Annotated in this window: 60 protein-coding genes, 2 pseudogenes and 2 CRISPR repeat arrays (2 of these 64 running past the window's edge); of the genes and pseudogenes, 24 read left to right on the top strand and 38 right to left on the bottom strand. The window is 46.6% G+C overall.

Going from position 1 to position 57,012, the window contains the following annotated elements:
- A protein-coding gene (locus FC34_RS05575) for an LTA synthase family protein (RefSeq protein WP_057894408.1) crosses the window boundary here: on the top strand, positions 1–308 show its 3' portion. The gene continues 1,975 nt to the left of window position 1, outside the view; only the last 308 of its 2,283 coding nucleotides appear in the window; the start codon falls outside the window, past its left edge; it ends in the stop codon at positions 306–308.
- A gap of 48 nt (positions 309–356) precedes the next feature.
- Here FC34_RS05575 and FC34_RS05570 read toward each other — a convergent pair whose 3' ends face one another.
- The gene (locus tag FC34_RS05570; protein WP_057894407.1) at positions 357–2,939 is read right to left on the bottom strand and encodes a YfhO family protein; all 2,583 of its coding nucleotides are present in this window, start codon (positions 2,937–2,939) and stop codon (positions 357–359) included.
- Between the two features lie 172 nt (positions 2,940–3,111).
- Between FC34_RS05570 and FC34_RS05565 the strand changes: the two genes are divergently transcribed.
- Positions 3,112–4,167, top strand: a complete 1,056-nt coding sequence (locus FC34_RS05565) for an LLM class flavin-dependent oxidoreductase (protein ID WP_057894406.1) — start codon at positions 3,112–3,114, stop codon at positions 4,165–4,167.
- Positions 4,167–4,847 carry an NADPH-dependent F420 reductase gene (locus FC34_RS05560; RefSeq protein WP_057894405.1) on the top strand — a complete coding sequence of 227 codons (681 nt, stop codon included), beginning with the start codon at positions 4,167–4,169 and terminating at the stop codon, positions 4,845–4,847. Before FC34_RS05565 ends, FC34_RS05560 begins: the two co-directional genes overlap by 1 nt.
- A gap of 29 nt (positions 4,848–4,876) precedes the next feature.
- On the opposite strand, the gene FC34_RS05555 is transcribed toward FC34_RS05560, so the two are convergent.
- The 13 genes from FC34_RS05555 to FC34_RS05495 form a co-directional block, all read right to left on the bottom strand.
- Positions 4,877–5,953, bottom strand: a complete 1,077-nt coding sequence (locus FC34_RS05555; protein WP_057894404.1) for an Mbeg1-like protein — start codon at positions 5,951–5,953, stop codon at positions 4,877–4,879.
- Positions 5,954–5,996: 43 nt separating this feature from the next.
- Entirely contained in the window at positions 5,997–6,572 is a 576-nt protein-coding gene (locus tag FC34_RS05550) for a TMEM175 family protein (RefSeq protein ID WP_057894403.1), read from the bottom strand.
- Positions 6,573–6,649: 77 nt separating this feature from the next.
- Positions 6,650–7,216 (bottom strand): TMEM175 family protein, encoded by a 567-nt coding sequence (locus FC34_RS05545; RefSeq protein ID WP_083479261.1) that lies wholly within the window; start codon positions 7,214–7,216, stop codon positions 6,650–6,652.
- Between the two features lie 66 nt (positions 7,217–7,282).
- Positions 7,283–7,978 carry an SDR family NAD(P)-dependent oxidoreductase gene (locus FC34_RS05540; protein WP_057894401.1) on the bottom strand — a complete coding sequence of 232 codons (696 nt, stop codon included), beginning with the start codon at positions 7,976–7,978 and terminating at the stop codon, positions 7,283–7,285.
- A gap of 287 nt (positions 7,979–8,265) precedes the next feature.
- The gene (locus FC34_RS05535) at positions 8,266–8,496 is read right to left on the bottom strand and encodes a hypothetical protein (protein ID WP_057894400.1); all 231 of its coding nucleotides are present in this window, start codon (positions 8,494–8,496) and stop codon (positions 8,266–8,268) included.
- Positions 8,497–8,633: 137 nt separating this feature from the next.
- Positions 8,634–10,613: direct repeats of the CRISPR family, unit length 28 nt; unit sequence GGATCACCCCCGTATGCACGGGGAATAC.
- A gap of 30 nt (positions 10,614–10,643) precedes the next feature.
- Positions 10,644–11,525: a type I-E CRISPR-associated endoribonuclease Cas2e gene (gene cas2e, locus FC34_RS05530; protein WP_057894399.1), complete on the bottom strand. Its 882-nt coding sequence runs from the start codon at positions 11,523–11,525 to the stop codon at positions 10,644–10,646.
- Positions 11,522–12,472, bottom strand: a complete 951-nt coding sequence (cas1e, locus tag FC34_RS05525; protein ID WP_057894398.1) for a type I-E CRISPR-associated endonuclease Cas1e — start codon at positions 12,470–12,472, stop codon at positions 11,522–11,524. The genes cas2e and cas1e overlap by 4 nt, the downstream gene beginning before the upstream one ends.
- Before the next feature lie 2 nt (positions 12,473–12,474).
- A complete protein-coding gene (cas6e, locus tag FC34_RS05520) occupies positions 12,475–13,152 on the bottom strand; it encodes a type I-E CRISPR-associated protein Cas6/Cse3/CasE (protein WP_057894397.1) in 678 nt (225 codons plus the stop codon).
- A 4-nt stretch (positions 13,153–13,156) separates the two neighbouring features.
- Positions 13,157–13,876, bottom strand: a complete 720-nt coding sequence (gene cas5e / locus FC34_RS05515) for a type I-E CRISPR-associated protein Cas5/CasD (protein WP_057894396.1) — start codon at positions 13,874–13,876, stop codon at positions 13,157–13,159.
- Entirely contained in the window at positions 13,857–14,948 is a 1,092-nt protein-coding gene (gene cas7e, locus FC34_RS05510; RefSeq protein ID WP_057894395.1) for a type I-E CRISPR-associated protein Cas7/Cse4/CasC, read from the bottom strand. The genes cas5e and cas7e overlap by 20 nt, the downstream gene beginning before the upstream one ends.
- Positions 14,949–14,968: 20 nt before the next feature.
- Positions 14,969–15,559 (bottom strand): type I-E CRISPR-associated protein Cse2/CasB, encoded by a 591-nt coding sequence (gene casB, locus FC34_RS05505; protein WP_083479260.1) that lies wholly within the window; start codon positions 15,557–15,559, stop codon positions 14,969–14,971.
- Positions 15,560–15,562: 3 nt separating this feature from the next.
- Positions 15,563–17,302: a type I-E CRISPR-associated protein Cse1/CasA gene (locus tag FC34_RS05500; protein ID WP_235803404.1), complete on the bottom strand. Its 1,740-nt coding sequence runs from the start codon at positions 17,300–17,302 to the stop codon at positions 15,563–15,565.
- Positions 17,280–20,030 carry a CRISPR-associated helicase/endonuclease Cas3 gene (locus FC34_RS05495; protein WP_057894394.1) on the bottom strand — a complete coding sequence of 917 codons (2,751 nt, stop codon included), beginning with the start codon at positions 20,028–20,030 and terminating at the stop codon, positions 17,280–17,282. The genes FC34_RS05500 and FC34_RS05495 overlap by 23 nt, the downstream gene beginning before the upstream one ends.
- A 314-nt stretch (positions 20,031–20,344) precedes the next feature.
- Between FC34_RS05495 and FC34_RS05490 the strand changes: the two genes are divergently transcribed.
- Positions 20,345–21,265, top strand: coding sequence for an NAD-dependent epimerase/dehydratase family protein (locus FC34_RS05490; RefSeq protein WP_057894393.1), 921 nt, complete (start codon positions 20,345–20,347; stop codon positions 21,263–21,265).
- A 37-nt stretch (positions 21,266–21,302) separates the two neighbouring features.
- On the opposite strand, the gene FC34_RS05485 is transcribed toward FC34_RS05490, so the two are convergent.
- From FC34_RS05485 to FC34_RS09765, 3 genes are all read right to left on the bottom strand, one after another.
- Positions 21,303–21,989 carry a type 1 glutamine amidotransferase domain-containing protein gene (locus FC34_RS05485; protein ID WP_057894392.1) on the bottom strand — a complete coding sequence of 229 codons (687 nt, stop codon included), beginning with the start codon at positions 21,987–21,989 and terminating at the stop codon, positions 21,303–21,305.
- Complete coding sequence (locus tag FC34_RS05480; protein ID WP_057894391.1) at positions 21,986–22,321, bottom strand: ArsR/SmtB family transcription factor; 336 nt, start codon at positions 22,319–22,321, stop codon at positions 21,986–21,988. The genes FC34_RS05485 and FC34_RS05480 overlap by 4 nt, the downstream gene beginning before the upstream one ends.
- 159 nt (positions 22,322–22,480) lie before the next feature.
- Positions 22,481–23,301: a CRISPR direct-repeat array (repeat unit 28 nt; unit sequence GGATCACCCCCGTATGCACGGGGAATAC).
- A 158-nt stretch (positions 23,302–23,459) separates the two neighbouring features.
- Positions 23,460–23,630: a hypothetical protein gene (locus tag FC34_RS09765; protein ID WP_169790023.1), complete on the bottom strand. Its 171-nt coding sequence runs from the start codon at positions 23,628–23,630 to the stop codon at positions 23,460–23,462.
- Between the two features lie 158 nt (positions 23,631–23,788).
- Here FC34_RS09765 and FC34_RS05475 point away from each other — a divergent pair, with 158 nt between their 5' ends.
- Positions 23,789–24,379, top strand: coding sequence for a TetR/AcrR family transcriptional regulator (locus FC34_RS05475; protein WP_057894390.1), 591 nt, complete (start codon positions 23,789–23,791; stop codon positions 24,377–24,379).
- Positions 24,372–25,712 (top strand): NAD(P)H-binding protein, encoded by a 1,341-nt coding sequence (locus FC34_RS09555; protein ID WP_162259767.1) that lies wholly within the window; start codon positions 24,372–24,374, stop codon positions 25,710–25,712. The genes FC34_RS05475 and FC34_RS09555 overlap by 8 nt, the downstream gene beginning before the upstream one ends.
- A gap of 60 nt (positions 25,713–25,772) precedes the next feature.
- Here the strand turns inward: FC34_RS09555 and FC34_RS05465 are convergent, their stop codons facing one another.
- The gene (locus FC34_RS05465; RefSeq protein WP_057894389.1) at positions 25,773–26,405 is read right to left on the bottom strand and encodes an NAD(P)H-binding protein; all 633 of its coding nucleotides are present in this window, start codon (positions 26,403–26,405) and stop codon (positions 25,773–25,775) included.
- A 155-nt stretch (positions 26,406–26,560) separates the two neighbouring features.
- Here FC34_RS05465 and FC34_RS05460 point away from each other — a divergent pair, with 155 nt between their 5' ends.
- From FC34_RS05460 to FC34_RS05445, 4 genes are read left to right on the top strand one after another with little or no spacing between them, the layout of a single operon-like run.
- The gene (locus FC34_RS05460; RefSeq protein ID WP_083479256.1) at positions 26,561–27,322 is read left to right on the top strand and encodes a lysophospholipid acyltransferase family protein; all 762 of its coding nucleotides are present in this window, start codon (positions 26,561–26,563) and stop codon (positions 27,320–27,322) included.
- A gap of 18 nt (positions 27,323–27,340) precedes the next feature.
- On the top strand, positions 27,341–28,297 hold the full coding sequence (locus FC34_RS05455) for a glycosyltransferase family 8 protein (RefSeq protein WP_057894388.1): 957 nt from the start codon (positions 27,341–27,343) through the stop codon (positions 28,295–28,297).
- Positions 28,290–29,144 carry a 1-acyl-sn-glycerol-3-phosphate acyltransferase gene (locus FC34_RS05450; RefSeq protein ID WP_057894387.1) on the top strand — a complete coding sequence of 285 codons (855 nt, stop codon included), beginning with the start codon at positions 28,290–28,292 and terminating at the stop codon, positions 29,142–29,144. Before FC34_RS05455 ends, FC34_RS05450 begins: the two co-directional genes overlap by 8 nt.
- Before the next feature lie 16 nt (positions 29,145–29,160).
- A complete protein-coding gene (locus FC34_RS05445) occupies positions 29,161–30,918 on the top strand; it encodes an ABC transporter ATP-binding protein (RefSeq protein WP_057894386.1) in 1,758 nt (585 codons plus the stop codon).
- Here the strand turns inward: FC34_RS05445 and FC34_RS05440 are convergent.
- Together FC34_RS05440 and FC34_RS05435 are read right to left on the bottom strand one after the other, a co-directional pair.
- Complete coding sequence (locus FC34_RS05440; RefSeq protein WP_083479255.1) at positions 30,908–31,723, bottom strand: glycosyltransferase; 816 nt, start codon at positions 31,721–31,723, stop codon at positions 30,908–30,910. The two genes, FC34_RS05445 and FC34_RS05440, sit on opposite strands and share 11 nt — an antisense overlap.
- A 90-nt stretch (positions 31,724–31,813) precedes the next feature.
- The gene (locus tag FC34_RS05435; RefSeq protein WP_191978484.1) at positions 31,814–32,530 is read right to left on the bottom strand and encodes a class I SAM-dependent methyltransferase; all 717 of its coding nucleotides are present in this window, start codon (positions 32,528–32,530) and stop codon (positions 31,814–31,816) included.
- 111 nt (positions 32,531–32,641) lie between these two features.
- On the opposite strand from FC34_RS05435, the gene FC34_RS05430 reads away from it, so the two are divergent.
- Positions 32,642–33,208 (top strand): TMEM175 family protein, encoded by a 567-nt coding sequence (locus FC34_RS05430; protein WP_057894384.1) that lies wholly within the window; start codon positions 32,642–32,644, stop codon positions 33,206–33,208.
- A gap of 385 nt (positions 33,209–33,593) precedes the next feature.
- Here FC34_RS05430 and FC34_RS05425 read toward each other — a convergent pair whose 3' ends face one another.
- Both FC34_RS05425 and FC34_RS05420 read right to left on the bottom strand, forming a co-directional pair.
- Positions 33,594–33,935: a hypothetical protein gene (locus tag FC34_RS05425; protein ID WP_235803403.1), complete on the bottom strand. Its 342-nt coding sequence runs from the start codon at positions 33,933–33,935 to the stop codon at positions 33,594–33,596.
- A 24-nt stretch (positions 33,936–33,959) separates the two neighbouring features.
- Positions 33,960–34,331, bottom strand: coding sequence for a MerR family transcriptional regulator (locus FC34_RS05420; RefSeq protein WP_057894383.1), 372 nt, complete (start codon positions 34,329–34,331; stop codon positions 33,960–33,962).
- A gap of 98 nt (positions 34,332–34,429) precedes the next feature.
- On the opposite strand from FC34_RS05420, the gene FC34_RS05415 reads away from it, so the two are divergent.
- Complete coding sequence (locus FC34_RS05415; RefSeq protein WP_057894382.1) at positions 34,430–35,185, top strand: SDR family oxidoreductase; 756 nt, start codon at positions 34,430–34,432, stop codon at positions 35,183–35,185.
- Between the two features lie 98 nt (positions 35,186–35,283).
- On the opposite strand, the gene FC34_RS05410 is transcribed toward FC34_RS05415, so the two are convergent.
- Both FC34_RS05410 and FC34_RS05405 read right to left on the bottom strand, forming a co-directional pair.
- Complete coding sequence (locus FC34_RS05410) at positions 35,284–36,168, bottom strand: hypothetical protein (protein ID WP_057894381.1); 885 nt, start codon at positions 36,166–36,168, stop codon at positions 35,284–35,286.
- 190 nt (positions 36,169–36,358) lie between these two features.
- On the bottom strand, positions 36,359–37,774 hold the full coding sequence (locus tag FC34_RS05405; protein ID WP_057894380.1) for an NAD-dependent succinate-semialdehyde dehydrogenase: 1,416 nt from the start codon (positions 37,772–37,774) through the stop codon (positions 36,359–36,361).
- A gap of 183 nt (positions 37,775–37,957) precedes the next feature.
- Here FC34_RS05405 and FC34_RS05400 point away from each other — a divergent pair, with 183 nt between their 5' ends.
- Positions 37,958–38,149, top strand: a complete 192-nt coding sequence (locus tag FC34_RS05400; protein WP_057894379.1) for a hypothetical protein — start codon at positions 37,958–37,960, stop codon at positions 38,147–38,149.
- A gap of 277 nt (positions 38,150–38,426) precedes the next feature.
- On the top strand, positions 38,427–38,606 hold the full coding sequence (locus FC34_RS05390) for a hypothetical protein (RefSeq protein WP_057894377.1): 180 nt from the start codon (positions 38,427–38,429) through the stop codon (positions 38,604–38,606).
- A gap of 78 nt (positions 38,607–38,684) precedes the next feature.
- On the opposite strand, the gene FC34_RS05385 is transcribed toward FC34_RS05390, so the two are convergent.
- Together FC34_RS05385 and FC34_RS05380 are read right to left on the bottom strand one after the other, a co-directional pair.
- Positions 38,685–39,644, bottom strand: coding sequence for a zinc-binding dehydrogenase (locus FC34_RS05385; protein ID WP_057894376.1), 960 nt, complete (start codon positions 39,642–39,644; stop codon positions 38,685–38,687).
- An 18-nt stretch (positions 39,645–39,662) separates the two neighbouring features.
- Entirely contained in the window at positions 39,663–40,649 is a 987-nt protein-coding gene (locus tag FC34_RS05380; protein WP_057894375.1) for an amidohydrolase family protein, read from the bottom strand.
- Positions 40,650–40,781: 132 nt separating this feature from the next.
- Here FC34_RS05380 and FC34_RS05375 point away from each other — a divergent pair, with 132 nt between their 5' ends.
- The gene (locus tag FC34_RS05375; RefSeq protein WP_057894374.1) at positions 40,782–41,240 is read left to right on the top strand and encodes a MarR family winged helix-turn-helix transcriptional regulator; all 459 of its coding nucleotides are present in this window, start codon (positions 40,782–40,784) and stop codon (positions 41,238–41,240) included.
- Between the two features lie 58 nt (positions 41,241–41,298).
- On the opposite strand, the gene FC34_RS09660 is transcribed toward FC34_RS05375, so the two are convergent.
- Positions 41,299–41,880, bottom strand: a complete 582-nt coding sequence (locus tag FC34_RS09660) for a nuclear transport factor 2 family protein (protein ID WP_057894373.1) — start codon at positions 41,878–41,880, stop codon at positions 41,299–41,301.
- A gap of 159 nt (positions 41,881–42,039) precedes the next feature.
- The gene (locus FC34_RS05365; RefSeq protein ID WP_057894372.1) at positions 42,040–43,473 is read right to left on the bottom strand and encodes an MDR family MFS transporter; all 1,434 of its coding nucleotides are present in this window, start codon (positions 43,471–43,473) and stop codon (positions 42,040–42,042) included.
- A gap of 236 nt (positions 43,474–43,709) precedes the next feature.
- On the opposite strand from FC34_RS05365, the gene FC34_RS05360 reads away from it, so the two are divergent.
- Positions 43,710–44,060 carry a MarR family winged helix-turn-helix transcriptional regulator gene (locus tag FC34_RS05360; protein WP_162259766.1) on the top strand — a complete coding sequence of 117 codons (351 nt, stop codon included), beginning with the start codon at positions 43,710–43,712 and terminating at the stop codon, positions 44,058–44,060.
- A gap of 77 nt (positions 44,061–44,137) precedes the next feature.
- On the opposite strand, the gene FC34_RS05355 is transcribed toward FC34_RS05360, so the two are convergent.
- Positions 44,138–44,944 (bottom strand): oxidoreductase, encoded by an 807-nt coding sequence (locus tag FC34_RS05355; RefSeq protein WP_057894370.1) that lies wholly within the window; start codon positions 44,942–44,944, stop codon positions 44,138–44,140.
- A 118-nt stretch (positions 44,945–45,062) separates the two neighbouring features.
- Here FC34_RS05355 and FC34_RS05350 point away from each other — a divergent pair, with 118 nt between their 5' ends.
- Both FC34_RS05350 and FC34_RS05345 read left to right on the top strand, forming a co-directional pair.
- Positions 45,063–45,638 (top strand): TetR/AcrR family transcriptional regulator, encoded by a 576-nt coding sequence (locus FC34_RS05350; RefSeq protein ID WP_057894369.1) that lies wholly within the window; start codon positions 45,063–45,065, stop codon positions 45,636–45,638.
- 403 nt (positions 45,639–46,041) lie between these two features.
- Positions 46,042–46,341 (top strand): hypothetical protein, encoded by a 300-nt coding sequence (locus tag FC34_RS05345; RefSeq protein WP_057894368.1) that lies wholly within the window; start codon positions 46,042–46,044, stop codon positions 46,339–46,341.
- Between the two features lie 199 nt (positions 46,342–46,540).
- Here FC34_RS05345 and FC34_RS05340 read toward each other — a convergent pair whose 3' ends face one another.
- Positions 46,541–47,074 (bottom strand): GNAT family N-acetyltransferase, encoded by a 534-nt coding sequence (locus FC34_RS05340; RefSeq protein ID WP_057894367.1) that lies wholly within the window; start codon positions 47,072–47,074, stop codon positions 46,541–46,543.
- An 82-nt stretch (positions 47,075–47,156) separates the two neighbouring features.
- Positions 47,157–47,513, bottom strand: coding sequence for a MerR family transcriptional regulator (locus FC34_RS05335; protein ID WP_057894366.1), 357 nt, complete (start codon positions 47,511–47,513; stop codon positions 47,157–47,159).
- Positions 47,514–47,613: 100 nt separating this feature from the next.
- On the opposite strand from FC34_RS05335, the gene FC34_RS05330 reads away from it, so the two are divergent.
- Positions 47,614–48,477 carry an SDR family oxidoreductase gene (locus FC34_RS05330; RefSeq protein WP_057894365.1) on the top strand — a complete coding sequence of 288 codons (864 nt, stop codon included), beginning with the start codon at positions 47,614–47,616 and terminating at the stop codon, positions 48,475–48,477.
- Between the two features lie 140 nt (positions 48,478–48,617).
- On the opposite strand, the gene FC34_RS05325 is transcribed toward FC34_RS05330, so the two are convergent.
- From FC34_RS05325 to FC34_RS05315, 3 genes are all read right to left on the bottom strand, one after another.
- Entirely contained in the window at positions 48,618–49,394 is a 777-nt protein-coding gene (locus FC34_RS05325; RefSeq protein ID WP_057894364.1) for an ABC transporter permease, read from the bottom strand.
- A gap of 26 nt (positions 49,395–49,420) precedes the next feature.
- Positions 49,421–50,299, bottom strand: coding sequence for an ATP-binding cassette domain-containing protein (locus FC34_RS05320; protein WP_057894533.1), 879 nt, complete (start codon positions 50,297–50,299; stop codon positions 49,421–49,423).
- 361 nt (positions 50,300–50,660) lie between these two features.
- Positions 50,661–51,290, bottom strand: a complete 630-nt coding sequence (locus FC34_RS05315) for a DUF998 domain-containing protein (RefSeq protein ID WP_057894532.1) — start codon at positions 51,288–51,290, stop codon at positions 50,661–50,663.
- A 182-nt stretch (positions 51,291–51,472) separates the two neighbouring features.
- On the opposite strand from FC34_RS05315, the gene FC34_RS05310 reads away from it, so the two are divergent.
- From FC34_RS05310 to FC34_RS05300, 3 genes are all read left to right on the top strand, one after another.
- A complete protein-coding gene (locus FC34_RS05310; protein ID WP_057894363.1) occupies positions 51,473–51,952 on the top strand; it encodes a MarR family winged helix-turn-helix transcriptional regulator in 480 nt (159 codons plus the stop codon).
- 142 nt (positions 51,953–52,094) lie between these two features.
- On the top strand, positions 52,095–52,532 hold the full coding sequence (locus FC34_RS05305) for a MarR family winged helix-turn-helix transcriptional regulator (RefSeq protein ID WP_057894362.1): 438 nt from the start codon (positions 52,095–52,097) through the stop codon (positions 52,530–52,532).
- 1 nt (position 52,533) lies between these two features.
- Positions 52,534–53,214 (top strand): GDSL-type esterase/lipase family protein, encoded by a 681-nt coding sequence (locus FC34_RS05300; protein ID WP_057894361.1) that lies wholly within the window; start codon positions 52,534–52,536, stop codon positions 53,212–53,214.
- 290 nt (positions 53,215–53,504) lie between these two features.
- Here FC34_RS05300 and gpmA read toward each other — a convergent pair.
- Positions 53,505–53,702: pseudogene (gpmA, locus tag FC34_RS05295) on the bottom strand (2,3-diphosphoglycerate-dependent phosphoglycerate mutase); the annotation flags it as partial.
- 695 nt (positions 53,703–54,397) lie between these two features.
- Between gpmA and FC34_RS05285 the strand changes: the two are divergent.
- The gene (locus FC34_RS05285; RefSeq protein ID WP_083479251.1) at positions 54,398–55,162 is read left to right on the top strand and encodes a matrixin family metalloprotease; all 765 of its coding nucleotides are present in this window, start codon (positions 54,398–54,400) and stop codon (positions 55,160–55,162) included.
- A gap of 151 nt (positions 55,163–55,313) precedes the next feature.
- Here FC34_RS05285 and FC34_RS05280 read toward each other — a convergent pair whose 3' ends face one another.
- Positions 55,314–55,592 (bottom strand): hypothetical protein, encoded by a 279-nt coding sequence (locus FC34_RS05280; protein ID WP_057894358.1) that lies wholly within the window; start codon positions 55,590–55,592, stop codon positions 55,314–55,316.
- A 55-nt stretch (positions 55,593–55,647) separates the two neighbouring features.
- A pseudogene (locus FC34_RS05275) lies at positions 55,648–55,839 on the bottom strand (hypothetical protein); the annotation flags it as partial.
- A gap of 89 nt (positions 55,840–55,928) precedes the next feature.
- Between FC34_RS05275 and FC34_RS05270 the strand changes: the two are divergent.
- The gene (locus tag FC34_RS05270) at positions 55,929–56,525 is read left to right on the top strand and encodes a TetR/AcrR family transcriptional regulator (protein ID WP_057894356.1); all 597 of its coding nucleotides are present in this window, start codon (positions 55,929–55,931) and stop codon (positions 56,523–56,525) included.
- Positions 56,526–56,670: 145 nt separating this feature from the next.
- On the opposite strand, the gene FC34_RS05265 is transcribed toward FC34_RS05270, so the two are convergent.
- On the bottom strand, positions 56,671–57,012 hold the 3' portion of the coding sequence (locus tag FC34_RS05265; protein ID WP_057894355.1) for a nuclear transport factor 2 family protein. The gene runs 300 nt beyond the window's last position; only the last 342 of its 642 coding nucleotides appear in the window; the start codon falls outside the window, past its right edge; its stop codon occupies positions 56,671–56,673.

Here is a 57,012-nt window from a genome sequence, read left to right as displayed (position 1 = left end):
CGCCATATGTGCTGTGGGCCAATCCTGCCGCTAAGAAAACCTTAGGCAACAGTTTCACAGGTAAAGGCGCAGACATCAGTCCAATGTATGTGCTCCCAGAGATCTTCAAGCGCGCTAATTATACTGGCAGTCAATACATGCAAGAAGTGATGGCCATGGAGAAAAATATCAGCGTCTTTGGTGAAGATAATCGTTACCTATCCGATGGGAAATGGACGACAACCTTGAAATCTTCAGTAGCGAAGCAAGCCAAAACTTTCCACGACGTTGAATACTACATGGAAACTTCAGCAGTCAAACGCAATTAAACTGAAAACACCCTCACATCAACCGCTAAGTTGATGTGAGGGTGTTTTTTAATGCTTCGTTGGTCTGCGCTTCTCATTCAGCCACCAGAGGCCGGCAATAACCAATAAAGCGATGAAACTGACAACCGCGCCTAGCCGTAATCCCGGTGTGCGGAATCGTAATTCAATGCGATGGTCGCCCGCCGGTGCCTTCACGGCCAAGAAATGCTTCAAACCGCGCGTCACTGGCATGATTCGACCGTCAACCGTGGCAGTCCAACCGGCAGTATACGGAATCGTTGTCTGCAACTGTTGATCAGCCTTTAATCGAATCCGACCGGCGAGCACATTATGCTTAACTGTTTGTAGTCGCCAGCCACCCTGCTTAATGGCTTTAGTTGTCGCTTGTAAGGCGGCAACATTGAGCTGTCTGACCTGCAGTGTTGAATAATACACACTGGCTACGTCAAGCTTCAAGGTAATCGTTAATTGTGATTGCGCCGGTGTGACCCCAAACGCCGTCGGCTGAATAGTCGCCTGATACATCGTGATTGGCTTGCCATCGATCGTCAATTGCGCGTTTTTGATTAAGGCCCCATCCAACAGCAAATATGTTGGAACCCCAGCTTGAACAGGATAACGGAGCGTCAGTGTCCCTGACTTTTTCGGATCAAGTTTACTGAGAACCGGTCCGGCTTGTTTAAGATTTTGAAAGTTCACCTGCGGTTGCACTGGCGCCCTAAAATACGCCCTCTTGCGATTAGCGATGCGGTTAAGCACGGCTGCCTGGTTGGATAAGACATCAGTTTTGGAAAACTTCGGTAAGGTTAGGTCGGCCGCGGTCGCAAAGCCCAGCGGGAGTGCATTGGGATTATGGTAAGCCGTCAAGGCACCATTTTCAGCGACCACTGGCCAAGCCGCGACATCAGTGCGACTGCCGTAATGATTCAAATCAGCTTTGGCATTACCTGGATTCGTATAATCAACCAGCGTTTGGATGCCGAATAAACTGTCCGTCAGTTGGGTGCCATTGAAATAGGCTTCATAATAGCCATAAGCAGGCACACCCATTTGCCCGAGAAAACTGGCTAAATCAGGATCATTATTGGAAGAAAATGCGGAAATGCCTCGATAATTGAAGGTATAACCATCACCGCGATCACCGCCACGCATGAAGGTCTTCTCTGTGCGGCCGAGATTTTGCTGACGAGCCAATGCCTGCATTTCCGGCATGACTGTTTGCACGTAGGCCGCATAACTGGCACCAGGTGATGTCTGGCGTGCTTGCAGCCCTAAGACGCTGTTAGGCCCAATCTCCAGCGCCACCCCCAAGACAAGGATCGCGCTCATCCCGGTCGGATGCTTTCGTCCAATCCAGAAACCAGCCGCCAGGATTGCCAAGATACCCACGCCCCAGGCGATCGCAACCCAGCTCAAGGTCAACCGATGACGTAACAGGACTTGGTAGCCCAGCAGCCCAAGTGGGAAGAGAACGCTCGACAGCCAAACAGCTCGAGACCAGTCGGGCTGCGCTAATTGCTCCCCTGCCATCACGAGCAGCCAGAAGCCAATTAGGAAGACGAATCGGTAGGGATAAGACTGTGGCAATTGATTGCCATGCCAGAGTAAGTACAACGCTGGCAGCACTAAGCTCAATATTAAAACGGCGAGTACGCCGACGTTCAACAAGCGATGGCGCCAACTGAATCTCCCATTCACGCAGAACCCAGCCACAGCCATCACCACCAGTGTCCCGACAAACAGACTCGGCGCATTAATTCCGATGTGCCCTGGTGTCAATTGGGCTGGTACCTGCCACAACATGCGGCGTAGCTTGGTTGCCAAGCCAATCGTTGGCGTGGTGACGTGGCCCTTGTTGGCCATCAAGTCCATCACCAATGGAATCAAGGCCACCGCGCTCAACAAGCCACCCAAGAGTGAGGCTCCGATAAATCGGCCTGCTTGAATAAAAAGCTGCCGCCAGGATGTAAACTGATCAGCTGCATAAACAAGTGCCAAGAAGACCAAGAAGATGGCAATCATGAAGCCAATATAATAGTTACTAATGATAATCAGTGCTAGAACTAAGGTATAAGGGACCCGGTGTTTACCGGCCAATAGCTGCCGTAACTGCCAGACAATCACAGGTAACCACACGATGCCATCAAGCCACATTAAGTTAGACTGGTAATTCATTGTCCAGCCCATCAGGGCATAGCTGACACCTAGAAGTATCGCCAGCGTGTTAGCCAACTGGGGCTGACACTTGTGGATGAACCATGTAAACGTGGCGCCAGCACTGGCAATTTTCAACCAGATAATGACGTACAAGGCTTCTGGCATGCGATCCACTGGGAAGGCCAATGACACGATATTAAAGGGACTGATCAGGTAATACACCCAGTTCCCGGCCATTAGACCACCCATCCCATTACTGAGACTGAAACCAGCCTGATCAAACTGGCCGAACAGCGTATGGCGATAATACTGGAATAAGGATAAGTATTGTTGACTGAGATCGTTCATCATGACACTGCCACCTAGCAGCTGATTCGTCCCGGCCACCCAACTAGTGACAAAATAGCTCAAGGCCACGATTAAGAAGGCCACTAGCCAAATGGGGAGTGTTTTTCGATTCCTAATAACCATCATTTTCTCCCATTCTCCATTGCAATACATTAAGTATCCGAGATGTTTCGGGATTACGCAAGCAAATCCCCTAACAATTAAAGATTAAGTCACGCTTGCCAACTGGTCCATTTTGTAATATCCTAAACTTATCAACTTACAAAAAGTAAGTAAAACGACATTGGGGGCCGAAATAATGGTAGATGTAAATAAGTTAGAATTTGGGATTGAAACGTTTGGTGATATCGTTGCAAACGAAGACGGGAGCTTGCAAAGTGCTGCCCAGTCCATTCGCCAAATCGTTCACGAAGGTGAAATCGCCGACCAATATGGCCTGAGCGTCATTGGGGTTGGTGAACACCACCGTCCAGATTATAGTGTCTCCAGTCCAGAAACAGTCCTCGGGGCAATTGCCTCAGTGACAAAGAATATTAAATTAGCCACTGCCGTCACAGTCTTGAGTTCAGATAACCCTGTCCGGGTCTATGAACGATTTGCAACCTTGGATGCCTTATCCAATGGTCGGGCCCAAGTCATGTTAGGCCGTGGTTCATTTACCGAATCTTTCCCACTTTTTGGCTACGATTTAACCGACTATGATGATTTGTTCAACGAGAAATTGGCCATGTATGATCAACTTCGCAATGAGAAGCCAGTCACCTTCTCTGGTAATTTCGTTCAGGAATTGAAGAATCAAGAAGTCTATCCAAAGACTGAACACGGCAAGCTTGAAACTTATATTGGGATTGGTGGCTCACCAGAGTCTATTATTCGGGCTGCCCGTTTTGGTTACAAAGTAATTATTGCCATCATCGGGGGCCAAGCTGACCGCTTCAAGCCGTACGTTGACTTGTACCACGCTGCTGCTAAGGAATTGAAGATGCCTGAATATCCTGTAGCCGTCCACTCACATGGTTTCATTGCTGATAACAAGGATGAAGCTATGGAAGTGGCCTTCAAGAACATCAAGGCTAACTTCGACCGCATTGGTTTAACCCGTGGCTGGGCACCAATGAGCCGGGAACAATTCGAAGGCGAGACCCAAGTTGGTTCCTTCTATGTTGGCGATCCCGAATTCGTCGCGCAACGCATTGCTCGGACCATTAAGTTACTTGATTTGGGTCGGTTCGACCTCGTCTATGGTGCGGGTAACCAAACCGCAGCCCAACGCGAACGGATGATTGAATTGTACGCAACAAAGGTTGTTCCCCGCGTCAAGGAAATCCTTAGTGAAAAGGTGGCAGCAAACTAATGGCAATCAAACGTGTAGGTATTTTAGGTGCAGGTAAAGTTGGGATTGTGCTGGCTGGCTTGGCATTAAAAGCCGGCTATGAAGTGCGAATTTCCGGTTCTGGTGACGTCAAAAAGATTGCCTTAACCATTAAGACTCTGGTTCCAGGCGCCATTGCCGCTGAAAACCAGGATGTCGTCGCCAACTCTGATATCGTGATTCTGGCCATTCCACTGAGCCGTTACAAGAATATCAATCCTGATTTGCTGAAAGGCAAGTTAGTTATTGATGCGATGAATTACTGGTGGGAAACCGATGGGATTCGTGAAGAAGTCTTGGATCCAAACACGACCTCAAGCGAGCAGGTGCAAGCTTACTTTAAAGATGCCACGATTGTGAAAGCCTTCAACCATATGGGCTATCACAACTTGCAAGAAGAAGCGCGCCCTGCAGGTGATCCTAAACGCAAAGCCCTCTTTGTCACCGGTGATGACAAAGCAGCAGTCGACACAGTGGCTCACTTCGTTGATACGATGGGCTTTGATCAAGTCGTGCACGATAACATTGCCGATGGGATTATGACCGAGCCTGGCAGTCCATTATTTGGCGCTAGTCTCTCTCTGAAAGATTTAACCCGTATCATCGACCACTTCGATCAAACTGAGTTTGGTCAAGAAGTCATGGCCGCTAAACGGAAATAAATCAAAAAGCGATTGAAATCATTTTGATTTCAATCGCTTTTTTTGTTGGTTGATTTTCGCCGACTCCAACTCGATGAAATAGCACCAAACATCGCCCGCCCCGCAGACTGAATCTGTTGACGCGTCAGAGGGTCCGTTTTGCGAAGCTCACTCAAATACAGCGGTAAATCTCGCGGCAGGCTCTGCCCCAATTCCGCCATCGTCTTCGCATCCCCGACATCCAATACCCCATAGAGATTTCGCAGAATGTTCTTGCGCACATCAGGTTTCAGCGTGGCTAACCACGTTGTCAACATCCGCTGGGTATATTGCGAGAACCAATCTGTCTGCGCCAGCCGGACGAATTGTTCGCCGATGACTTGCCAAGAGAACAAGTCATGCTGAAAAATCATGGTGGCGTCACTTTGGACCACGGAGAAATGTTGATCGGCCGTCATCAAAATCCCAACAATGGCCGTTTGCGGCACCAGTTTGGTAATCCGCTGCTCCAACAAGGGCTGATGTGGCAGACCCCCGGGCCCATCAAAACTATAGACCGCTTGGATATCAGCTTGCAGCGCCACCGGCAAGTTTTCAAACGCAAAAATAGCCAGATTACCGCCTTTTGAATGGCCGACCAACCAGTAACGTCCAGGATGCGCCTGCATCTGGTCAGTAAGATACTTGACCGCACTCCGCTGTGACGGCACAGTTGGTAAATAGCTCATGTTGAAATCTTCCGCCCAGCCGACTAATGTGCTGGTCGTTCCCCGGAAGCTCACCACATAATCCCCGCCACCCAAATCAAAGGTTAGCGCCGCAAATTGTTCTTGCGTAGATTGGCGGGTCCGTTGTTGATAATTCGCCCATGACACAGCTGAGAATCGTGGACTATGACTGAGCGCCAGCAGCAAAGCTTGGCCTTTGGCTGGGAACCAGTTTGTTTTGGTCAAGCGGGCTTGTAGGCCAGCATCTGTTAGTTGTGAGAATTGTGTCAGGTGGCGGCGCTCCAGATCGAGAAAGTCGAAATAAGCCGCCTGGGCAAAAATTGCTGCATCCACTTCGGTCAATGGCCGGTCACTAAACGTCTGCTTAGTTTGCGTGACATATTGAATCATGTTGGTCATCGTCGCCACCTCCTTACCTCTATTCTAGCATCCTATCAGGGCTTTAGTGTTTCTGATACTGGGGTTCGTATTTAAGGTTCATGACCATAGTAGCAGCCATGAGAACCAGCGTGCCCACTAATCCAATCGGTGGCCAAAACGGTAGGATAAACAAGGACGCTACTAGAATCTCAAAGCGAATCCAGAGATTGGCGCGCGGCTCTTCGTCCACAGTTCCCTTATGCTCAGGATTGGCCCGATTCAGCATCAACGCAGTCACACTGTACATCAGCACCCAGGCAAGTGTCATCAATAAATAAGTGAGTTCTGGCTCCCAATGCGTAGGAAATTCCCCGACCCAAGAGGTTGCAAAGGGAATCCCGGACAATACGAGCAGCCACGCCGCGTTGGATAAGAAAACGCGCAAATCGACCCGTTTTGCCTCTTCAAACATCAAATGATAGCTGTACCAAGACAAAATAATCAAAGTGAAACTGATAATGTAGGCCACGATGGCTGGCACTTGATCCTTCAGGCTTTCAAACTTGTAACTATCAGGGGCATGAATTTCCAGCACCATGATGGTGGCCACAATGGCAATAATGGCATCGGTTAATCCATTCAAACGTTCTTTATTCATCTTTCATCACCTCATCTTCATTCTACTGTATCTTACCACCAGACAAAAAAAGAACGACATCACGTCGTTCTCCAAGCTTATTTTTCTTCATAGATTAGATTCATAGTGAGACTAACTCCCATCAACACCAAGGTCCCCACCAATGCAATTGGAGGCCAGAATGGCAGAATAATCAGTGATCCCAGCAAGATGAAATAGCGAATGAAAATATTCAGGCGCGGTTCGTGATTCACTGGCGTATTCACCTGGGGATTGGCGCGATTCAAGGCCATAGAAGTGACCGTGTAGAGCAATGCCCAAAGCGTCGTAATCACTAGATACGTTAATTCTGGCTGCCAATGATTAGGAAATAGCCCCACCCATGACGTCGCAAACGGAATCGCTGACAACACGAGCAACCAAGCCGCGTTTGCCAAGTAGACACGCAAATCAACTCTTTTAGCCCGCTGAAACAGTAAATGATAGCTGTACCAAGACAAAATCACTAAGGCGAAGCTAATCACATAGGCAATCATTGCAGTCACTTGATCACGTAAGCTGGCAAACGTGAAGCTGTCGGGGGCATGAATTTCCAAAACCATAATTGTCGCGACAATCGCAATAATGCCATCCGTGAGAGCTTCCATCCGTGTTTTATTCATCATATCACCTCGCTTTAACTTTACCCTAAAAGCAAAAGTGAGGTTAACATCTTGTGCTGGCTGCCGACTCTATTTCAATTCTGAATAGATTTCGATAAATTCACCATGATGGCTGCGGCCATCCTCAACAATTTGAATCATTTGGTTGGCCACGTCATCAGGCGTGTGGAATCCTGGCAGCTTGGTGTTGCCATTCAAGTCTGTGGTGGTTGGACCAGGATGGATACTGAAAATTTCGACGTTCTTTTTAGCCTTAGTTAAATCAATGGCCAAAGAATCCATCATCACATTCTGAGCCGCCTTAGATGCCTTATAAGCCAGTGGATTCCACATAGGATTTGCGGCTGTGGGAATCGTCACATTGATAATGCGGCCGTGATTCTCGTTAAGTAACGGAATAGCAAGCTGTGTCAGTTGGAAGGTTCCAAAGAAGTTCACTTCCATCGTAGAGCGCAAGTCAGATTCAGTTTCTTCTACACTAGAGCCCATATTGCCTGGAACGCCCGCGTTGTTAATTAATAAGGTAAAGTCTGGATACCGGTCCTTTAATTGTGCTGCGGCTGCTGCCACTGTGTCTGACTGGCTTAAATCTAAGATTAAAAAACTAGCTTGTGAGACGCCGGCAGCCGCGAGTTGTGTCAACGCTTTTTGACCATTTGCTTCAGTCCGAACACCAATCACAACCTGCCAGCCCGCCAGTCCCAATGCCTTAGCCAAAGCAAATCCAATTCCCTTGTTGCCCCCAGTAATAAATGCAGTCTTCATCGTTAAAGGCCCTCTTTTCTTTTGTATAACCAAAGAATAAACCCTAAACCAAGGTTTATAGCAAGGGAAAGTTTGCTGGGCAGAAGGTGAACGTATACCCCTCTGTAAACATGGGGGGATATTAGTAATTGTCAAATCGCGCTCGGATATGACGGCATCATCCCTATTATGTACGGGAAATACACAGCCGTTTCTGTCCACTCCTATCGTTTGTTTTGACGGGTCACGAGCCCGACGAGAGTAAGAAAAATAAGCCTTTTAGACGACGTGCTCAGGTCGAGAAATTGCTAATATTGACGCCGATAAAAATCCTCTGGCGTATCAACGGGTTTGCCGTCGGCGACTGCTTTCAAAATAATCACATTCAGTCGGCGGGCGCCTTCAATCGAAAAATCATAATATTCATTTCGTGTAATGTCCTGATAGAGCTCAACTGGAAAACGAACTCCGAAACTTTCTTCGTAGGCGGCTTCTGCTTCCGAAACGATGCGAATTGCGTCATCTTCAAAATTCATCATTATTCTTCCTCCACAATCTTTGTAACTAGTCTCAGGTATTCCTCATACGCCGTTGGGAAAATTTTCTTAATTTGTCCAAGAGAGGCCGGGTATTGGTCGTTGCGCTCGTCATTGCTGTCCGTGTCTCTGTCTCTTTTGAATCACCCCCGTATGCACGGGGAATACTTGACTTCGATGTAGCCTTCGCCCCACGGCATGGGATCACCCCCGTATGCACGGGGAATACTCGACAGCAAGATGAAGCAAGACCTTTACGGAAGGATCACCCCCGTATGCACGGGGAATACTTATTGAGGTCTCAACCAAAAGCGGGTCCCTGGGGATCACCCCCGTATGCACGGGGAATACATTACTTTGGTAATGATGATTTCGATTTCTACAGGATCACCCCCGTATGCACGGGGAATACGCCATTGATTTGTTTGGTGCCAAATGCCTTCCAGGATCACCCCCGTATGCACGGGGAATACGACTTATTGACTGCGTCCACCAACGTTTCCACAGGATCACCCCCGTATGCACGGGGAATACTTGTTGTGACAGTCCTTGCATAGCGTCCTCATGGGATCACCCCCGTATGCACGGGGAATACCGACAACCTCATGCACTGATTGAACTTCGTGCAGGATCACCCCCGTATGCACGGGGAATACACTGGAATGCCTGTTGCGATTGAAATATCCTTGGGATCACCCCCGTATGCACGGGGAATACTGTCGTGCTGGTTGACCCTTGTGGATAGTAAAGGGATCACCCCCGTATGCACGGGGAATACTTATTGAGGTCTCAACCAAAAGCGGGTCCCTGGGGATCACCCCCGTATGCACGGGGAATACATTACTTTGGTAATGATGATTTCGATTTCTACAGGATCACCCCCGTATGCACGGGGAATACGCCATTGATTTGTTTGGTGCCAAATGCCTTCCAGGATCACCCCCGTATGCACGGGGAATACGACTTATTGACTGCGTCCACCAACGTTTCCACAGGATCACCCCCGTATGCACGGGGAATACTTGTTGTGACAGTCCTTGCATAGCGTCCTCATGGGATCACCCCCGTATGCACGGGGAATACCGACAACCTCATGCACTGATTGAACTTCGTGCAGGATCACCCCCGTATGCACGGGGAATACACTGGAATGCCTGTTGCGATTGAAATATCCTTGGGATCACCCCCGTATGCACGGGGAATACTGTCGTGCTGGTTGACCCTTGTGGATAGTAACAGGATCACCCCCGTATGCACGGGGAATACACTGGAATGCCTGTTGCGATTGAAATATCATGGGGATCACCCCCGTATGCACGGGGAATACTTTTGTAAGCAAACCTACTTCGGGTAACATGCAGGATCACCCCCGTATGCACGGGGAATACCAGAGAATGCTGACAACTTTGAGAACTTGCGGAGGATCACCCCCGTATGCACGGGGAATACACCTTGGAGCACATGTACCTAACCAAACCAGCAGGATCACCCCCGTATGCACGGGGAATACCCCTTAGACTGCGAACTTTTTTAGCTAATATTGGGATCACCCCCGTATGCACGGGGAATACTGCCGATGGCGGTGTCATTTTTCAACGCGCGCCGGATCACCCCCGTATGCACGGGGAATACATTCTGATTCGGTGTTTCCTCGACTGTCCCCAGGGATCACCCCCGTATGCACGGGGAATACCTAAGACAAGCCAAACAAAACCTGAGCAGTCCGGGATCACCCCCGTATGCACGGGGAATACTCAGTTACGAGAACTCGAACTCGACTGACGGTAGGATCACCCCCGTATGCACGGGGAATACGTACAACTAAAGCATCACCTTTAGCATCACCTAGGATCACCCCCGTATGCACGGGGAATACGGAGCGTGCTGCTTGGCGGTCGGATGAATTCCGGGATCACCCCCGTATGCACGGGGAATACTACCGATGCTGTTGCATATAAAGCCAGGGTTGAGGATCACCCCCGTATGCACGGGGAATACAGATGAACGTCTTAATGTGGTTAGGCGGGATGAGGATCACCCCCGTATGCACGGGGAATACCTTCAACATGTCATCACGAAGACGTTCAAGTTGGGATCACCCCCGTATGCACGGGGAATACACTAAAAAAAATCCCGTCAGACCGGCACTTTCAAAAACGAAACGTCCCAGTTTTTATGAGTTTGGTTCCTAAAGCCAGAGTTGCTTTCGCATCTGCCAGCGCATTATGTGGATTCTGATTCTCAACATCAAATTCCTTCAAGACGGTCTCCAACCGATAGTTGGGCAGAAAACGGCTGTGTTTCTTGACAGCCGGAATTAAATCTCGAATCGCAAAGTCGGTTGCATCAATCCCCACTTTTTCCATGGCAGCTAGCAAAAAGCCTTCGTCAAACTTAGCATTATATCCAATCAGGTTCTTCTGACCAGCAAAAGTCAGCAATTCTTCTAAAGCGGTCGCTAAAGGCACACCCAAATCGTCCAACAGTTGCGTACTGATACCAGTCAGTTCTTGAATCTTTGGCGGAATATCAACCTCGACTTTAATCAACCGATAAAACTCTTCCCCATTGGTCTTAACCGCTCCGATTGACAGAAGCGCGTCACTTTCTGAATTTAAGCCAGTCGTCTCCACATCTATTGCCACAAGATTAGGCGTGGCGACTGATGTTGCACGCCTTGATTGATTGCGTTGGGCCATCTTCTTGGCCTTATGAAACTTGGCCATATCGCTAAAGCCTAATTCTCGAACGTCTGGAGCAGTGGCTAAATGCTGCAGAAATGGGACGCCATCAAGATCAATGACTGCGCGGTCTCGTCTGGTTGTCCTGAATTGGTAACCAAGTTCATTCTTTGCGTTATAAACCATCGTGGCTTCACCGGACCCAATATTTTGTGTAATCCGCTCCCAAAGTTGCTCTCGAATTCGGGCACTGACATTGCCGACATACACGCCAGTTTGGATTTCTTGATACCATTTTGTCAGGTCACCACGGAGTGATTTAGGAAACTTGGTCAAAGTAATGACTATCAGGTCTCATCACTCCCCACTTCAGCATACTGCACCCCGAAGTCCTGTAATCCCAGCTTATCGTCCCACAAACTGAGAAAAGCAACACTTTCCTCGTCATCTGAAACTTCAAGTAACGCTTTCAAATCGGCAACCATACGCAAAAGCAGTTTGCTTTCAACGAACTTGTCCCGCATGGCTAAGCGAGTTTTCCGGCCAATATCATCATCGTCCTCTAGTGTTGCCACCACCTCAAAAGCCACCGGGATTGAAAACTCTGCTTTATACAAATCAGCGAAATCATAAATAAAGGATAAATCGTGACCGGTATGCACAAAACCCAATCCTGGCGATGCGCCTAACGCCGAAACAACACTGTAACTCAGCCCGTAAAGAGCCTGGTGTGCCGCGGTCAGTGCTTGGTTGATTGGGGTCGAAGCTTCAAAACTGTCTGGTTTATATTCTCGGCGAGTCCAGGCAACATTAGTGCGCTTTGACACGTCCTGATAGACCCGGCGCACTCTGGCGCCTTCTTTACCGCGCAATTCTTGCATCGAGAGTTTAGTGACGTCTTCTCCAGGAAATCGCATCTGATACATCTTTCTCGCCACCGCCACACGAGTCCTCGTATTTGAAACTAGTTTTGCTTGTTTCTCAAGTAATAGTGAAGAATGATTTAGCGCCCTTCCGTGAGCATACTGTCTCACGCCCTGCTCACCAACCCAGAGCACAGCCATGCCAGAGTCACCCATCAATTCCATAGCCCGATGTGAAACATCGACGCCGGGCCCCAACATCAAAACACTCACGATTGCGGTCGGAATATTGACAATACCCTTGGCATCTCGCACTTGAATGGCGCTGTCCTGCCGATTTAATTGCGCGTGTTCCAGGTACAGAAAAGTCACCCGATCACTAATCCTGGCTAGTTCTGTTAATTCAGGCTTCTTAGCGCCCATTTTGTTTGCCATCGCTAGTGCTCCGGAATGACAGTCATCAAGCCCATACCAAAGGCCTTCTCACGACCAATCCCTGTCTGTAAAGCATTGAGAAAAACCTCCCGATTGCTGACTCGCAAAAGGCCTTCGTACGCCACTTGGCTCAGCCGAACCGCGTGCTGAGACCGGGATTGGCGGCGATAGAGCGGCTGATACTCGCGGCTGGTGATGTCAAACGCATAGTTGTCCTGACCGTCAATGACTGGCGAATTGGTGTTGGTGACCAACTGAAAGCCGTTTTTCTCGGCTTTTTTAATCAGCCATTGCCGCTGCTGGTCCACAGTCACATGTGGGAAAATCTGAGTCCTGTCGTCTGTATTGGTCACCGCGTATGTCGGATTTGCCACTAGCCGGAACCGCAAAATGTCATCGACCTGAATACGGTCCATGAAGGCATCGTATTGCTTAATCAAGGTCGTCCCAGTCACGCCATAACGCTCTAAGCCTTCACGGCTCGGCATATCGCTGCTTAAGACCAGCAAAAACTGCTTGTTACCGAGTGTGTCAACACGCCACAAGTGTCGATTGCGTTCATGCTTGGCAATTTCAGTTGGGAAACTCTGCTCAACCCAGTTGTGATATGCCCCTAAATGCGTGAGGTCTTTAAGCTTTGCGCGGTTGTGGGTGTCGATTTCTACTCTTGATAGGTACATCCTCTCACCCCTCATCCTGTATGGCCCGCATAATATCATGCGTTGTCGACTGATCAGATTCGTACACCGGATTGTCTAGAGTAATCCAGGTGCTAGCTTCCGCACGAAAGCTGTGCTGCCGCTGTCTAGAGTCAAAAGAAACCACGACATCTTTGACCACTTGACTAGGCCGATTGGGTAATAATGTGGCCTCTGCAACAAGCTGAATCTTGACACTCTGGTTGTTCCGCAAACGGTGCTGATACCAAGATGATGCGGCCCATTGCCGCTGAGTCAAGACTTCCACTGGATTGCCATCAGTAATCGCAATTTGTAGCGGCCCTGCCGGAGCATTCGAGCGCCGGCCTAGGAAAAGCGCAAATTTTGGATGTTTGAGTGCCAATTCGATATCATCGAGCCATTGTGCATCATCACTGCCAATAGCAACCAAATAGACTGCGTCTTGTAGGTAATGACGATATGTGATTTTGGGAGCTTTACCAGCATTCCACTCAACAGTGTGGAAATCTTCAACGATGGTGCCTGGTTGATCGATACGGACTGCAAAAGTTAAGCTATTCAAACGTAAGATTCGCGGATCAGCACGCCGATACCCTAGCGCCGCCGCAATCATTCCCACCACGGCACTCTTTGATGGATAACGTGATGTTGTTCGCCGCGAGAAATTAGCCTCATCCCCGTAGGACTGCAACGGTGCCGCCAGTCTAATCGTTAATGTCTTCATCCTGCACCGCCTTTGCCAAACTGTCTTTGACACTCGCCAGTAGGTCATTAAGATTTGCAGCCGAAGAGACCTCTGTTTGGTTAGTCCAGTCGAAATTGTCAGCGCCTAAAACGACCGTCAAAAGTGGGCGGTCAACGAACTGCTGCGCGGATACATATTCATCATCGAGGCGGTTAATGGATTCGGTCACATAACCGTCACGAGACTTGACCGGTGTTTCAAATGCAGAAACTAAGTTGACCGGGGTATCCTGGCGTACTGAAATCATGACATAGTTTGGCAATGTCCGGTTGGCAAACGTGTTTTGCTTCCCTGTCGGCATGGAAAGCAGGAATTGTTTGATGAACTCGACTGCGCCATCAATCGTCAGATCGGTGTCGCCCAAGTTGTGAACCAACTCACTGATGTTAATGTTGGCGTAGCGATATAGTGTTGACGAGTTGAATTCAATCGTCCCAATCATGGCTGACCCGCTTTGATCTTCACCTTGTTCATCGTCAACGGCAGTAAAGTAATCAAATTCGGGCACAATTTCGTGGGTGGACAACGCGTGCGCGACTTGGGCTGAAGCATCCACGTTGAGTTCAGGATTGTCAGCGACCATGCGCCCAAACAGTGCCAAGTCGAGTGATTGATCATTCTTGAAAACTTTCTGTAATTCTTTGCTATCCAATGAGTCATTGTCCGTGGCGAATTGGGCAATTTTTTCAATTTGGCCTGGGCTTACAAACATCAACGCCTTGGTCTTGTTGTCCTTATCAAGTTTCACCTTTGCTGCCGCAAAAACGTCAGTCGCCTTTTGTGCTGCGGCCTCTGCATCCAATGAAGAATCAACCTCGAGTAATTTATCAACCAAGAGTTTAAATGTATCTTTCGTCAACGAAGCCGTTGGCACTGCATCAGCGTGAAAGCCTGTACGAATAGCCCGCTTCCAACTTTGAGAAGATACCCGTGACCGCGTTACACCCCCATATAATGCTGTCTTTGGAGCACCGGTATCATCGCGGTTCAGATTAGACGCAGGAACAGTTTGCAAAACGTTCAAATCGAGATAGATATTTTGGTTTGTCATTGATAAGACTTCCTTTCAGATTAAGAAACTTTCGTTACAGCAAAGAATTGTTGGCCCCAGCGTAACCGCACTTGGTTAGCTGATTCATAGCTCATTTGAAAACTGTAGAGATCTCCTGCTAACTGTGCGAAATCAATTGGTTGGCGAGTCCCTTTCACGATTTCCACAAGATGGGTCAGTTCATTGACCACTCGGTTCACATTGCCAACGGCCAATAGCGGCTGAATCCGGCGATCCAATCTGGTTCTGTCAGACTCGTTGCGGCGCATCTGGGCCAAAACTTGAAATAAGGTGTAGCCTTGTGGTTCTGATGCCTTCGCTGCTCGTGCATAAGCAAACTGGCTCTGGCCTTGTTGACTAATGGCAAACAAGCGCAAAGCCGCATAAATGGCAGTCTCGGCATACGTTGGTTTTCCTGTATGACTTAACATTTCTGGACGCATTTCGGCCATCATCACTGGCCAGACTGCTTGAGCCCGTACATCGGTAATTGACATTGCGCCGCGGACGCTCGCCAAAGTTGCCTTATCGGGTGCTCCAAAATTATATAAATCGTTGATGATTCTCTCAGTGACTTGCTGTACTTCAAATGAATTCACTTTATTTGCCACAAACTAATCCCCCTTTTTCGATAAATCCAAATGCTGATTTAGGAACCGCATAAATCGGTTATATTCGGTGAAGATATTCTCAACGTTTCCATCAGAGACACCAGTAATTTCCCGGGGCGTGCTGTTATCGAATTGCGCTTTTGCTAAATCAAGCGCGATCTGATGCAACTGTTTCCGCCAATCCCAGATGCGACTGTCAACATCGTCGTCAATGGTCAAACTAGCAAGCCACTGCAGGAATGGTTCATTTAGTTGGTCATAAAACTGAGCCACAGCCTTCTCCGTTTCTCGGGGTTCTTTCCGATTTTTTAAGTCTGCGATATTACTAATAAAGTGTCGGTAATCGTCCCCTACTTTCTGAGTTTGATCAACGACTTCTTCAATTCGTTGAGCCCAATTATCCATTTCGCGATCATCGAGAAAAACTGCAGCATCAATTCGCATTTCGTCTGCTAGCTCTGCCGCAGGCATTTGTGAAGTCGCATTGTCGTCGCGAATCAGTGTAGCAGATGCCAACGTAAGCTGGTTGTCCCCCAGACTGTCACTTTCTTCTCTTAGATAGCGCAGCCAACTGACAATTCCTGGTTCTCGTTGCTGGCTGGCTTCTTGCTGGCTCTGGCTGATACGGACATAACTCCCAAAATTACGCCACATGGCTCGATTCATATTCCGCAAGCCCTTAATGGCCGGCCGAAAATGCTCAGTCTTTTTATCATAACGCCAAGTGGTCATCGGCTCGATAAACATATCTTCATCCGAAAATTGGGGAATTGAAGCACTAAAAATAATTGGATAGTCTGACTCATCCCACTCAACGTGAATCAACCGGGACCATGTCGTGTACAGCTCGGCTAAATTATCTGGCCGATGCAGACTTTTTCGCGTTTCCAAGTAATCATTCAGACTTGAAACCTCCCAAACTGGTTGTTGGGGGTGATAGACATCTTCCGCATCACTATCAGGATTCAATAAGACTAGGTTTAGCATCAATGTTTCAAACAAATTCTTACCAATGGCATAAATTGGATTAAGACTATATAACCAGCCAAGCGGCGCCGAGAACTTATCAGTCGCGACAATCTTTGTCTTATCAGTCACTCCAGTGAAATTCTGATAAGTGATTAGCCAACGACTTAACTCCGGCAGAGTTAAATTATCTTTGGTTGCGCCAGATCGGGGTGAGAACAGTGCAACTGAATTCCCGCTTTCAGAAATTCGGCGGTTAATTTGCTTGATACCCACAGTTCCTTTAGGGTTATCCAGCGAAATCTTTTTATCATCTGGCACAGCAGCATCATATCCGGCCGTCGTGGCTTGATAAAATGGCTGGTCGCCAAACAAGTCAAATCGAGGTTGATAAGTTGTTAGGTAATCTTGCACAACGTCTGAGAACTGCTGCGCCTGATGTAAATCGTCCCAAGTGGTTAGCAGTTCAGTCGCCGCATCTTCAGCATAAATGCCTTGATCAACATCTGGCGTGGCAATCATCGTGTCAGGCTGGATTGTCAACCAGTCATACGGTTCCCCGTTGGCATTGAAACGTGAATATACTGTCGTCAGGATTGCCAAGAGTAATCTGAGAATCGCCAAGTCTTGGGCCTGCATTTCACCCGCTAATTGTCGATAATGTTGCGCGTTTTGAAATAGCGTCGACAACGACACGGTGACTTCTTGATTTGACTGATTATCAATCACATTGATCCACGGGTCAGTCACTAAATTAAAGCTCGTTGGTTTCGTCAATTGTATCCTCCTTTGCATATTGCAGTCCGGTTACCCCCGAATATTGTAATTGCCACTGGCCAAGAGTGGCCTGTTGCTGTGCATCGAGCGTCAGCACAAGCGCTCCTTTTAACCACACGTTAGTCTCCCACTGAGAATATTGTTTGCGAGTGGCTCTTTCCAATTCATCAATTGCGCGATCAATATTTGGCGTGACTGCATTGGGTAGCCGAATCGTTTGCTGGGCAATTTCTTGAGCACTAACTTGCGAAATGGCTCGGCCATCTAACAAAAACTTCTCTCCATTTACCTGCTTTAATAAGACAACTTCGATGCTCTCTTGAATGTCACGAACTGCAGCAGCAGCCTTTTGATCGTTTGTATTAACATCCATTGGTAACCGCTGAAGCCAACGATGAATTGAACTACCCAATTTAAGCTTGGGCTGATGAATCTGAAAAACCTGAGCCCGGGATTCTTTCTCTTCTTGAAGTGCATCGAAGTCTGCCCGTAACCGGTCAATTCCGACAATCTCTGTATCGGTCTCCTCCGTGTACACTGCTTGGACTAAAGGCGAAATATCTGCCGGTAGGCGAATTCGCTTCGGTAAGAAGTAATCTGTTTTTGCCAACAGATACTTGCTATAAATGGCTTCATTCCCATCTCCATAGCCGTCATCTGCCACGCCCAAAATAAAAGTCTTCGGTGTTTGCAATTGTTGCGGACGATCAATCTTGTGCCGGTGTAATCGGCCAATACGCTGCAGAATCAAATCCATCGGTGCAATGTCGGTGTACAATACATCGAAATCAATATCTAATGACTGTTCCAGCACCTGTGTACCGATAATTATCATCTGGTCAGGCCGTTTACCGTGTTTGCCAATCAAGTCCAATAGTTCGGATTCCCGGGCACTTCGGTCTGGCGCCAAAAAAGCAGAATGCAGCACGAGTCGATTAACATCATCAGGAATCAGCGCCGCCAGTTCCTGAGCGCGTTTCACTGTATTAACAATGACACCTGCAATCCCACCATCAGCAATCTCAGCTACGATGTGCTGCACGAGCGCTTCGTCATCAGCCTGTAGGTATTCAATTTGAACCTCAGATCCATTGGTCAATTGTCCAAAGTCTGTTTCTTGAACTAGCTCCATCCCGTCTAACAGACTCAATAATGGGTAGGCTTGCGTCGTTTCCCAGTCTGGAACCTGTGATTGGATTTTTGCCCTTGCGCCATACTTACCTAGTAGATAGGACGTCAGCATTTGTTGGCGCTTAGCGACCGGGAGCGTTGCTGATAATATAATCACCGGAACGTGATAGGCACCCAACCACTCAAGCGCCTTATACAAATACTTATTCATATAGCTGTCAAACCCATGCGCTTCATCAATGACAACGACCTTGCCGCTAAAGCCCAGATGCCGTAAGAAAAGATGTTTCTGTTTTAGCCCCATCAGCAACAGATTATCAATCGTGCCAACTGTGAACTCAGTCAGAATTGACTTCTTTCCGGAGAACCAGGCATTCACCGTGACAGCACCGTCTTGCTCATCATCAACGTTTTGAGCACGGGGTAATTGTGTGTAATCTTGATTAAACTGAGCCTTCCCATGCATCAGCCGGATATTATATTGTTCGTGATTCTCCGCTGCGATTTTCGCTAACCACGCTTCAGCCCGGCTGAACATCGCATTCGTCGTGGCCTGGGTTGGCAAGCCAATGAAGACGCCGTTGCGTCCTGTCTGATAGGCCAATTGTTCGACAGCTAGCAAGGCAATTTCAGTTTTTCCAATTCCCATTGGTGCTTCAACAATGACCACACCCGGATCACTGGCTTTGGCAATCGCCTGAGTCATCTTTGCTTGGACTGGCCGGACATCAAAACCCCAGCGCTGCTTATATGGATCGGCCTGTAGGTCAACCTTTGTTGGATTCCAATTATCTTCTAACGTCCAATTGGTCATAGCCGACTGAAAACGCGTCTTTGCCTCAATGTCCTCAATCGTCTCGTTAAGACTAATTAGCGGAAACAGCGGTTTCTCTGGGTCATCATTCAGAAACTCACTTGATGCCAACCAATCAGCCATGATGAGCAACCCCTCAAGTAGAACAGCTTGAGGCTGGGTCACTTCGGGAATTTCGTCCACACTTGCGTAGCCCGCTTCACTGAGTGTCCAGGCAAAGAGACTGCTTTGAATACTTTCCCAAAGAGCCTTGCTTTGTGGATCCCGAGTATTCCCAAAATAATTGCTCGCGTGGACGTTCAGATCTCGCTTAACAGATTTAGAATCGCCCGGCTTTCCGTGATGACCACCAATAATCGCTCGGATTGATTCTGGAACGCCAAAGTAATCGAGGATTGCTTCACCAGCCAATGCGTGAGGAGAATCTCGCCTTGAGGCTAAATTTAAATCCGCAATTCCCTGAAAGCCATTGCGAATCAGTTCCTCCATGATTTCGTCATCCAACCCCTTATCGTGCCGATATGAAGGTTGGGTTTGGAATGCCGCGGAGCCCTTCCCGATATCATGGGAAGCGCCCAAAAATCTAACTAATTGGTGGGCAGCCTCATCCGATAAATCACCAGCAATCGCCTTCCGCTGTCCATCTGACAGCCAGATGTTATACAGATACTCAATGACATTCTTGGCATCGGTCAGATGCGTAATTAATGGCAGCCACTGATAGACGCCATCTTGAACATTCTTTTTAGCCCACAATGCATTGATTTCTCTAGTGTTCAACACTTCTACCACCCATCTCAATCTCGCACGCTGAGGTCCAGCCTGACGAGATACAGTTAAACATTCAGAACAATAATTATTACAACGTGTCCTCCCCCACACTTACTCTATCATTGTAATGCAAACGCTATTATGGCAACAGCAAAATTTTCTTTTGCCTATTAGCTGGATAAATTATCTAATTTCAAATGGGCAAACTTATAGATGCTGTCTTCTTTTCCCTCGCGGGAAAGCACGGTTCGCATCCTTGACAAGCAGCACCAAAAGTCGTTTAATGGTTTAAAAATATAAACCATTAATCCAAAGGAGTTTTACAATTGCAGACTATTCTCGGAAGTAACGGCCAGATTGGTCAAGAGCTCGCTAATGCCCTGTATCAAAATTATACCCAGGAAATTCGATTAGTGAGTCGTAAACCACAAAAATTACACGAAACAGATGAAGTCATCCCAGCTGATTTACTCGACTATGATCAAGCTAATCACGCGATTGCTGGTAGTGACATTGTTTATTTCACAGTCGGCCTGCCGATGAACTCGGACATGTGGGAGGCCCAATTTCCAACTATCTTGGCCAACGTGATTAAAGCAGTTGAAGCCAACAATAGTAAACTGGTTTTCTTCGATAACACCTATATGTATCCCAAAGATGCGACGCCCCAGACAGAGTCCACACCCTTCAAGCCGGTCGGTCGCAAGGCGACTGTGCGGGCGCAAATGGCCCAGACTATTCTGGAGGAAATGGCATCTGGCCGCCTGACCGCTGTCATTTGTCGCGCGCCCGAGTTTTACGGGCCTGGGAAAACCCAAAGCATTACCAACACCATGTTGATTAAGAATCTCAAAGCAGGCAAACGCGGCTTTGTCCCACTAAGCAAAAACAAACGGCGCAGCCTCATCTGGACCCCGGACGCGAGTCGCGCGATGGCTTTGATCGGTAATACACCCGACGTCTACAACCAGACCTGGCATTTGCCAACAGATACGCCAATCACCTATCGCGATTTTATTGGACTGATTGATACAGTCACGCAAACCACGCACCAAGTCAGCGCGATTCCAATGTTAGTGTTTCGCCTAGCGCGACCATTTAATCAGCGCATACAAGAACTTTTCGAATTGTTGCCACGGTATGGCGAAGACAATATCTTCGTCAGCGACAAATTCAAAAGCCGCTTTCCTGAGTTCAAGGTTACCTCATTTGAAGCTGGCATCACCGAGATCTTCAAGACAAAATAAAACGTGGTTCTGCTCCCAGGGAGTAGAACCACGTTTTTTATTTGGCTTCATTGAGATTCTTCAGTAACAGTTTTGCTACTGAACGGGCTGAAAATGGATTCTGGCCGGTAATCAAATGGCCGTCTTGAACGGCATAGTCTTTGTACGCCCGCACTTGCTTGAAGTTCGCACCGCGCTTCTCAGCTTCAACTTTGTTATAAAAAGGCACAACCGTTTGCTTGCCAGCTAGGATTTCCTCAGCTTTCGTGAAGCCGGTCAGCGTTTTACCAGCAATGTAATAAGAGCCATCTTGATTTTTGAGATTTAACAACCCGGCAACCCCGTGGCAGACGGAGGTCACAAAGCCGTTGTTAGCTTCAATGCGCATCGCAATCTTTTGCAAGTCAGGATCATCTGGGAAATCCCACATCACCCCGTGCCCGCCAGCGTAGTAGATGGCAGAATAGTCATCGGGGTTCACTTCTGCTGGGCTCAGCGTTTTGACAAGTGCGCGCTGTTGAAAATCTGGGGTTTCATACAACTTCATGATTGAGGGATCAACATACTTCATACTGCGTGGATCCAGCGGGACGAAACCGCCTTTGGGACTGACATAGTCGACGCCAATACCCTCTTTTTGCATTTCATCGACAAATTCAGCAGTTTCCCCCAGCCATAATCCGGTGGGGTCATCAGTATTGCCATAGTGCGTTACGTTTGTTTCGACAACGAGAACTTTTTTCATGATCGATTACTTCTCTCTATTATTTGAACGACATCTGCCAATAGTGTTTGTAGTTTCGTAATTTCCCGCAGGTCATGTGACAGGCGGTAATAATTGCGGGTCCCCTCTGTTCGGTATTCAACCAGATGGGCGTCACGCAAAATTTTGAGATGATGAGACACTGCTGGCCGTGACAGGCCGAGCAGCTCAGTTAAATCGGTCACTTGCATTTCTTCGTGCCCGATATCATTGATGAGCGCAACGATAATCGCTTGTCGCTTCGTATCCCCTAGCGCCGACAAGAAGTCGCTGACGCCAGTGAACTCCTGTTCTAAATGCTGAAAATCAGCCATGAATTTCTCCTTTGGTTTAATTATTTAAACCATTAAAACACCTTTTTTGGAATGTGTCAACTGGTGTGCCTCACCCCAGCGACTTGGCGCTGGGCAATAAAAAAGCCCCGTATACACGGGGAATACACAATGGACCGCGCCACTGCCGAGGAGGTGCAAGGATCACCCCCATATGCACGGGGAATACTCCGTGTAGTCGGCGGCATAAAAATACGCCCCAGGATCACCCCCGTATGCACGGGGAATACGACTACATCAAGACCACAGGTATCAAATCCAAGGGATCACCCCCGTATGCACAGGGAATACAGATAGGAAATGACCTGGTTACCTAATCGCTTGGGATCACCCCCGTATGCACGGGGAATACTCAAGGTAACGTTCAAAGTTCTTGTTGAAGTCGGGATCACCCCCGTATGCACGGGGAATACAAGGCTTCAACTGAATCAATCATGGCTTGAATGGGATCACCCCCGTATGCACGGGGAATACTTGCCGACAAAGCCACCGTCCCTTTGATGGATAGGATCACCCCCGTATGCACGGGGAATACCGCCCAAGACTGACGCCGAAAAACCAAAGTCAAGGATCACCCCCGTATGCACGGGGAATACAGGCTCTGCATTTTCCGTTTATTGAAGTCATAGGGATCACCCCCGTATGCACGGGGAATACCCATTGATTATTCAGGGAGTCATTGCTATTACGGGATCACCCCCGTATGCACGGGGAATACACGATTGTTACGCCCTTATGTGTCGCGTCATTGGGATCACCCCCGTATGCACGGGGAATACTCCAAAACCTTGTTCAACAAAATATCCATGTCAGGATCACCCCCGTATGCACGGGGAATACCGCTATGGCGCAAAATTTCTTCAATAGTTGTTGGGATCACCCCCGTATGCACGGGGAATACTCAAGCACAATATTGCCATGCTTTTCGATTGTAGGATCACCCCCGTATGCACGGGGAATACACTAAAAGAATCCCGTCAGACCGCCATTCACTTATTTACAATATAGCATTTTTCATGACTTGCGTCGCATTAAGATTTCGCAATTCATGCCAATAACCCGAAGCGAACAACCACTCAAAAACACCTAGTCGGTCGTAACCACCGAACTAGGTGTCTCCTTATTGATTAAACAAGCTGATTTCGTCTGCCTTGAAGTAAACTTGTTGTGTTGCCCCAATACGGACCAGATATTGATCGCGCTTGGCATCATAGAAAACCACAACGCCTGTCACACCTTGCCACGGCTTTTGTGGCAACTGCACGACGTCTCCAACTTTGAATGTTTGCATTGAGCTCCCTCCTTTACCATCACAATCAATATAGTCAGAGATTTTAGAAATATCAATCATGACGGCCCAAACGATTTTGCTTGCATTTAGTTTAAATCAGACTATACTCATCATAATTGATTGATTAATCAATTAAAATCTCAAAAAGAAGGTCTTTTATGCGGCCACAAGATGACGAAAAGCGCCAACGCATTCTTGACAGCACAAGTGAAATTATCATGAGCCAAGGCGTGGCAGCGGTCTCGCTGAGCAAAATCGCTAAAGCTGCGGGAATAGCCTCTGGTACCCTGTACACGTATTTCGCGGACAAAGATGATATGTTGCGGTCCCTGTATTTGGACCGGAAGCAACGACTTGCAAAAGCTATCACAACGATTGATGTTGAAGGGAATCCGAAACAAGAACTCAGCCGCTTTCTCGATTTGGTTTACGCCTATGGGCAAGAGCATCTGGATGACTTGTTGCTCATTCGCGAATTCGGCCAAACCGCAATCCTGCGACAACTGGCCATCCCGCAATCCGAAGCCATGCGTGGTTTCGAGTCACTAGAAGTTTTTGTTAACCACGGCATCGCCCAGCATGCCTTTTTTGCTACCGACTATCAAGCATTGCTGAACTATGCCTATGCGCCAGTCGTTGAGTATTTGATCGACTTACAAAATGGGGCCTACACCAGCGCTGACGTCCCTTTTGAACAAATTAAACAATTATCACTGCGAGCAATTTTATTGGAGGAAGATCATGACTAATGTCATTCTCATCGGCGCTAACGGCGCCACCATGCGGGTTTTAACAGATCAATTAAAAGACAATTTCGATGTGCATTTGACCCTCTTTTTGCGAAACGCGAGTCGAATCGATACGCGCAATATTAAAGCACCGGTCTCAATCTTTGAAGGCGATGCAACTTCTCAAACTGACTTAGATGATACTTTCGTCGATCAAGATATTGTTGTCGTTGGCCTTGGCGGGCCACTCGCGTCATTTGTCGAGCCCATTGTTTCGGCGATGCACAAAAATCACGTGTCTCGACTCATCTTTATTCTTGGTCTGGGAATTTATGATGAAGTCCCTGGTAAATTCGGCGAATGGAATGCCTCGTTTGGCTTGACCGACTTTAAGGAAGCGGCTCGCTTGATTGAAACTTCTGATATCAACTACACCATCCTGCGGCCAGCGTGGATGTCTAATCGGCCCGAAATTAATTACGAGACCACCGTTAAAGGTGAGACCTTCCGCGGCACCGTCATCACCCGAGCAAGTATCGCGGACTACATCATTAAGTTAATCAATCAACCAGATTTGGCCAACCGCGGCTCAATTGGTCTGTCTGAACCTGGGACCGACGGCGATTCACCTTATCCTTTTATGCAAGAAGGCATGAACATGCACACATTAAATGAACAGATTAATCAACTGACTGAACTCATTAACAGCCATCATCACATTGTCGCCCTCACCGGGGCCGGCATTTCAACGTCCGCGGGAATTAATGATCTTATGCACACTTCCCACGCGACCAGCGCTCTGATTTCCTCAAAAGCCAACCTCAAAGCACGCCCAGAAGAGTTCTATCAGGCCATGCACAAAAATTTTCTCGGCCCCATCTTCCAAAACGGGCCGACGATTGCCCACAAAGCGCTAGCCAAGTTGGAACAAACAGGACATCTCGATGCTGTGGTGACAACTAATGTTGACTACCTGCACGAGTTGGCCGGCAACAACAAGGTGGCAGATATTTGGTATAGTTTCAACGACAACCACTGCATCGAGAATGGGCACCAGTATGACATCAATACCTTGAATCAAGGCGGTGTACCTTACTGCCCTGTCGACGGAAGTCTAATTTCGCCCGGTCCAACCTATCATCATATCGGAACTTCGCAAAACGCGATTCAAAACGCCATGCAGTGGATGGATCAAGCCGATATGGTGTTGGTCATTGGCTCAAATGGTTATTATGACCGCGTCAATACACAGGTACCATTGGTTCAAATCAACCCTGCTGCAACTGAATTTGACCGCCAAGCCACGCTCAATATTCATGCAACAGCTGACGAAGTTTTGAAGAATTTCGCCTAACCATGTAAAAAAAGAGATTGTGACACCCGTACTGGGTCCTCACAATCTCTTTTTTGGGTCTTAACCTTGACTAATGGCAATGGAATCATTCTGGTACTGAGTGTCATCAAGAATTAATTGGCTGATGAAATGCGCCACGGTCTTGCGCGAAATTGGCTGGGCGCTTGGGCGAATTCGGTCATTGCGGCCATCAACAACAACGTTCTCGAGCACATCGGCGTTAGTGAGCGCATTGGGCCGAATAATGGTGGCATTAATGTCAGCCGCTTGATCGATGTAGTCAGCACCGACCCGTTCATCCCCGAAATACGAACTCGGGTCATCATAAGCCCCGAAAATTTGGGTGGCCCGAGCCAAGCCCTCATCAGTTGACTCTTCACCATAAATGCCAGCTGTCGCGACCCAGATGAGTCGTTTGACGCCGGCGTTATTCATCGCCTGGGTTACAACCTTAGCCATTTCGGCCATGCGATCAGGCCCAAGGTTGGAATACACTAAGTCTTGGCCTTTCATGGCTGCCGTCAGCTCGTCGACGTTCAGGGCGTCTCCTTGAACAATTGTTGCTGGTTCTTTACTACCAATCAACTTCTGGGGGCTTCGAACAAACAGGGTCAAATTGACTTTGTCTTTCAACTCATCAGTTACCATCTGTGCAATTTGGCCACTGGCCCCTAAAATTAAGACGTTTTTCATCATAATCTCCTATTCATTGTTTGTAATTCTGTCTAGTATACGCGTCTTTAACGGCTTTTCAACAATCCCAGTAGACATTGCTTCATTAATAAGGGTCACAAATATTGTAATTAATGCTAAACTTCTAAGAGGCTGAGGATGAAGGGAGGGGTAAAATGCGGCCCAAAGCGCAAAAGACGATGTTCTACCATCAACTCACTGACGACATCGTCATCACTAAACACCAAGACTATCAATTACCTCCCGATTACCGCTACCAGCGATCAGCTACCTTCAATGCGGCTAGTCACCTGCTACAAAGCTTAGTTAAATGCGCTGCGACACCCATTTGTCGCTGGATTTTCCATACTAAGATTGAAAACAAGTCAGTGCTCGCGCCGTTCCGTGGCCAAGGCATGTATATCTATGGCAACCACACGTCGCCAGTCGGCGATGTCTTCGTGCCATTTTGGCTAACCAAGCGGCCGCGTGTCTTGATCGCACCGGTGAATCTTAAGCTGCCGATCATCGGTTCACTGTTGCCGTTGGGCGGCGTCATTCCTATTCCAGGAAATCTCCATCAATATCGGCCGTTCCTGAAAGCTGTGACGGGTACAATCACAAATCAGCAAGCTTTATTTATCTATCCAGAAGCACATGTTTGGCCCTATGCCACGACCATTCGACCTTTTGCCACAGGAGCATTCCGCTATCCCATTGAAACACCGGCCCCAGTTTTTTGTATGACAACCACTTATCAGCATTCACGTTGGCATCGGCGACCGCGGGCGACAATTTATGTGGATGGCCCGTTCTACCCTGACGAGTCCTTACCACCAAAAGCGCGGCAGCGAGCCTTGCAAACGACGATTCACGACTGCATGGTTCAACGCAGCCAAAACAATACATATGAATACATTCACTACCAACAAATCTAATGTCCAAGGAGCACTATTATGCCAACTAATATTCCAATCTTTTTCTCAGTTAATGACCAATACGCTGCCAGTCTAGCAGTAGCAATGCAATCATTGATTAACCACGCGGCGTCAACCAACCACTATCAATTAATGGTGTTGTACCAAGAACTCTCCGCTGACAATCAAGAACAATTGGGCCAATTGGCAACGGAGAATGTTTCAATCAGCTTTATCCCTCTTGAAGAACGCTTTAGCGAGCGCTTCGACAATGACCAAAATAAATTACGTGCGGACTACGTGACGCTCACGATTTACTATCGGTTGTTCATCGCCGACATGTTCCCCGAATTCGATAAAGCAATCTACCTGGATGCTGATATTCTCGTCCGCGATGATATCGCCAAACTGTATGACATCGATTTGCTGGGCGCGCTCGTTGGCGCCGCTAATGATCGCTTTATTGCCACCGATCCGACCGTATCGGCTTATGCGGCCCAAGTCGTCGGCATCAATCCCCACCTGTACGTCAATTCAGGCATCTTGTTGATGGATTTGAAGAAATTCCGCGACACGCATTTCACGGATACCTTCCTGCAATTGTTGACGACATATCATTTCACCTTGATTGCCCCAGACCAAGATTATATTAATGCCCTCGCCAAAGATGACCTTTATCAATTGCCAATGGAATGGAATCTTGAAACGGCTGTTATGCCGGCCAATTTCCACCCGGCTCGGCTGGTCCATTACAATTTGTTTGAGAAACCTTGGCAATATCGAGATGTCCCTTTTGCTGATGAATTCTGGCGGACAGCGAAGCAAACCTCGTATTATGATGTCTTAGAATCACAGTTACGTGGAACGACTGACGCCGACCATCAGCAAAACGATCAAAAAATCGCTCGGTTGATGGCCACCGCTGTCCAATTAACCAATGACACAACCCAGCCCACGCTTCGCACTGTCCTAGCCGAACAAAACGCCAATGCCTGATTCAAAAGACCAAATCATCCAAAACATTGAACAAGCCGTCGCCGATCAAGCCTTTCATCGCAAGGTTGAAGTGAATGATCCTGTGGTTGATCGCAAGCAAATTGCCCAAGACATTCAGAATTATTTGCGTCTGCGGCAGACGAGCGGCTATAAAGTCAAAACACTCATGGCGACGAAAGCAGCAGACTGGGCGGCACCAGTAATCAATCGGCGGACGGATATCATCGGCTTGGATAAAATCAAGGGACTCAACCAAGCAGGCATTATCACGAGTAACCATTTCAATCCCTTGGAGAACACGGCAGTCCGCTTAGCGATTCATAAAGCCGGCTATAAGAAAATGGCGATTGTCAGTCAAATTACGAATTTTGAAATGACAGGAATGCTCGGCTTCTTCATGAAATATTCCAACACCATCCCTATTGCGGATATGTATAACTATATGGGCCGCGACTTTCCCAAGCTGCTCAAAGAGCAGTTAGACCACGGGGTACCGATTCTAATTTATCCTGAACAAGAAATGTGGCTGAACTACCGTAAACCGCGAATGCCCCAACGCGGCGCCTATTATTATGCTGCCATGTTCAACGTGCCAATCATCTCATTTTTCATTGAAATCATTGACCTGGGCAAACCAGAACGAGGCTCGGCCAGCTTCAACCAGGTTCGCTATCGCCTGCATGTGCTTGATCCAGTGTTCCCGAATGCCACATTGGACGTCAAACACAACAGTCAAGCCATGATGCAAACTGACTATGCCCAGAAAAAAGCCGCCTATGAGGCAGCCTATCATGTGCCACTTGATTATACATTTGCACCCAGCGACATCGCCGGTTGGCGCGGTTAAAGCAAGGAGGAAGGGTATGGCCCATACATCTAAATTCAACATTGGCCAGTTTATCGGCCTCATCAGGCTCATCAAACCGAAGTATCGCAATCTTTGGTTCGGGCTCCTGTTTGGCGCCGTCGCGGTTGGTTTGCAACTGTGGGTGCCTTTGCTCGCCAAATCATTTCTCAACCGCATCGCCCGTGGTGTCAATCTTCAATTACTGAGCTTTGTTGGTGTTCTGTTCGTTTTCAGCATTCTACTCGGCGCCCTGTCTGGCAGTTTCCTAGGGATATTTGGTGAAGACGTGGTCTATCGCCTGCGGATTCGCTTATGGCAGAAAGCACTCGCCCTATCAGTTCCTGCCCTGGACGCCCACCACTCGGCCCAAATCCCCTCGCGGATTACCAATGACGCGATGCAAGTCAAGAACCTGCTGGCTGACTCGCTGCCGCGCACAGCAACATCCCTGCTTCAACTTATTGGCGCTTTAGGTCTCATGATCATGATGGATCTCCAAATGACCCTGATTATGTTTGTTGCCGTACCGCTGATTGTCATTATTTTATTGCCGATTTTTCGCCTATCATCAAACATCGCCCATCGGCGCCAAGATGCACTCGCCAGCTTGAATGCCTCCATCAGTGAAGTCCTCGGCAAAATCCGCCTGGTCAAATCGTCCACCGCGACTGACCGTGAACAAGAAAGTGGCGCCAACCAAATGCAGAAGCTGTATCGCCTTGGGGTTAAAGAAGCAATATACGATTCCGTTGTTGGCCCCACCACAAGTGTGATTATGTTGGCGCTGGTTATTTCAGTTCTAGCATATGGGATTTATCGAATTAGTCTGGGCACAATGGATACGGGGACCTTGATGGCCTTCTTGATGTACATGATTCAATTGATTGTACCATTTACCAATTTGGGCCAATTTATGACTGATGTGGCGAAAGCTAGCGGGTCTACTGACCAAATTCAAGCCCTCATGGCCGTGGCTGAAGAAGATACCACAAGTGGCATGCCGATTGACGTGGCCGGACAGGACTTAGTCGCCAGCCACCTAAGTTTTACCTACCCTGATGGCCAAGAAGTGCTGCATGATTTATCATTTACAGCTAAACCCAATGAAACTATCGCTTTTGTTGGGCCATCCGGTAGCGGTAAAACGACCATTTTCAACTTACTGGAACGCTTCTACGCGCCCGACCAAGGCAAAATCACCATTGGCAACACTGATATCGCTGATATCAATCTTATTAACTGGCGCCAACAATTGGGCTTGGTCGGCCAAGGCAATGCCATAATCTCTGGTAGCATTCGCTATAATCTGACCTATGGCCTGAAGACGACCGTCACTGATGACCAAATTTGGCAGGCCCTCGCCCAAGCGTCCGCCAAGGATTTCGTCCAAGCGATGCCGCACCAACTTGAAACCATTGTCGGTGACAGTGGGATGGCCGTTTCTGGCGGCCAGCAGCAACGCTTAACAATTGCCAGAGCGTTCTTGCGTAATCCCAAAATTCTCATGCTCGATGAGGCCACGGCGAGCTTGGACCCCCAATCCGAGCAAACCGTTCAGGCCACCCTCCGCGATTTGATGGCAAATCGCACAACGCTCGTGATTGCCCACCGCATCAATACCATCATGGATGCCAATCAAATTTATTTCATTGAAAATGGGCGTATCAGTGGTGCCGGGACCCATGCCAAGCTCTTGCAAACTCATCCGTTATACCGGCAATATTTTGAAAGCCAAATTCAAAAAAGCGAACCGCTTATTCAGGTTAGTGAATAATGCGCTTCGCTTCAGCATATAAATCATCATAGTCATGAAGGCCCAAATCCGTTTGGACCTTTTTTTGTTCCCACGGTTTGATCGCCACGGTATGTGGCACTGGCCACGCCACCCAGTTAGCACTGAAATGGTGAAAAACGGTGTCAGCTTCAATCCCATTTTGGGCATTAAACCGACTAGGTGCCAGCCGCTTGTTGTGCGCCAACATGTTCAAGGCCGATTGATCTGGCATTAACATTGGCCGGTAACGGCACAGGCGCCGACACCTCTGTAATAATTTGGTTTGCCGCAGGACATCCAAGTTCATCAACAATACGCCAGAGTTGATGTAGTCAAACTTGCGCAGCTGATGATGGAAGAACCACTTGCCGTAAAAGTCTAAGACACCCACGACTTCAATCTCAGCCAAATTCTGATGATAGAACTCCGCAAACGACTGGCGACACAGAACATCGGCATCAAGGTAGAGCACCCGGCCCTGAAGTTGCGGGACTAAATCTGCATACAGGCGCAACATACTATACGGTGTAAAAAAGGTGGTCGCATTCGCGGTTAAAGGATAGTTTTGCAATAAGTCAGTGATATCTAGCTTTGTCACCGTACTATTAGTATCATGTTCGTGCACCAACCACTCAAGTTGATTAATGTGCACATCCGTAAAGCCGGTATATTTGCCAATTGGTTTGGCCACTTCTGCCGTCATCACAAAGATGTTGAGCGGCTCAGTTTGGTGTTTCAGCAAGGACAGCGTTGATAACACAACGCCCTCAAACATGCCGTCATCCCCGCAATATAGAATTTGCATCAGCCCACTCCCCTCTTTTGACGCCCAGCATTACTCTTGCACCATTATACCTATTTTATCGCGCTACTCCAACCGCGCGTTGACCTTCGACTACTTCTGGCTTTTGACAATCAACATCATTGGCCGCCGCCACTCATTCACCATTTCAGGGAGATTCCGCAAGCTGGCAGCTGGTGTGGGTTCAACCACATCCGTGACCGCAAAGCCATTTGTCAGCAACGTTTCTAAATATGTTGTTAACGTTCGATGGCATTTCGTGACCTGCGACCCCAAGAATTCTGTTGTGCGCTCGCCTTCATCAAAATAGCGATCAACTGGAAATACCGTTCGGTCCCCGCTGGGCACAAAATCTTGATCGCCCGAGGCCGTGAAAATCGGGTGCTCGACTGAGAACAAGAAAATCCCATTGGGTTTTAAGTAGTGTTTAACATGATTGACTAGCGCGCTAAAAGAGGGCAAATAATGAATGGCTAACGATGAGAAAACCATATCAAAGGCGTCAGCCTCAAAGTCAACCTGGCTAATATCGCCCACTTGATAGCTGATGCGAGGATCACTATTCTTCGCCTCAGCCGTCGCAATCATTTTGCTTGAAATGTCGACCGCCACCACTGAAGCGGCCCCATGGTCGACAAAATATTTCGCGTGCCAACCATAGCCAGCACCCAAATCCAAAATTCGCATCCCTGTGACGTCGGGTAATAGTTGCTCAAGCGCTGGCCATTCGCCAGCGCCTTTTAAGCCCTCTTTGCTGCGACGCATTTGCGCATATTGATCAAAAAATTCATCATTATCATATGGATCCATCAAATTAGCCCTCTTTCATAAGATACCCTATTCTAACATGTCGGCTCGTATTGATTTGCTCCGCGTGCGAAGAGTTCTATACTAGAATTATTAATTACTGGAGGCCCGCACATGTCAAAAGAACGTCTGATTACCTTTGTCGACGCAGTCCTTGCGATCATTATGACCATTCTCGTCTTAGAACTGGAGAAGCCAGCACATTTAAGCCTGCAAGGATTCTGGGATTTACGCGAAAACTTTTTTGCCTACTCACTATCATTCTTCTGGCTCGGCGCCATGTGGATTAATATGTATCGCGAATGGTACAGGGTTAAAGTTGTCCGCATCAAAACCATTTGGACCACACTCATCATGTTATTCTTCTCTTCGCTCTTCCCCTATGCCACCAGCATTATTTCAACCAGTTTCACTAATAAAGCCGCCCAACTCTTCTATGGTGTGATTGTGCTATTAATCACCTTGACTAATTCGCTAATGTATTACTTCTTGCGCCAAGATAATCCGGACGCACAAGTACGGGTGGGTCTTCACATCCATTGGATTCGTTACGACATCGCCGTCAAAATTATCGGTTTTGCTTTAACCATCTTCGTCTTCCCGACCGCTATGATTTATTCCGTCCTCGTCACCCTGATCTTTATGGTGATTCCGCAACAATTCTGGCAGGTTCGAGACTAACCCACAAGTGTGCCGCCATCACCAAGTAAAGTTTGAATCAATGTCTACTCAGGCAACACTGATATTTTCTTTATCAATCAAAGCTTCCCCCTGCGCCACTGGGAAGGAAAATTCTATGGGAACAAATAAAGAGATTGTGCCAAAACAATGTTTTGGCACAATCTCTTTTTCAATACTCGAACAATATGGATTAATCGCGTTCCAAAAGACAGAGAATTCCGGTTAACAAGAAGCGTGAAAACTCGTGCTCAGCAACCGAGCACCAACTTGCTGCGAGTTTGAACACGTTATGGGATTGATTCAAAGCCAAAGTTCGGGCTTTATCATCAATCCCTGTTAATCCCCATTCTCTACCGTCTTTTGTCACAGCTTCTTTGAATTTACGCTAAGCAATCAAAAATAGAATTAAGATGATAGCGTTAGCGGCGGCAGTAAGCAGTGGCCCAACAGTCTTAAAGCGACTGATTTTTCGACCGATTAAGCCGTCAAAGAATTGGATGGCAATCATGATAATCGCCATCGCAATGAGAAATTGGTTGTTCTTAAAAATAAACAAGCCAATAGCCACCAACGCTATGGCCACACTCCGGGACAGCGCGTATTGTGCCGTCACCAGACTATCGCGCTGAGAACCGCGAGCAGCCATCACCGCTTGAATTGAGAAACCACAACTGACAAATGCACTTATCAGGGTCACTAGCGCACACCATTCATAAATTTCCATCATACAAATCCTTTCTTCGGGCATCAATTACACACTGTCACCAGACGGCTTTTGTTGTTCAAGCATTTTAATCTTGTTGTGTAAGAAGTCTTTTTGCTGGGCAATCTCAGCAATGCGTTGATCCAGTTGGGTGTCTAATCGCTGCAGGAACGCAATGCCCTCATCATAGTTTGGGTGAGCCTGCGACAGCTCTTGATCGAACCATAATGCCTCTTTCACTGACGCACCCAACCGCCGCATATGGACAATCCGGTTGACCGCTTCAACATCAGCGTCTGAATAGTGGCGAATACCATTGTTATCACGCTTAATCGGTGGCAGCAACTTCACACTCTCATAATAACGCAGCGTGTTTTTGGAAATATTAAACTTGTCAGCCACCTCAGCAATTGAATACATAAAAAACCTCCCTTTAACCCTTGCGTTAGTGTAACACGAACGTGCTATACTCGCACTTGTCTTAAAGAAATGCGCACCAAGAGAGGAATAAATGAGACATGACAAACAAGATAATCACCTTAGTGACCGGCGCTAATCGCGGGATGGGCTTAGAAATTGTCAAAGAGCTGGCTGAAGCTGACCAGACAGTGCTCTTGGGCTCACGTGACTTAACCAAAGGCCAAGCGGCTGCTGACAAATTAGTTGCCGCAGGCCTTGATGTTGAAGCCATTCAACTTGATATTACTGACCCAGAATCGATCAGCCGGGCAGTTGAATTGGTCGGCAAGCAATACGGTAAGCTTGATATTTTGATTAACAACGCTGGTGCTTCATTTGATCACTTTCAGGACCCTTCAATTCTCAAGTTAGATGTTATCCGGCGTGAATTCGACTTGAATGTTTTCGGGACCATTGATGTGACACAACAATTCATCCCGCTGCTTAAACAAAGTGATAGCGCCAAAATCATCAATATCTCCAGTATGATGGGCTCACTAACTGAAGCGTTAAATCCTGAATCCAGCGTCTATAATGCCTCGTCAATGGGCTATCAAGCCACTAAATCCGCCGTCAATATGTTCACAGTTCAATTGGCCAAGGAATTCCAGCGCAAAGCTATCCCAATCACAGTCAATGCAATTGATCCAGGCTTAGTTGCAACCGAATTTGGCGGCACTAGCGCTGATTCTGCACTGGAATATGGCGCACAACCAGTTGAGGTCGGCGTTGCACGAACTGTTGAATTAGCAACCGCGCCGAAGAATGATATTACGGCTACTTTCAGTAATACCCACGGCAAAGTTAACTGGTAGTCAAGCGTTAGCAGTGCCAGCGTATCAGTCAGTCTATACAAAAAGCCAGCCTCATTTTTGAGGGGAGCACTTTTTTTCATTGCTGGAAAATCTTACTCTTATTTCCAGCGTCCCAGCATTGTCTGCTGGTTTCCCGGATTCATATAAAAAACCGAGCCATCAGGATCTGCAGCAAAATAGTAGTAGGCATTGACATCCGGATCATCTTTATACCAAAACTTGACCGCAAATCCCTTCTTACCATTTTGCACTGCTTCGTGGTCACTCATAACATCCCCCAGCTGAGCATTCTTTAACTGATTAACATACTGATCAAAGAGTTGTAATGTCAGAGCTGGCGTCAATGACGTTGTTGAGGATGCAGAAGGCTGAGAACTCGCAGTATTTGCCTGATTGCCAGCTGATTTCGAATTATCACCTTGAGAGCCAACAGGCTTCTCAGAGCTCTTCTTTATCAACAGATCAGCCTTATTCTTCAGTTTCTTCAAGTAGGGCTTTTTATCCCATTTAATGGCTTGCACCTTTTTGACTGCCGACGGATCAGGCGTAGTTGCTGTGAGTTGGGCCGTTATAAGGTCATTCATTTTGTTGTACTCCGAAAGATCATCCTTAGCCGTCTTAAATTTGGCCATCAACTTGTCGGAAAGACTTTTTGATCCTGATTTAATGAGAGTGGCGGCCTTCGCAGTCTTCACTGCACCGGCTGGGTTTCCCTCTTGCAGCTGTTGATCAGTTTTGACGTACGCTTTAGCTTGTTTCAGGTAAAGACCGGCCTTTTTATCTTTGGGTTTTTGATCTAACGCATTGCTAAAATAAGTGACCGCCTTCTCAATGTTATTTTCCGCGACGGCGTCCAAACCCTTACTCATTGAATCTTCATACCCAGAACTGGTTGAAGATTCTCCTCGACCACAAGCTGTCAATGTTACCATCACTAGTACGGCCATAGTAAATAACCCGATATTCTTCCAAACCTTGTTCAATTCTATTACCTCCTACATATCCTTACTTTTTACTATATCATGGTATTGTTTAATTCAATCTTTAACGGTCAAAATTTCTTGAGCAACCATCGGACGTAAATCAACTTTTTCTTTCTGTATTTCTTCCACGTGACGCAAAAAAGCCAGTCTCAAAATGAGGCTGGCCTTTCGTTTTTACCTGAGCATATTTTCAGTCGGTCGACACTAACCCGCCGGCCATATTATCAAAGTCCGGCTTGTCTGCGGTGACGACCAATTGCTCATTCACAAAGGCCATCAAGCCCAGTTCACTGAGTTCGCGGCCGTAACCAGAATTCTTCACCCCGCCAAAAGGCAACTCTGGCAAGGATGCCATGAAGTTGTTCACAAACACCATGCCGGTTTCGATTTGGGTTGCTACCTGTTCGCCATGAGCTGAATCACCACTAAAGACAATCCCGCCAAGGCCATATTGCGAATCATTCGCCAATTCAATCGCCTCAGCTTCTGAATGGACCTTATAGACTTGCGCCACTGGCCCAAACATTTCGGTATGGCGGGCTGGATTATCCGCATCAATGTCCGTCAAAATAGTCGGCATGAAGAATTGGCCTTCTAAATCGTAACTTTCATTACCATAAGCAACGGTCGCGCCGGCCTCAATGGCTTCATCCACTTGTTTTTGCAGTTTTTCTTTGGCTTTCTTGGTATTCATCGGCGCCAGCGTAGTCGCCGAATCCATTGGGTCCCCCGGTTTCACCGCGGCAAAGTTTTGCTTGAGGTTATCGAGAAATTCGTCATAGACACTGTCCATCACGATAAACCGTTTGGAAGAGGTACACACTTGGCCGGCGTTATACAAGCGAGACCGCCAGGCAATTTCATTGACGTCAGCCATGTTGGCGTCGTCTAAAACGATGAAGACATCCTGGCCGCCAAGTTCCAAGGTGCTTTTCTTCAGATTCTTCCCTGCTTCTTCGGCCACGGAACTGCCCCCGCGCTCAGATCCAGTTAAGGCCACGCCTTGAATCCGGGGGTCAGCAATCATATCAGCGACTTGATCATAACTCATGAAGACGTTGGTTAACGCGCCTTTAGGTGCACCACTTTCCAGCACCACATCCGCGAAAGCTTGTGCAGACCACGGAATATTGGCTGCATCCCGCAGAATCATCGGGTTGCCAACCATAAAGTTCGGCGCAAACACGCGCATGATTTGATAATAAGGGAAATTCCAGGGTTCGACCGCCAGAATCACACCAGTTGCGTGTCTATACACTTTCGCTTCACCAGTCACCTGACTTTGAAGTGTCGTGGGCTGAAGCATGGCTTCAGCGTGGTCGGCAAAGTAATCCGCAATGATGGCACACAGTTCCACTTCACCCTTGGATTCGGCAATCAGCTTCCCCATTTCGCGCGTCGCAATTTCGGCCAGTTCCTGGGCATGATCGCGAATCCCCTGCGCAATCTTGTGCAATGTCTCAGTGCGATCACTAATCGCTTGTGGCTTCATCTTGCGATACAAATTATCAGCAGTCGCTAAAGCAGTTTCAATCTGTTGGTCGGTTGCATCCTCAAACGTCTTGAGAACTTCATTGGTATACGGATTAATCGTTTGTCGTGGCATAAGTAATCTCCTTTATGATTGTCTTTGTGTCAGCAAACAAAGTAAGCGATTTCCAGTTCTATTCTCATTGTAAGGGATTGAATCCCACCAAAACAATTTTGCGGCGTAGACTGAATTAAATGATTGCGGTTTCAAAAAATCGTTGTATATTATGGTTAAGTAAACATTGTGGGGGCGATTGTGATGAGTACGGCTCAAAGAGTTTCCAGTTATGCGATATTTAGTGTGCTCTTCTTGATGAGCGTTTCTAGCTTGCTTACCCTACCAGTGGGTGGAAAGTTCTGGATGGCACTATTTGGTGCGGTCGATTTCGGGGTCTTGCTAGTCATCACTGCTGTGCGGGACGTGCAATCGAAAGGTGGGCATCTGCAATGACAACTTATTGGAATATTTTCATCATGATTGGTTGCGGCTTGGCCACAATTTATTTCAGCGCAATTCTGATTCGCCAACGACCAAATGCCAACGATCGGCTTACCAATTGGTTACTACTTATCGGGACAAGCTCATTCTTTTTCACTGGGTTAATCAATCTGACTCATTGGATTTGGGCATCCTGGCTATGGCTCATTGTCTGGGCAATCATTTTGTTAGTCCTGCTAGTTCGGTATCTACAAAGACGTTCTCAGCGTCGGTCAAGGAGTGATTTCAAATGAGTAACTTGAAAAACAAACAGCTCGTCTTGATTCTTTTACTTGGCAACTACTTAACTCTACTATCGACAGTTGGTCGCGGACCGATTTTTAAAATCACCACGGCTGTCGTACTTGTCTTGGCGCTAATTTTGGCCGGTCAAATCTTGACCATTCAGCGGAAGCCAACTACAAAGTAACTACGGCACTTTGGGCGGCTTCGGCCGTTTTTTTTTGCAAAAAAATAGCAGCCACCATGGTGACTGCTACAATTCCAACTATTTTCCAGGCATGACCACGACTTTGCCGAAACTATCATGGCTGTCCAAGGCGTCTTGTGCGTCAGCAATTTGTGACAACGAGAAGACCTTGACCGGCTTAACATCAATATGATGTTCATCAATCAATTTGAATACATCGGTGACACTTTGCGGCGTGACATCAGTGCCAGAACTGAATGTCGTCATGTAGCGACCTGAAGGCACACCAAATGGATCAAAGTCCGGGATGGTCCACACATTACTCAAAGCACCGGTTAAGCAGAGAATGCCATCTGGATTCAAGTAACTGAGCGAATCCATTAAAGTCGCCGCTCCTGTCATTTCGAGGACTTTATCCACTTTTTCATTGGTCGCCAATTGGCCATTCCGGTCTTCAACAACAATATCCACGCCAACAGCTTTCAACTGGTCGGCCTTTTGCAGATTGCGCGTTGTCGCCAACACGGTTACGCTCGGTTGCATGGCTTTAGCCAGCTTGGCTGCTGCCACGCCGACACCACTTGTGCCCCCACGGATGAGCAGTTTATCATTGGCCGCCAGTTTCAAGTTCAGCAAGGAGCCATAAGCGGTAAGGAAGGTTTCGGGAACGGCCGCTAACTCCTCCCAACTCAATTGGGTCGTAACTGGATAAATGGCTTCATTACGCGTCAATACATATTCCGCGTAACTTCCATCATATTGCCGGCCCATACCCCCTTGAACCGTGACCACTTTTTGGCCCTTCGGTAAACGTGCACTATCCGTGGTTTCGGCAATTTCACCGACGGCTTCAATCCCTAAAATTTTGGGAAACTTAACGGAAGGCGAACCGCCATTACGCGTGATGATTTCAGCGCGATTAATGCCAAACCCCCGCACCTTGATTAATGACCAGCCTGGCTTCACCTCAGGGACTGGCACTTCTTCCAAAACTAATTTGCTAGAATCTCCTGGTTCATGCACAACTGCTGCCTGCATGAAATTACCGCCTTTCGCTTAATTTAATTTAAATAATTGTTCGCTATTCACATGGGCAATCAATTCACGGTCTTGGCCGCTGATATCAGCGTTGTTCAAGAAATCGGCGACTTGTTCTTTCCGTAACAGGTAAGGATAATCTTCGGCCCACAAGACGTGGCTAGCGCCCATTTCGGCTAAGCCAAGATCCATTTGCGGTTTGGTAAACATCCCTGACGCGGTGATATACACGTTTTCCCGGTAGTAGTCTGAGAATTTACGCTCAAGCTTATTGGGAACCATCCCGGTGAACTCGTCTAAGCGTTCTAAGAAATTAGGGACCATTTCGCCCCAGTGACCGGAGATTAATTTGAGCTTAGGATATTTATCGAATAGGCCGGACATAATTAAGCGCATCATCTGAATGCCTTGTTCAGCGTGCCAACCGAAACCGGCTGAACCTAACATGTCACCAATGGCATCCGAATATGAAGGACTGCGATACAACATATCACGTTCAGCCTTGCTTGGCATGCCTGGATGCAAGTAAATTGGCACATCGAGTTTCTCCGCCATGGCAAAAATCGGTAGGTATTGTGGTTCATCCAAGAAGTGTCCAAATGGCACGCCAGCAATTAATGCACCCTTCAAACCATTGTCCGTCACAGCTCGCTGCAATTCCACGGCCGCTGCTTCAGGGTCAACCAGTGGCAGAGTGGCCAGGGCAGCAAACCGACCAGGATACTTATTCATATCGGTGACCAAACGGTTATTAGTCTGCTGAGCCAATTCAACAGCTTTCACAGGATTAGTTTCGGTTAGCGCGGGATCATTAGGATTTGAAATCACCTGCATATCAATTCCATATTGGTCCATGTAAGCCACTCGCTGTTCAAAGTCACCCAGGAGCATCGCGACTTGGTCAGGATTAGCCCCTCTGGGATCGACTTTCACATCTTCAGCTGGCCGCTGAGGAGCGTTGCTCGGATATAAAAAATGTTCTTCAACTGTAATTACTTTTGTCATCAAGAAATCCCCCTTATTCAGTTAGCGCAGTGTAAAAAGCCGCGCTATAGTTTGAATATAGGCGAGTATAGTTGCAAATTTCATAGTTGTCAACTATTATTAATTAACAAACATTAAAAAGGGAGACTTCCTATGTCAGAAATATCAACCAACGGACAACTTTTCAGTCAACTGTTTTTATCTATTTCCCAGGCCTTCATGCAAAATCGGGCACAAGACGCCCTTAAACTCACACAATTACAGGGCTTTGTACTCCGCACAGTGAATAACCAGCCAGGATTAACCATGTCACAGTTGTCGTCACAGATTGGGATCACGAATTCTCAGCTCACCCGTCTTATTGCCACCCTTGAAAGTATGGACCTAGTGCGCCGAGAACATAACCCTGATAATCGGCGCATTGTAAACGTCCAAAGTACGCCAACCGGCCTTAACTTGATTGAACATAATATTGCGGCCGTGGCACTGCGCTATGACGGGCTGTTGCAACAACTGAGTTCAAAAGAACAAACTACACTCATTGAGAGCCTAAAGACCTCGCTGACGCTTTTAGAAAAAGCTGGGATTCTCACGACTGACACAACTAAATAAAGCACGCAGCCAGAAAAGCCTGGCGGCGTGCTTTTTATCATTAAATACAGTAGAAAGATTATTTAATCCACGCTTCAGCCTTGTCATAAACGGGCTTAACGGTTTCTGGCCGATCGGAACCAATGCCATCGTTGCCGATCTGACCGCCGGCCTTAATCCGCGTATATGCTAACCAACGATATGAAACGCGCAACCCTTTCAACAAATCCAAATCAATGTGCAAATCGGTGCCCGGAATCATGGGCGTCAATGTATCAGCATTATTAATGCTGGTCAAATCACTAATTTTCCAGACATCGCCACGCTTTTCGACGCGATAAATCAAGGTCATGAATGACTCCACAACTGCTTCATTACCGTCTAAAGTCAACCAATGTTTGGTGGTTGAAGACACTTCAGCATAGGCACGATTGCCATTTTGATAGACTAATGGTGTCCCATAAGTGCCAACTAGGGGCTTACTATAATCAAAATCTGCCGGATGTTGTCCAACAAAAGTTTCATGCGCCAAACCAGTTGACCAACTGGTCGTGACCGTGCCGTCATCCCAATATGAATCTGCCAAAGCAGCATCTTGATGCTTCCCACGAGCAGAACGTTCTTTCAATACTAACTGACTAATCGCTTCAAAATCTGTCATAATGATCCTCCCGTCTTTCATTGAAAGCAGTGTAGGTCCAAATTTAACAATTGTCAAATATTGATATTCTACAGACAAAAACACACCTGTCTTGAAAGTCACACTGGACGTTCCGGATAGGTGTGTTGCAAAGATAGTCTTCAAGGTAATAACTAGCAATTACGCTTTTTTCTTAGGTTGTTTCAATGCCAATGCAAAGCCAATCCCAACAACTCCGATAATTGTTGCGATAATCAATGACGCCTGAGCGCCACTGACCAAGGCCAGATGCATCCCATGACCATAAGCAGCTGGATCGGTCTTCAAGAGGCTCGCACTTGGTGAAGCCGCGGTAGCCTTGGACTGCATGACAGAGACAAGAACGGCAGTGCCGATGGCGGCACCGACCTGGCGGACAACGTTGTTCGCTGCACTCCCGTGGCTAATCAGGTCAGGCGTCAAGCCCTGCATGCCAAGCGTCCCTGCAGGCATCATCGCAAAGGCCAAGCCCATATTCCGTAAGGCATAAATCGCAACTAATTCCCAAATTGGGGTCGTTAACGTCAACCGACTAAGCAATAAGGTGCTTAACGCCATCACCGTAATCCCAAAGACAACAATTTGTTTGCCCTTATTCTTCTGGACAAGTTGCCCAGAGAGTGGGGCGAGTAAGAACATGACGATGGCCCCTGGCAATAGGGTTAAACCAGATTGAAAGGCAGTCAAATCGCGGGCATTCTGCAAGTAAACGGGTAAAACAAATTCCACAGCGACCATACTGATTTGCGTAATCGCACTAATAATCGCCGCCACGGTGAAGTTACCACTCGTAAAGACTTTCAGATTCAACATTGGATCGCTGACGACTAATTGCCGCCAAATGAAAAGCCCAACCACAACAATCCCGACTAATCCAGGCAGCAATGTGTGTACGTCTGTCCAGCCATAGTCTGAAACCATCGACGCGCCGTAGAGTACCCCACCAAAACCGACTGTGGAGAAAACGACTGACCAGAAATCCAACTTGGTCGTCTTATGTGGCACCACGTCAGCCATGAAGAACAGGCCTAAAACAAACGCTAAACCGACAACAGGGGCTACAATCCCAAAGATTGAGTGCCAGCCCAGGTTATCAACCAAAAAGCCACCCAAGGTTGGCCCAACAGCTGGCGCAATCCCAAAGACGAGTCCCAACAGTGTTGTTGGCGTCCCGCGATTTTCCTTCGGATACACCGAAAACAGGATTGTCATCGTTAATCCGTTCAATACCCCACCACCAACAGCTTGGAGTAAGCGACCAACTAGTAAGACCGTGAAGTCTCCTGAGAAAGCAGCCACAACTGAACCAACTAAGAATACGCCTAAAGCACTTGATACCAGCCATTTCGTATTGAAACGATCGGCCATCCAAGCAGAGATTGGAATCAGAATCCCACCGATTAATGAATAACCAGTCGAGAGCCACTGGACTGTTGATAAATCAACTTTAAATGCATCAATAATACTTGGTTGTGCCACCGACAGAATCGTCTGATTGAGCATCGTGACAAAGGCACTCAAGATTACCACTACCACTAATATCGTCCGATTGTAACGGACATTTGTCTTTTCCATTTCAATACCATCCTCAAAAAATATTAATGCAACTTAGGCGCCTAAGTTGTTGATGTAGAGGATTATACCCGCATTGATTAGTTTGTCAACATGTTAGCTAACTAATTTGTTAATTAATTTTGCGGTACAATAGATTCATCGAAACTGTGGAGGAAAAAGCGATGTCCAAATCCGACGAAGTTAATATTCTAATGCGCTCAATAATACTGCAAGAACAACGTTTTTTTGAGGAACAGGTGGCAGAATTTAATGTCACCCGCTCGCAGGCGCAGACGTTAGGCTATCTTGAGGAAAACCCCGGCGCGAATCAACGCCAAATTGCGGAACATTTTTCACATCGCGAGGCCAGCGTCTCCACCCTCTTACGTAATCTGGAGAAGGCTGGCTACATCGAAAAGCACGTGAGTTCAGGCACGCAAGACCGGTCAAAGAAAGTCTATTTGACCAGTAATGGCCAACATGTCGCGCAGCAATTGCGGCAGCGATTTAATACAACTAACCATCAGAGTATCGGCGGGCTTAGTGAGCGCGAAATCGATGAACTCATCACTCTCCTGACTAAAATCCATGACCATCAGAACAACTAATATTATTTGAGATCAAAAAAGGAAGCCATGCAGACATCGCACGGCTTCCTTTTTATTGAGCGTGAACCTGTATCGCACTAGCGGACCAAGCGTGTGACTAGTCGATCCACCAATTTACCGGGAATAAATTTCATTAACTGGACTGAGACCTTTTCTTGGAATTTAATCTGGTATCGAATTTTAGGATTCCGAACTTCACTCGCCTTTAAAACCACCTTAGCCACATCGGCAACTGTTGCATTACTATTCTGAAGTGTGTTGGCGACGCCTTCAGTTAAAGCACGGTAAGGCGAATCCTTAGGCGTAGCTTCCAAGAGGCGACCCACGGCAGTCCCTTGCCAATTTGTCGCTGTATTCCCCGGTTCCACAACCACTACGTCGACACCAAATGGTTTCAGTTCAACCCGTAAAACATCTGAGAGAGTCTCAAGCGTGTGTTTGGAAGCATGGTACCAGCCACCTAATGGCGTGTAGCTTTGCCCAGCCAATGAAGAAATATTAATGATACGACCGGATTTTTGGGCCCGCATGGTTGGCAAAATCAATTGAATCAATCCAATTATCCCGAAAACATTCACGTCCATCTGCCGACGAGCTTCATCCAGCGTGACCTCCTCCAAAGCACCAAAGGAACCATAACCAGCGGAATTAACGAGAAGATCGATGCGTCCATATTCGTTTAAGATATCTTGAATGAAAGTTTCGCGGGAACCAGCCTCAGTGACGTCTAAATGTGCAATCTCAATGCCAAGGTCTTTCAAATCAGCCATTGCTTCGACTCGGCGCGCACCACCAATAACTTGATAGCCGTTTTGTTGTAATGACTTAGCGACTTCTTTCCCGATACCCGAAGAGGCACCTGTAACAACTGCAATTTTTTTCATAATGAGTTTCTCCTTTTTCAAAAAAGTTAGCGTTATCGTTTATCAATAACCACATATTAGCGATAACGTTATCGTTTGTCAAGTTGAAACACAAAATGTTTTTGCGTACACTACAGCTATGAAAATAAAAACAGAAAAACAATATAATCGCATCATCGAAGGCGCCACTGCGGTCTTACTAGCTGAGGGGTTGGCCGGATTCTCTACGTTGAAGGTTTCTAAGTTGATTAAAATGTCACAATCAAATATTTACGTCTATTTCAAAAATAAAGAAGATTTGTTGATTTCAACTTTCACCTATCATCAGCAAAAGTATGTAGCGGAGTTAACCAAGGCTTGGCAACCAGAGCTGCCTCCCCGTGAACTGCTAAAGGCATTTATCCGAGCAGTCTATCAGTTTAGTCAAGACTTCAAAGATTCACTAGCCATCATCTGGATGGTCCGCCAAAGTACTGAACTCCGCTCAAAAATCCCCCAGGTTGAGGACGACCAAATATTCAAAGATCTCTTCAATTTGTTGGCAGACTACCAGAATCAAAAAATCATTCGTGACTACCCGCTGCTCTACACAACCAATGTCATCTTCGCGGCAATTATCAATTATATTCAACTGCTCGATAGTCATGAGCTGTCGAACCAAGAAATGCCGCTTGATGCGTTGGTGACTTTTGTCGCTGATTTTCTTTTTGTCTGAAGGTGCTATCTAAGAGGACTTTTGCCTGCGTTAGACTAAAAAAGCTTGAACCCGATAATTTTCGGATTCAAGCTTTTTGAATTAATCGATATTTGAAGCCTCAACACTGACATTTTGCCGGTGTGGTGCACCACCAAGCACATCAATGATGTGGTCGTTGGCGTCCGCAAAGCCGGCCACAGTGTCAGAAAAACGCCGAAGGTCACGAAGGTCTTATCGCCCATCACGGCTGCCAATCTACGTCAAGCTCACCAACTGGTCGAAACTGGTCATATGAGAGGTAAAGTCGTTGTCATGAACAATTAAGCAATCCCCCCATTGGTAAAATTTTGATTGTCCTTTTACACACAAGATGTACACTGTGGGTGACTGGACACTGTTGGCACTTTTAGGAGATTGGCAGATGAACGAAGAAAATGATGTTATCTTGCGCCAAGTCAAAAGTTTTGCTGAAGGATTAGGCTACATGTTATCAAAGAAATCTGGTGGCAAGGACGATGTGGCTGTTATTTTTGAGGATCGCGAAATCGATCTTGGCCCCTATCACGACGCATTAAAGCAAGAAATCAAGACACACGGCATTGTCGCCGCCTCCCAACTCTTAGAATCTTGGCGCACCAACAGAATCAAAGACAATCAATATGAACAGCTCTTCAACTGGTTACAGGAAGAACGCTTTGGATTAGACAGCGAAGACCGATAATCGCAGCAAAGCAGTGTCAACAATAAACGCCATTTTTTCAATGCAGCCCGCGTTTGTGAGGCTGTATTTTTATTGCCCAATGCTGGGTTAGATTGGCTTTCTCAACGGTACCCGCAAGGCCAGCTGGATGCTAACAATAACTGCGTAGAAATAGAAAAATTCCTATCCTTGAACAATCTATGGCAGGAATTCTTTATCTTTACAGATTCAATTCATACGCTAACCGCGCGTTATCTTCGTGATCAGCAGCCGGTTCATCCACATAGATTTTACCGCGGTGTTGATAACCGACACGCGTGACCACGGCCTGCATTCGCTTATTCAGAGCGTGGGTATCAATCCGAAAGTTGCGGATGCCGTCGCGATACGCGGCACTAATCAAATTGGAAAAGAAGAAATAACTCAGGTGCTGGCCGGCATAGCCATCCCCGATGGCAATCCGATGAATAGTGGCATACGGATCAACCTCATTCTGCCAACTGCCATCCCAAATTTCAGCATAATTGGGGTCATTGCCCACAATCATTGTGGCTGTCCCAGCGATTGTGCCATCCACCATCAACAACCAACACTGTTGCGCTGAAATATCCTGCCGTAGTGTGACTGGATCTGGATAGCCATCTTGCCACTGCGGACTGCCATCTGCCTTGAGCATGGCCTTAGCATGGTCGATAATCGTCATGATTGCCGGTAAATCACGCTGAACTGCTCGTTTAATGTAAATCAAGCTCATCTTTTGGCCCCCTTTATCCCGTATTTCCAAGATAGCATAATCATCTTGTACTTGGCATCAATGATTATTAGTATCTTTAAAACTAATTAGGTGAGACGGCTTTTTGGCGTTGCGCCCGATGCCACTGAGTTTTGTACTCCAGAAACGCCATGGTTTCATCTAATTGTTGCATCTGGGCCGAAATTCTCTCTTTTGCTTCAGCCAACATTTTCAGTGCCGTGTCATCGTCCATATTATCGGCAAACAATTGCTTCAATTCAGCGATACTGACGCCTGCCCGACGAAAAAGAATGATTCTTCGCGCCTGCTCGCTTTGCTGACGATCGTAATTTCGATTCCCATTTGTCTGGCGACTCGCTGAAATCAGCCCAATTTGTTCATAGTACCGTAATTTTGATGGCGCAACATCTAGCTTTGCCGCTAACTCAGTGATATTCATCTTTTCGCTCCGATTCCGTCAAAGTTGCTTGACTTAAAGTTACTTTAACCGATTATACTACACTTGTTGTGAAGTAAAAGACACCCAAAGGAGAATACAGATGAATAAAACCATCGTCATTACAGGGACCGCCAGTGGTTTCGGGAAACTAGTCGTCGAAATGTTTGCAAAAGCAGAGTGGAACGTTGTGGCCACGGTGAGAAAAGACAGTGACTTGACTATTTTTGATCATTTAGACAACGTGACCACGTTAAAATTAGATGTTAATAACGAAGGAGATGACTTAAACTTCGGTGAATTGGCCAAAAAGCAATATGGACGCGTTGATGCGCTAATCAACAACGCTGGCTACTTCCAGGCGGGACCGCTTGAAGGCACATCGATGGATCAAGTGCACCGCCAATTTCAAACGAATGTCTTCGGTTTAATTGCATTGAATAAGGCATTTATTCCCATCTTTCGCGAACAGCGCTCGGGCGTCATTGTCAACGTCAGCTCCATCAGTGCCGAAGAAGGCTTCCCTTACACATCGGTTTATGAAGCGTCTAAAAGTGCCGTCTTGAGTTTAACTGAAGGCATGAATGCAGAACTCGGAGAATTCGGTGTCATTGTTAAAGTCCTGCTGCCAGGCAACATGCAAACCAACATTTTCAACAAGACAGAAGTAGCTGAAACCACGATCGCTGATTATGTGGAACCGTGGCAACACTTCAATGCGATGAACACCGTGCGCTCTAACCCTCAGATTACCGCTGACGTCATGTTTAGGATGGTCACAGATGGTAATAATAAACAGGTCCGCTATTACAGCGGCCCAGATGGTGAAGCGGTCCCTCGAGTTAAGCATCTCCTCGGGCAACAATGGTTCTGGGAAGAATTTAATCAGCGCAACCACGGTAACCCAACACCACTTTGGAACTCATTAATGCCAAGTCCACAAGCTGATGATGTAAAACGCGAATAGCACGGAAATAAACGTCAATACAGGCGATCTCGCCATATAAAGTGCCCCATAATTGTTAGACAAACAATCTAACAGTTATGGGGCACTTTATTGAAGTTGGCCTTTTGATATGAAATAATTCGGCGAAAAAGCAGTTGGCATTATCTAGTATTGCGCCGCCGAAAGATGATTAGTCCTGCGCCTAAGAACAGCACGGCATAGACCAAATACCCCGCACTCATCTCGAATAAACTGAGATGGGTTACTTCCGACATCGATGGGGTCATAATCTGATCGCCGATGTTCATCATATTGAACGGTGTCCATTTTAGCCAATCATGTTGGATAATGAATTGAAACAACAGTTGGTTGAAAATACTGGTGATAAAGTAAGTCGCAATCCCTGCCACAAGTGCCGCGGTTGAGCTCGTAAACAGCGTTCCTATCAGCAGCACAAACGTAAGTAAGAATATCAATGATAAGAACGAGCCTAAGCTAGTTAATGCCCAAACTTGCAAGAAAGAATGCCCACCAGGCAATTGAACAGACAGTGGGATTGTCTTTTGAAACATCATCCAGTGCAAGACTAGGCTAATAATCATGCCGGCCACATAAAGGGTGATGGTATAGATCAATAATGATAGCCATTTACTGATGAGCACTTGATAGACTGAATATTTGCGGTACAACAGTGATTTCAACGTTCCCGACTGAATTTCAGTAGACAGGGTCGTGCTACAAAGTGAAATCATAAAAAAAGCAATCATAGCCGGCACAAAGAAGTTGCCCAAGAAGGCTTTCTGAGGATTAACCACTTGCGGATTGTGCGAAACATAAACCGCCGCTGCAATCTGAAAGACTAACAGGAAGCCCCAAAAATAGGTCAGCGTCGGGCGTTTAACCAGTTTGTATATTTCTTGCTTCACTAAATTTCCCAAAAGAATCTCCTCCTAAGTTTGCCTTGTCATTCCCCAATGGCATTGAAGACCGACGTCTCCAAATCGGCAGGTTGTTCATAAATCCGCTTAATCGTTAAATCTTGGTCAAGCAGTGCTGTCAATAGATGATTGAGGCTGTCATCTTTGACTAACACTCGCAATTGTCCTTGATCAAGGTCGGTCTGGTAACCAGCTTCGGTGAGCGCCTGTTGCGCGACTTCATCTTTATCTGTCTGGATTTCAATAAAGTGCTTCCCGTTATCCAAGATCTGGCTCATCGTGCCCGCAAAGATTAGGTTGCCTTTATCAATGACGATAACGTCGTCGGCAATCTTTTGCAGTTCAGTCAGAATGTGACTGGAAATTAAGAATGACACGCCTTGGGCCTTTTCTTCAGCAATCAAATCTCTGAGCTCTTTGTTAGCCTTTGGGTCCAGACCGTTCATCGGCTCGTCCAAGATAACCAGCATTGGCTTGTTGACTAGTGCTAACGCAATGCCCATTTTTTGGCGCATCCCCAGCGAATAACTTGCTGTCTTTTGGTCGGCGTAACCCGTCATATGTAATTTATTGAGGACGTCATCAACTTTGCCCTTCTTGTCATTGCCAGTGGCAAAGAGCGTCAATTGTTCCCGGGCAGTCAGGTACCCATACAGACCGGGATATTCAATCAACGCACCGACAGAGTCAAGCGCTCGGTGGTCATGAACAGACACCGACTGCTTATCCAATTCGATTGACCCACTAAATTCCGAGATACCCAATATCGTCTTCATGATGGTCGTTTTACCGGCGCCATTCTCGCCAATTAGTGCAGTCACTTTTCCGCGTTCAAGATCAAATGACAGATTATGTAAAACTTCCTTTTGACCAAAGCTCTTCTTTAAATGCGACGCTGACAACACAGTACTGTCCACACCAATTTCCCCCTTATAATAACCAAATCACTTTTCATATTACTTTCCCTTGCTTAAAACAATAGTTCAACGTTATAAATCTGTAAAGCGATAGGCAACTGTCAGCGTATCCATTTATTAGAATCGTAAGAAACTCAGCCTGTAACTTTTGAATGAATGGCAACCTGACTAATCGCGTATGTTCCGTTATTATCAAGTCAGTCAATATACCAGCCGTCGTCTTTCGCGCGCTAGACGTTGTTCCTTCTTAGCCACAATTAAAAAAGTCTGACATTATCTGCCAGACCTGTATCGAAATAATATATAGTAGAAAATCGATTGCGCCGTCACCACATAATTGAAATCCGAGCTAGTTTTGTGACACTGGATTAACTTTTAGGAGTGAGTAGCCCGCAGCCATTAATCCAATCAGAAATGGATAAACTGCACCGCGCTCGATTAGTCCGATAATAATAATTGGATGATTATCTGGTGCCAAAATCAATGCTGCAGTGTATCCCACCGTGGCAATGACCCCGATGATTCCAAGCACGACTAGCAACATCTTTGTTTTGTGTGAGACTGGCATATCAGAACGACCTAGCAAAATAGAAATTACATTCCCAGAAATGAAAGCCATGAATGCCCCAAAACTATGATACATCCCAGTGCCATCAACCAACGCCTCGCCGGACCCATGAAAGACGCCAACTAAGATTCCACCGAATCCCAATACCAAAGCCAGTACTGACAGAACCCAGCGATGTGTGTGCCCTAGGTGGGGGAGTAACAGCACTCCCAGCCCCAATAAGATACCAAAACTGACAAAACCTAAATTCATGACCCAAGCAAGTGGCGAGATCATATACTGCCCAAAGAGATGCGATGGCCCCCTAACACCTAAGTTACTAATGAAATTGTAGGTATAGCTATATGCTGGATGACTCCACGCAGCAGCAGTGATGAACTCTGTTAGGAAAAACACTATCCCTCCTAACATTAAAAAAATTCCGGCAAGTTTCCAAGTTTTTTGAAGATTATTTGTTAGCAAGAGATCGACTTCCTTCTGTATTATTGTGTGACAAAAGTGATAAACTAGTTTACATTAGTCATGTACCTGACGAAATATATTGTATGGTACCTGACATGTTTTGTCAACACACTAATTTAGGAGCGATGAAAATGGCAGTGACGAATACCGAACTTACACTGAAGCTCAACCATTTAAACAATACGTTGAAACAATTACGCCAATTCAAGGTAAGCAGACTATCTTTGATAGATCCTAGTAGTGGCCAGGGCAAAGTATTAGCCACGCTGAAAGAAATTGGTGCCATCCCACAATCAGATTTAGTCAACCAACTAGGTATGAGTCGCCAATCCGCTTCAGAATTAATCCGCAAGCTGGAGAAACGTGGTCTCGTTAATCGAATTAAATCCGAAACTGACAAACGTGTTTTTCAAGTGTCACTCACCGAGAAAGGCATCTCTTCTGCCAACAGAATCAGTGTTAACGAAGAAGATTATATGGATGCCCTCTCTGACGACGATAAAGCGACGTTTGACAAGATTCTTAATACCCTTATTAAGGAGACTGACTCACAATATGACGTTGCCAAAAAGAATTTCGGCGCAAATATTTTTGGAACTAAAGGCCAATGACAACAACCTCAAAGTACTCATTAATCTCCCCACTTCAAAAGAAATGGAGAGATTTTTGAATAAGCAAAATTTAGATTGACATTTTAGCTAACACTGTTTATTATAATTGCCGTTAGCAATTTTATAACTAAAGGAGCTGCCCATGAATGCCAAGCAACTAGCCCAACAGTTTATTACTGTCATGAAACAAAATCGAGTCAGTAGCGCTCGAGATTTTAGTGAAAATGCTCTGGGTGTTGACTACGTTCTCTTTCAGTATTTGGATCAGCACGAGAACGTCACCCCAAGCGATCTTAGTCAAGCTTTACATGTCACGACAGCCAGAATGACAGTTATTCTGCGCCGCCTTGAAAAAGCCAACATGATTACTCGCAGTGCCCACCCAACAGATTTGCGCAAATTCATCATTGCGCTCACACCGACTGGCCGCAAAAAATTAAAAGACCAAGAGACCAAACAACTCACCTACCTCACTGATCTGATGGCTTACCTGGGCGAAGAGGACGCCGAGGCTTATATCCGCATCGTTTCAAAATTAGCCAAGCGGCGTAATCAATCGAAAACAGAAAGAGGCAATTAATATGGCAAAGGAAACAACAGACTTAACTGATTTAAATCCAGAGATTAAGGCGTTTCAAAACAGTTTGCGCATGAAATATGACCAACAGAACACTTCCGCAGAGAAAGGCCAAATTGTCTTCGTTGGCTCGTCATTAATGGAAATCTTTCCCATTGAAAAGATGCAGCAGGAACAAGACCTGGGTTTAACCAAGACGATTTATAACCGTGGCGTCCGTGCAACGACCACCGCAGATTTATTGGCTCACATGGACACCCTCATCTTTGATTTGCAACCCAGCAAGATTTTTATCAATATTGGGTCTAATGATGTCGGTTTTAACGTCCCCGAAGAAACTTTTCTCAGCAACTATACTAAGATTCTTGAGCAAATTAAAACAAAGTTGCCTAACACAAGGGTCTACGCGATGGCCTTCTATCCAGTCAACACCACACATAACTTTGGTGAAGAAGAAGATGAACATAGCCATCTTTATGAACACCGATCGAATGAGTTATTGGAAGACGCTAGCGAAAAGGTCAAGCGCATTGTCGAAAAAGCAGGCGATACATTTATCAATGTCAATGATGGTCTAACCGATTCCACTGGCAACTTGAAACCTGAATACACGTTTGATGGAGCGCACATGCTACCAAACGGTTATCAGGTTGTCTTCAACAATATGAAACCATACCTCGATTAATTACTTGCTGTGCTAAAAGCTGCCATTCCAACTAGAGTGACAGCTTTTTTTGTGCGAATACCTTGTTGCCATATAGATAAATCTTTGGACCAATACTGGTTAGAATCTGAGTGGGTTCTTAGTGATCCCAGTGCGCACATTTAATTAGCTCGAGAGTCTGCAAGTGCCAATTCTGTGCAACGATATGGCCAATTATGGCAAAAAAAAGAACACCCACCGAAGTGAGAGTTCACAGCCAAGTAAGCATTAACGTGTTCCCAGAGACTGTCGATTCTGCTCACACTTCTTAATTACTTACCTAACTTTGTTTTGTTTGTAACGTTCAACTTGTCGTCGAAGTCATGCACAACTGGTTCACCAGTTGCCATTTCTAAGTTGATGATATCTTCATCAGAAATGTTTTCGCTGTACTTGGTTAAGGCATGTAATGAGTTACCGTGAGCAATGGCAAAGGTCTTGCCGTCTAACAAGTCAGGGGCGATATGGTCTTACCCAGAAAGTGAATAATTTTCGCATGTGGATGCCTTATAACTCAATGGGTTCGTACTATATTTTCACAATCTCGAGGGCCGCTCAGGAGCACTCGCACTTTTCACATATTTAGAATATGCTACTGATCAGCCGTTTTCTTCGAAGGTTTAGGCTCACTTATTGGTTGGAATTTCCACATTCTACCTTGTAAACTCACCGGATGTACTGGTTTCTGACTGATAGCATTAGTCAGCATTTCAACTTTGTCTGTTAACTTTTCTTCCTTGATAACGGTAATCAGTTCATCATATCGTGCATTTACTACCTGAGATTTATCCGGTAGTGATCCGATTGCTAATATGACATGGTCTACTTGTTTGGCTAGGCTAATAACCTCTGTTATACCTTGTGCTGTACTACCGTCAGATAGAGCTTTATCGCTTAGGTGTGCGACCGGTTGACTGAATAGGATCGCTGTCGCAACACCGCCACCGCAAAAGAATACCACGATGACACCATTTCAAAGCTATAAATAAATATCCGTTATTTCAGATGTCAACTTGACAGGATTAGCGCCTTCTCAAAGCGTCTTTTGTCATAGCTTCTATGCCTGTGCACTGGGTTAAGATTTGCTTACGTCCTTCCAAGGTCTGACGACAAAGCCTCGACAAAATAGTATGCTGGTCAAAATGATTCAGGAAGGAAGATTCCCATGGCGAACCATCGTGGGCTCGCGTGGCTGATTTTCATTGGCGGCGCCACTTTTTTAATTGCCAGTGATTACAGCCCAGTCCCAGCCCCTCAGCGACTCCAGGCTCAAACCGAGTTGCGTGAAACTGTAGATTTCGCTAAGAACAAATTCGATCAATTTGTTGCCAGTAGTCAAAATCAGCCCAAAGTTGAAGTCTCACAACAGTCCCAACCAAAAGTAAACGTGACACCAAAAGAAGCCACGGCGAATCGCGCGCAGTCCCGCCAGGCGGACACTGGGCAAGCCACCCCGATTGTCTCAATCGTCCAAGGTGCGTCTCTGAGCCGCACCTACTATTACACCTTCGACACAAACGACTCACAGGCCGTGCGCAACGTCTTCGCCCATGCGGTAGACGTCTATAACGCAACCGGGCTCGTCAATCTGATTCCAGGAACGGGCACCAGTACACAAAATCAAATTGAGTTCTCGATTTATCATAAGCAAATGCCCCTCAGTCAACGTGTCTCTCTTGAATTAGGTCAGGGTGGGCCCGAGATTATCAGCCGTGTGTGGGGTGGGATGACCATCAATCACGCGACCGCTAGCCTCAACGTGACCTATCCGGAATCCATCGCCCAATCGGTGGCGATTCACGAGTTAGGCCACGCACTGGGGCTCGATCACAGCACCAATGCCGCTTCCGTCATGTACCCCGTCGATCAAGGCAAAACCGCCTTATCGGCTGAGGACATTGCTGCGCTCAAACAGATTTACAGCGTCTAAGGCATGAAAAAGAAGCTGTGACATAACTATACAATCTCGAGCGAGAGCCGCAGGAATCCGAAGATTCCTGCGGCTCTCGCTTTTTGATAGAATATTTTACCATGTATCAACTTACTCTTGAAATGGGTCCATCATTTGTGTCTGAAAAAAATCATCCTGCCCCTGAAATCAATAATCTGTTTGAGCCATTGTACTCTTCCAGTATTTGCTTGGCAGCTAGTTCACGATCATGTAAGTGAGCTGGCCCCTGATAAGACGTCACCATAACCAGCTGCGGTAACCGATCATATAGTTTCTTCGATGGTAATAACTGCATGTCCAGCTCACTCCTTTCAAGTGCGTCTGTCTCGACACCTACATCTGCGGGTGACAACGAGTGACCAATCAGGCTACTCAGTAAGTGCATCAGCCTTCGTTCTTCAAGCGCCATACGTTATTCCTCCTGCGGCAAAATAAAAAGGCCTGACATTATCTGTCAGACCTTTTTATGAATAATATATATTTGCAAATTTGTTTGTAACGTTCAACTTGTCGTCGAAGTCGTACACAACTGGTTCACCAGTTGCCATTTCTAAGTTGATGACATCTTCGTCAGAAATGTTTTCGATGTGCTTGGTTAAGGCACGCAATGAGTTACCATGAGCAGCGATGATAACCTTCTTGCCGTCTAACAAGTCAGTAATCCACTCTGAGATTCAATTTCAAGGACTAGCCTGTCCTATAATCATTGACTGTTGTCATATCATGTTAAAATATCACTAAAGAGGTGAGTACTACGCAAACTCCTGGTATTAAATTTGCTCGCTATCAACAACCTGACAAGCGCCTCCAAGCCACGCAAGACAAACTTTTCAAGGCGCTGACACATTTCTTTATTACTGAAGTACGCTTTGAGTCAATCACGGTAACCCAACTATGTAAAGAAGCTGGAATTGTTCGCCAAACTTTTTACCGCCATTATAACAATCAGCTCGAGATCCTTGAAAATCATGTTGCTAACATTGCAAATGATTTTTTGGCGCTCATCGACAAAGTTCCAGTCAGTGTCGTCGATCTACCACAGACAGTGGTTCAAGAGTTAAAGAATAATCAGATGCTCTTTGAGATGATTTACTGGGCCCACGCAGAAGAAGCGGCCATTACTGTCCTGGCCAACGATATGATGCGCGTCACATTCATTGATGACCGGCAGAACGATTTTCAAGGATTTGTTAATGAAGTCGTCGCGCGCAATGTGTTTAACTTTAGTCGCGTGATGCTTAAATATCCCACGATAGACACCAAAATGTTAGTCAAACTCTACAGTTTAATGGTGCCAGATCCCCGGAATATCTTTCAACACTTATCTGGTGGCAAACATTAACTTGCTGTGACAACACACTATGCTGGCCATCCTTTTCAACATTCTTCAAACGCCCTATATTATTCCTACTGCAATTAAAAAAGCGAGCGTCCCAGAAACATAGGATTTCGGGATGCTCGCTTTATTCTGTTTTGATTTTTAAAAACTAATCCCGCTGTTCATAAAACCAGTTGCTAGCATTTCGATAAACTTTTTCCACGGTTTCAGGCTGATCATCACCAGGCAAATCTTGGCGACTTTCAAAGCCCGTACGACTAAGCACGTAACACAGGCCTTGGTAACTCTCACGATAGGATGTGAGTTCTTTCAAATCAATATTAATGCTGACACTTGGAATAACTGGGATAATTTCATCCCGTTCATAAATACAATCTGCGTCGACAATCTTCCAGAGCCCGTTAATTTTTTCTAGGCGGGTAAAAATACGTGCATACGAATGCACCTCAATCGGTTGATTGTCTAATTTAATTCTCGGTGACAGCATCAT

Origin of the sequence: Lacticaseibacillus brantae DSM 23927 (assembly GCF_001436115.1) — a bacterium.
Lineage (GTDB): Bacteria > Bacillota > Bacilli > Lactobacillales > Lactobacillaceae > Lacticaseibacillus > Lacticaseibacillus brantae.
The sequence above is the reverse complement of the archived record's forward strand: the minus strand, read 5'-3'. Positions and strand labels throughout refer to the sequence as shown.

Excerpts from the sequence above, each read along its gene's own strand:
- FC34_RS05570 (WP_057894407.1), bottom strand. The coding sequence starts at position 2,939 with ATGATGGTTATTAGGAATCGAAAAACACTCCCCATTTGGCTAGTGGCC.
- FC34_RS05565 (WP_057894406.1), top strand. The coding sequence starts at position 3,112 with ATGGTAGATGTAAATAAGTTAGAATTTGGGATTGAAACGTTTGGTGAT.
- FC34_RS05560 (WP_057894405.1), top strand. The coding sequence starts at position 4,167 with ATGGCAATCAAACGTGTAGGTATTTTAGGTGCAGGTAAAGTTGGGATT.
- FC34_RS05555 (WP_057894404.1), bottom strand. The coding sequence starts at position 5,953 with ATGACCAACATGATTCAATATGTCACGCAAACTAAGCAGACGTTTAGT.
- FC34_RS05550 (WP_057894403.1), bottom strand. The coding sequence starts at position 6,572 with ATGAATAAAGAACGTTTGAATGGATTAACCGATGCCATTATTGCCATT.
- FC34_RS05545 (WP_083479261.1), bottom strand. The coding sequence starts at position 7,216 with ATGATGAATAAAACACGGATGGAAGCTCTCACGGATGGCATTATTGCG.
- FC34_RS05540 (WP_057894401.1), bottom strand. The coding sequence starts at position 7,978 with ATGAAGACTGCATTTATTACTGGGGGCAACAAGGGAATTGGATTTGCT.
- FC34_RS05535 (WP_057894400.1), bottom strand. The coding sequence starts at position 8,496 with ATGATGAATTTTGAAGATGACGCAATTCGCATCGTTTCGGAAGCAGAA.
- cas1e (WP_057894398.1), bottom strand. The coding sequence starts at position 12,472 with ATGGCAAACAAAATGGGCGCTAAGAAGCCTGAATTAACAGAACTAGCC.
- cas6e (WP_057894397.1), bottom strand. The coding sequence starts at position 13,152 with ATGTACCTATCAAGAGTAGAAATCGACACCCACAACCGCGCAAAGCTT.
- cas5e (WP_057894396.1), bottom strand. The coding sequence starts at position 13,876 with ATGAAGACATTAACGATTAGACTGGCGGCACCGTTGCAGTCCTACGGG.
- cas7e (WP_057894395.1), bottom strand. The coding sequence starts at position 14,948 with ATGACAAACCAAAATATCTATCTCGATTTGAACGTTTTGCAAACTGTT.
- FC34_RS05485 (WP_057894392.1), bottom strand. The coding sequence starts at position 21,989 with ATGAAAAAAGTTCTCGTTGTCGAAACAAACGTAACGCACTATGGCAAT.
- FC34_RS05480 (WP_057894391.1), bottom strand. The coding sequence starts at position 22,321 with ATGGCTGATTTTCAGCATTTAGAACAGGAGTTCACTGGCGTCAGCGAC.
- FC34_RS09765 (WP_169790023.1), bottom strand. The coding sequence starts at position 23,630 with ATGCAAACATTCAAAGTTGGAGACGTCGTGCAGTTGCCACAAAAGCCG.
- FC34_RS05475 (WP_057894390.1), top strand. The coding sequence starts at position 23,789 with ATGCGGCCACAAGATGACGAAAAGCGCCAACGCATTCTTGACAGCACA.
- FC34_RS09555 (WP_162259767.1), top strand. The coding sequence starts at position 24,372 with ATGACTAATGTCATTCTCATCGGCGCTAACGGCGCCACCATGCGGGTT.
- FC34_RS05465 (WP_057894389.1), bottom strand. The coding sequence starts at position 26,405 with ATGAAAAACGTCTTAATTTTAGGGGCCAGTGGCCAAATTGCACAGATG.
- FC34_RS05460 (WP_083479256.1), top strand. The coding sequence starts at position 26,561 with ATGCGGCCCAAAGCGCAAAAGACGATGTTCTACCATCAACTCACTGAC.
- FC34_RS05455 (WP_057894388.1), top strand. The coding sequence starts at position 27,341 with ATGCCAACTAATATTCCAATCTTTTTCTCAGTTAATGACCAATACGCT.
- FC34_RS05450 (WP_057894387.1), top strand. The coding sequence starts at position 28,290 with ATGCCTGATTCAAAAGACCAAATCATCCAAAACATTGAACAAGCCGTC.
- FC34_RS05445 (WP_057894386.1), top strand. The coding sequence starts at position 29,161 with ATGGCCCATACATCTAAATTCAACATTGGCCAGTTTATCGGCCTCATC.
- FC34_RS05440 (WP_083479255.1), bottom strand. The coding sequence starts at position 31,723 with ATGCAAATTCTATATTGCGGGGATGACGGCATGTTTGAGGGCGTTGTG.
- FC34_RS05435 (WP_191978484.1), bottom strand. The coding sequence starts at position 32,530 with ATGGATCCATATGATAATGATGAATTTTTTGATCAATATGCGCAAATG.
- FC34_RS05430 (WP_057894384.1), top strand. The coding sequence starts at position 32,642 with ATGTCAAAAGAACGTCTGATTACCTTTGTCGACGCAGTCCTTGCGATC.
- FC34_RS05425 (WP_235803403.1), bottom strand. The coding sequence starts at position 33,935 with ATGATGGAAATTTATGAATGGTGTGCGCTAGTGACCCTGATAAGTGCA.
- FC34_RS05420 (WP_057894383.1), bottom strand. The coding sequence starts at position 34,331 with ATGTATTCAATTGCTGAGGTGGCTGACAAGTTTAATATTTCCAAAAAC.
- FC34_RS05415 (WP_057894382.1), top strand. The coding sequence starts at position 34,430 with ATGACAAACAAGATAATCACCTTAGTGACCGGCGCTAATCGCGGGATG.
- FC34_RS05405 (WP_057894380.1), bottom strand. The coding sequence starts at position 37,774 with ATGCCACGACAAACGATTAATCCGTATACCAATGAAGTTCTCAAGACG.
- FC34_RS05400 (WP_057894379.1), top strand. The coding sequence starts at position 37,958 with ATGAGTACGGCTCAAAGAGTTTCCAGTTATGCGATATTTAGTGTGCTC.
- FC34_RS05390 (WP_057894377.1), top strand. The coding sequence starts at position 38,427 with ATGAGTAACTTGAAAAACAAACAGCTCGTCTTGATTCTTTTACTTGGC.
- FC34_RS05385 (WP_057894376.1), bottom strand. The coding sequence starts at position 39,644 with ATGCAGGCAGCAGTTGTGCATGAACCAGGAGATTCTAGCAAATTAGTT.
- FC34_RS05380 (WP_057894375.1), bottom strand. The coding sequence starts at position 40,649 with ATGACAAAAGTAATTACAGTTGAAGAACATTTTTTATATCCGAGCAAC.
- FC34_RS05375 (WP_057894374.1), top strand. The coding sequence starts at position 40,782 with ATGTCAGAAATATCAACCAACGGACAACTTTTCAGTCAACTGTTTTTA.
- FC34_RS09660 (WP_057894373.1), bottom strand. The coding sequence starts at position 41,880 with ATGACAGATTTTGAAGCGATTAGTCAGTTAGTATTGAAAGAACGTTCT.
- FC34_RS05365 (WP_057894372.1), bottom strand. The coding sequence starts at position 43,473 with ATGGAAAAGACAAATGTCCGTTACAATCGGACGATATTAGTGGTAGTG.
- FC34_RS05355 (WP_057894370.1), bottom strand. The coding sequence starts at position 44,944 with ATGAAAAAAATTGCAGTTGTTACAGGTGCCTCTTCGGGTATCGGGAAA.
- FC34_RS05350 (WP_057894369.1), top strand. The coding sequence starts at position 45,063 with ATGAAAATAAAAACAGAAAAACAATATAATCGCATCATCGAAGGCGCC.
- FC34_RS05345 (WP_057894368.1), top strand. The coding sequence starts at position 46,042 with ATGAACGAAGAAAATGATGTTATCTTGCGCCAAGTCAAAAGTTTTGCT.
- FC34_RS05340 (WP_057894367.1), bottom strand. The coding sequence starts at position 47,074 with ATGAGCTTGATTTACATTAAACGAGCAGTTCAGCGTGATTTACCGGCA.
- FC34_RS05335 (WP_057894366.1), bottom strand. The coding sequence starts at position 47,513 with ATGAATATCACTGAGTTAGCGGCAAAGCTAGATGTTGCGCCATCAAAA.
- FC34_RS05330 (WP_057894365.1), top strand. The coding sequence starts at position 47,614 with ATGAATAAAACCATCGTCATTACAGGGACCGCCAGTGGTTTCGGGAAA.
- FC34_RS05315 (WP_057894532.1), bottom strand. The coding sequence starts at position 51,290 with ATGTTAGGAGGGATAGTGTTTTTCCTAACAGAGTTCATCACTGCTGCT.
- FC34_RS05310 (WP_057894363.1), top strand. The coding sequence starts at position 51,473 with ATGGCAGTGACGAATACCGAACTTACACTGAAGCTCAACCATTTAAAC.
- FC34_RS05305 (WP_057894362.1), top strand. The coding sequence starts at position 52,095 with ATGAATGCCAAGCAACTAGCCCAACAGTTTATTACTGTCATGAAACAA.
- FC34_RS05300 (WP_057894361.1), top strand. The coding sequence starts at position 52,534 with ATGGCAAAGGAAACAACAGACTTAACTGATTTAAATCCAGAGATTAAG.
- FC34_RS05285 (WP_083479251.1), top strand. The coding sequence starts at position 54,398 with ATGGCGAACCATCGTGGGCTCGCGTGGCTGATTTTCATTGGCGGCGCC.
- FC34_RS05280 (WP_057894358.1), bottom strand. The coding sequence starts at position 55,592 with ATGGCGCTTGAAGAACGAAGGCTGATGCACTTACTGAGTAGCCTGATT.